At 65.5% G+C, this 56,729-nt stretch carries 50 protein-coding genes and 3 pseudogenes (1 of these 53 running past the window's edge); 24 read left to right on the forward strand and 29 right to left on the reverse strand.

The features are described 5' to 3' along the window. Positions 1 to 457, forward strand: a 457-nt coding sequence (locus tag QHC78_RS00005) for a transposase (RefSeq protein WP_319741817.1), incomplete at its 5' end; no start/stop codon positions are given. Positions 458 to 603: 146 nt separating this feature from the next. Here the strand turns inward: QHC78_RS00005 and QHC78_RS00010 are convergent. Next, positions 604 to 762: pseudogene (locus tag QHC78_RS00010) on the reverse strand (DUF1328 domain-containing protein); the annotation flags it as partial. Positions 763 to 1,097: 335 nt separating this feature from the next. Between QHC78_RS00010 and QHC78_RS00015 the strand changes: the two are divergent. Next, entirely contained in the window at positions 1,098 to 2,153 is a 1,056-nt protein-coding gene (locus tag QHC78_RS00015) for a sigma-54 interaction domain-containing protein (RefSeq protein WP_319741818.1), read from the forward strand. A 45-nt stretch (positions 2,154 to 2,198) separates the two neighbouring features. Here QHC78_RS00015 and cls read toward each other — a convergent pair whose 3' ends face one another. Then, complete coding sequence (cls, locus tag QHC78_RS00020; RefSeq protein ID WP_319741819.1) at positions 2,199 to 3,587, reverse strand: cardiolipin synthase; 1,389 nt, start codon at positions 3,585 to 3,587, stop codon at positions 2,199 to 2,201. 203 nt (positions 3,588 to 3,790) lie between these two features. On the opposite strand from cls, the gene QHC78_RS00025 reads away from it, so the two are divergent. Together QHC78_RS00025 and QHC78_RS00030 are read left to right on the forward strand one after the other, a co-directional pair. Further along, positions 3,791 to 5,236, forward strand: coding sequence for an RNA polymerase factor sigma-54 (locus tag QHC78_RS00025; protein ID WP_319741820.1), 1,446 nt, complete (start codon positions 3,791 to 3,793; stop codon positions 5,234 to 5,236). Positions 5,237 to 5,285: 49 nt separating this feature from the next. Further along, entirely contained in the window at positions 5,286 to 7,238 is a 1,953-nt protein-coding gene (locus QHC78_RS00030; RefSeq protein ID WP_319741821.1) for an AsmA family protein, read from the forward strand. 17 nt (positions 7,239 to 7,255) lie between these two features. Here the strand turns inward: QHC78_RS00030 and QHC78_RS00035 are convergent, their stop codons facing one another. The 3 genes from QHC78_RS00035 to egtD are packed head-to-tail and all read right to left on the reverse strand — an operon-like array spanning position 7,256 to position 9,790. After that, positions 7,256 to 7,486, reverse strand: coding sequence for a hypothetical protein (locus tag QHC78_RS00035; RefSeq protein ID WP_319741822.1), 231 nt, complete (start codon positions 7,484 to 7,486; stop codon positions 7,256 to 7,258). A 10-nt stretch (positions 7,487 to 7,496) separates the two neighbouring features. Further along, the gene (gene egtB, locus QHC78_RS00040) at positions 7,497 to 8,768 is read right to left on the reverse strand and encodes an ergothioneine biosynthesis protein EgtB (RefSeq protein WP_319741823.1); all 1,272 of its coding nucleotides are present in this window, start codon (positions 8,766 to 8,768) and stop codon (positions 7,497 to 7,499) included. Continuing rightward, on the reverse strand, positions 8,765 to 9,790 hold the full coding sequence (gene egtD / locus QHC78_RS00045; RefSeq protein ID WP_319741824.1) for an L-histidine N(alpha)-methyltransferase: 1,026 nt from the start codon (positions 9,788 to 9,790) through the stop codon (positions 8,765 to 8,767). Before egtD ends, egtB begins: the two co-directional genes overlap by 4 nt. A gap of 292 nt (positions 9,791 to 10,082) precedes the next feature. Between egtD and QHC78_RS00050 the strand changes: the two genes are divergently transcribed. The 5 genes from QHC78_RS00050 (at position 10,083) to QHC78_RS00070 (ending at position 14,801) form a co-directional block, all read left to right on the forward strand. After that, complete coding sequence (locus tag QHC78_RS00050; protein ID WP_319741825.1) at positions 10,083 to 10,385, forward strand: hypothetical protein; 303 nt, start codon at positions 10,083 to 10,085, stop codon at positions 10,383 to 10,385. 139 nt (positions 10,386 to 10,524) lie between these two features. Beyond that, positions 10,525 to 11,130, forward strand: a complete 606-nt coding sequence (locus QHC78_RS00055; protein WP_319741826.1) for a class I SAM-dependent methyltransferase — start codon at positions 10,525 to 10,527, stop codon at positions 11,128 to 11,130. 95 nt (positions 11,131 to 11,225) lie between these two features. Next, on the forward strand, positions 11,226 to 11,441 hold the full coding sequence (locus QHC78_RS00060) for a hypothetical protein (RefSeq protein WP_319741827.1): 216 nt from the start codon (positions 11,226 to 11,228) through the stop codon (positions 11,439 to 11,441). After that, on the forward strand, positions 11,438 to 13,648 hold the full coding sequence (locus QHC78_RS00065) for a TonB-dependent receptor (RefSeq protein WP_413816388.1): 2,211 nt from the start codon (positions 11,438 to 11,440) through the stop codon (positions 13,646 to 13,648). The genes QHC78_RS00060 and QHC78_RS00065 overlap by 4 nt, the downstream gene beginning before the upstream one ends. A 4-nt stretch (positions 13,649 to 13,652) precedes the next feature. Next, the gene (locus QHC78_RS00070; protein ID WP_319741828.1) at positions 13,653 to 14,801 is read left to right on the forward strand and encodes a PepSY-associated TM helix domain-containing protein; all 1,149 of its coding nucleotides are present in this window, start codon (positions 13,653 to 13,655) and stop codon (positions 14,799 to 14,801) included. Positions 14,802 to 14,870: 69 nt separating this feature from the next. On the opposite strand, the gene icd is transcribed toward QHC78_RS00070, so the two are convergent. Beyond that, the gene (gene icd / locus QHC78_RS00075; RefSeq protein WP_319741829.1) at positions 14,871 to 16,133 is read right to left on the reverse strand and encodes an NADP-dependent isocitrate dehydrogenase; all 1,263 of its coding nucleotides are present in this window, start codon (positions 16,131 to 16,133) and stop codon (positions 14,871 to 14,873) included. A gap of 122 nt (positions 16,134 to 16,255) precedes the next feature. On the opposite strand from icd, the gene QHC78_RS00080 reads away from it, so the two are divergent. Next, on the forward strand, positions 16,256 to 16,690 hold the full coding sequence (locus QHC78_RS00080) for a DUF1841 family protein (RefSeq protein ID WP_319741830.1): 435 nt from the start codon (positions 16,256 to 16,258) through the stop codon (positions 16,688 to 16,690). A gap of 39 nt (positions 16,691 to 16,729) precedes the next feature. On the opposite strand, the gene QHC78_RS00085 is transcribed toward QHC78_RS00080, so the two are convergent. Both QHC78_RS00085 and QHC78_RS00090 read right to left on the reverse strand, forming a co-directional pair. After that, complete coding sequence (locus QHC78_RS00085; RefSeq protein ID WP_319741831.1) at positions 16,730 to 17,098, reverse strand: c-type cytochrome; 369 nt, start codon at positions 17,096 to 17,098, stop codon at positions 16,730 to 16,732. Positions 17,099 to 17,108: 10 nt separating this feature from the next. Next, positions 17,109 to 17,468: a c-type cytochrome gene (locus tag QHC78_RS00090; protein WP_319741832.1), complete on the reverse strand. Its 360-nt coding sequence runs from the start codon at positions 17,466 to 17,468 to the stop codon at positions 17,109 to 17,111. Positions 17,469 to 17,743: 275 nt separating this feature from the next. Between QHC78_RS00090 and QHC78_RS00095 the strand changes: the two genes are divergently transcribed. The 3 genes from QHC78_RS00095 (at position 17,744) to QHC78_RS00105 (ending at position 22,713) form a co-directional block, all read left to right on the forward strand. Further along, entirely contained in the window at positions 17,744 to 18,622 is an 879-nt protein-coding gene (locus QHC78_RS00095; RefSeq protein WP_319741833.1) for an AAA family ATPase, read from the forward strand. A gap of 64 nt (positions 18,623 to 18,686) precedes the next feature. Further along, complete coding sequence (locus tag QHC78_RS00100; RefSeq protein WP_319741834.1) at positions 18,687 to 19,859, forward strand: vWA domain-containing protein; 1,173 nt, start codon at positions 18,687 to 18,689, stop codon at positions 19,857 to 19,859. Between the two features lie 76 nt (positions 19,860 to 19,935). Next, positions 19,936 to 22,713, forward strand: a complete 2,778-nt coding sequence (locus QHC78_RS00105) for a M16 family metallopeptidase (RefSeq protein WP_319741835.1) — start codon at positions 19,936 to 19,938, stop codon at positions 22,711 to 22,713. Positions 22,714 to 22,742: 29 nt separating this feature from the next. Here the strand turns inward: QHC78_RS00105 and QHC78_RS00110 are convergent, their stop codons facing one another. After that, positions 22,743 to 23,507: a GntR family transcriptional regulator gene (locus QHC78_RS00110; RefSeq protein WP_319741836.1), complete on the reverse strand. Its 765-nt coding sequence runs from the start codon at positions 23,505 to 23,507 to the stop codon at positions 22,743 to 22,745. A gap of 276 nt (positions 23,508 to 23,783) precedes the next feature. Beyond that, positions 23,784 to 24,704, reverse strand: a complete 921-nt coding sequence (locus QHC78_RS00115; RefSeq protein ID WP_319741837.1) for a LysR family transcriptional regulator — start codon at positions 24,702 to 24,704, stop codon at positions 23,784 to 23,786. A gap of 144 nt (positions 24,705 to 24,848) precedes the next feature. Between QHC78_RS00115 and QHC78_RS00120 the strand changes: the two genes are divergently transcribed. From QHC78_RS00120 to QHC78_RS00130, 3 genes are all read left to right on the forward strand, one after another. Continuing rightward, positions 24,849 to 25,640 (forward strand): class II aldolase/adducin family protein, encoded by a 792-nt coding sequence (locus tag QHC78_RS00120; protein ID WP_319741838.1) that lies wholly within the window; start codon positions 24,849 to 24,851, stop codon positions 25,638 to 25,640. 66 nt (positions 25,641 to 25,706) lie between these two features. Continuing rightward, complete coding sequence (locus QHC78_RS00125; protein ID WP_319741839.1) at positions 25,707 to 26,678, forward strand: Bug family tripartite tricarboxylate transporter substrate binding protein; 972 nt, start codon at positions 25,707 to 25,709, stop codon at positions 26,676 to 26,678. A 4-nt stretch (positions 26,679 to 26,682) separates the two neighbouring features. Then, entirely contained in the window at positions 26,683 to 27,648 is a 966-nt protein-coding gene (locus QHC78_RS00130) for a D-2-hydroxyacid dehydrogenase (RefSeq protein WP_319741840.1), read from the forward strand. A gap of 30 nt (positions 27,649 to 27,678) precedes the next feature. On the opposite strand, the gene QHC78_RS00135 is transcribed toward QHC78_RS00130, so the two are convergent. After that, positions 27,679 to 28,653 carry a Bug family tripartite tricarboxylate transporter substrate binding protein gene (locus QHC78_RS00135; RefSeq protein WP_319741841.1) on the reverse strand — a complete coding sequence of 325 codons (975 nt, stop codon included), beginning with the start codon at positions 28,651 to 28,653 and terminating at the stop codon, positions 27,679 to 27,681. A 290-nt stretch (positions 28,654 to 28,943) separates the two neighbouring features. Here QHC78_RS00135 and QHC78_RS00140 point away from each other — a divergent pair, with 290 nt between their 5' ends. Beyond that, a complete protein-coding gene (locus tag QHC78_RS00140) occupies positions 28,944 to 30,386 on the forward strand; it encodes an aldehyde dehydrogenase family protein (RefSeq protein ID WP_319741842.1) in 1,443 nt (480 codons plus the stop codon). Positions 30,387 to 30,470: 84 nt separating this feature from the next. Continuing rightward, the gene (locus QHC78_RS00145) at positions 30,471 to 31,220 is read left to right on the forward strand and encodes an SDR family NAD(P)-dependent oxidoreductase (protein WP_319741843.1); all 750 of its coding nucleotides are present in this window, start codon (positions 30,471 to 30,473) and stop codon (positions 31,218 to 31,220) included. 51 nt (positions 31,221 to 31,271) lie between these two features. On the opposite strand, the gene dnaJ is transcribed toward QHC78_RS00145, so the two are convergent. The 6 genes from dnaJ to hrcA all read right to left on the reverse strand — a co-directional run bounded on the left by dnaJ (position 31,272) and on the right by hrcA (position 37,881). After that, positions 31,272 to 32,390 (reverse strand): molecular chaperone DnaJ, encoded by a 1,119-nt coding sequence (dnaJ, locus tag QHC78_RS00150; protein WP_319741844.1) that lies wholly within the window; start codon positions 32,388 to 32,390, stop codon positions 31,272 to 31,274. A gap of 221 nt (positions 32,391 to 32,611) precedes the next feature. Then, positions 32,612 to 34,555 (reverse strand): molecular chaperone DnaK, encoded by a 1,944-nt coding sequence (gene dnaK, locus QHC78_RS00155; protein WP_319741845.1) that lies wholly within the window; start codon positions 34,553 to 34,555, stop codon positions 32,612 to 32,614. Between the two features lie 114 nt (positions 34,556 to 34,669). After that, positions 34,670 to 35,242: a nucleotide exchange factor GrpE gene (gene grpE, locus QHC78_RS00160; protein ID WP_319741846.1), complete on the reverse strand. Its 573-nt coding sequence runs from the start codon at positions 35,240 to 35,242 to the stop codon at positions 34,670 to 34,672. Positions 35,243 to 35,371: 129 nt separating this feature from the next. Beyond that, positions 35,372 to 35,755 carry an RNA-binding S4 domain-containing protein gene (locus QHC78_RS00165; RefSeq protein WP_319741847.1) on the reverse strand — a complete coding sequence of 128 codons (384 nt, stop codon included), beginning with the start codon at positions 35,753 to 35,755 and terminating at the stop codon, positions 35,372 to 35,374. A 3-nt stretch (positions 35,756 to 35,758) separates the two neighbouring features. Beyond that, positions 35,759 to 36,868, reverse strand: a complete 1,110-nt coding sequence (gene hemH, locus QHC78_RS00170; protein ID WP_319741848.1) for a ferrochelatase — start codon at positions 36,866 to 36,868, stop codon at positions 35,759 to 35,761. An 8-nt stretch (positions 36,869 to 36,876) separates the two neighbouring features. Beyond that, positions 36,877 to 37,881, reverse strand: coding sequence for a heat-inducible transcriptional repressor HrcA (gene hrcA, locus QHC78_RS00175; protein ID WP_319741850.1), 1,005 nt, complete (start codon positions 37,879 to 37,881; stop codon positions 36,877 to 36,879). A 49-nt stretch (positions 37,882 to 37,930) separates the two neighbouring features. Here hrcA and QHC78_RS00180 point away from each other — a divergent pair, with 49 nt between their 5' ends. Next, the gene (locus QHC78_RS00180) at positions 37,931 to 38,827 is read left to right on the forward strand and encodes an NAD kinase (protein ID WP_319741851.1); all 897 of its coding nucleotides are present in this window, start codon (positions 37,931 to 37,933) and stop codon (positions 38,825 to 38,827) included. Between the two features lie 34 nt (positions 38,828 to 38,861). After that, positions 38,862 to 40,505 (forward strand): DNA repair protein RecN, encoded by a 1,644-nt coding sequence (gene recN, locus QHC78_RS00185; RefSeq protein ID WP_319741852.1) that lies wholly within the window; start codon positions 38,862 to 38,864, stop codon positions 40,503 to 40,505. Between the two features lie 33 nt (positions 40,506 to 40,538). Here recN and fur read toward each other — a convergent pair whose 3' ends face one another. Next, positions 40,539 to 40,958 carry a ferric iron uptake transcriptional regulator gene (gene fur, locus QHC78_RS00190; protein ID WP_087841463.1) on the reverse strand — a complete coding sequence of 140 codons (420 nt, stop codon included), beginning with the start codon at positions 40,956 to 40,958 and terminating at the stop codon, positions 40,539 to 40,541. Between the two features lie 301 nt (positions 40,959 to 41,259). On the opposite strand from fur, the pseudogene QHC78_RS21105 reads away from it, so the two are divergent. Beyond that, positions 41,260 to 41,641: pseudogene (locus QHC78_RS21105) on the forward strand (outer membrane protein assembly factor BamE); the annotation flags it as partial. Positions 41,642 to 41,957: 316 nt separating this feature from the next. Then, on the forward strand, positions 41,958 to 42,749 hold the full coding sequence (gene dapB / locus QHC78_RS00200) for a 4-hydroxy-tetrahydrodipicolinate reductase (protein WP_319741853.1): 792 nt from the start codon (positions 41,958 to 41,960) through the stop codon (positions 42,747 to 42,749). Here the strand turns inward: dapB and QHC78_RS00205 are convergent. Together QHC78_RS00205 and QHC78_RS00210 are read right to left on the reverse strand one after the other, a co-directional pair. After that, positions 42,744 to 43,340: pseudogene (locus QHC78_RS00205) on the reverse strand (CheB methylesterase domain-containing protein); the annotation flags it as partial. The gene dapB and the pseudogene QHC78_RS00205 overlap by 6 nt on opposite strands. 59 nt (positions 43,341 to 43,399) lie before the next feature. Further along, positions 43,400 to 44,293, reverse strand: a complete 894-nt coding sequence (locus tag QHC78_RS00210) for a CheR family methyltransferase (RefSeq protein WP_319741854.1) — start codon at positions 44,291 to 44,293, stop codon at positions 43,400 to 43,402. Between the two features lie 108 nt (positions 44,294 to 44,401). Here QHC78_RS00210 and QHC78_RS00215 point away from each other — a divergent pair, with 108 nt between their 5' ends. Further along, positions 44,402 to 46,027, forward strand: a complete 1,626-nt coding sequence (locus QHC78_RS00215; protein WP_319741855.1) for a sensor histidine kinase — start codon at positions 44,402 to 44,404, stop codon at positions 46,025 to 46,027. Then, a complete protein-coding gene (locus tag QHC78_RS00220; protein ID WP_319741856.1) occupies positions 46,024 to 46,656 on the forward strand; it encodes a response regulator transcription factor in 633 nt (210 codons plus the stop codon). Before QHC78_RS00215 ends, QHC78_RS00220 begins: the two co-directional genes overlap by 4 nt. Positions 46,657 to 46,659: 3 nt before the next feature. Here QHC78_RS00220 and QHC78_RS00225 read toward each other — a convergent pair whose 3' ends face one another. From QHC78_RS00225 to flgE, 9 genes are all read right to left on the reverse strand, one after another. Further along, positions 46,660 to 47,559, reverse strand: coding sequence for a response regulator (locus QHC78_RS00225; RefSeq protein WP_319741857.1), 900 nt, complete (start codon positions 47,557 to 47,559; stop codon positions 46,660 to 46,662). A gap of 71 nt (positions 47,560 to 47,630) precedes the next feature. Further along, positions 47,631 to 48,842, reverse strand: a complete 1,212-nt coding sequence (flgL, locus tag QHC78_RS00230; RefSeq protein ID WP_319741858.1) for a flagellar hook-associated protein FlgL — start codon at positions 48,840 to 48,842, stop codon at positions 47,631 to 47,633. 53 nt (positions 48,843 to 48,895) lie between these two features. Beyond that, entirely contained in the window at positions 48,896 to 50,794 is a 1,899-nt protein-coding gene (gene flgK / locus QHC78_RS00235) for a flagellar hook-associated protein FlgK (protein ID WP_319741859.1), read from the reverse strand. Positions 50,795 to 50,941: 147 nt separating this feature from the next. Next, on the reverse strand, positions 50,942 to 52,033 hold the full coding sequence (gene flgJ / locus QHC78_RS00240; RefSeq protein ID WP_319741860.1) for a flagellar assembly peptidoglycan hydrolase FlgJ: 1,092 nt from the start codon (positions 52,031 to 52,033) through the stop codon (positions 50,942 to 50,944). Then, positions 52,033 to 53,139, reverse strand: a complete 1,107-nt coding sequence (locus QHC78_RS00245; protein WP_319741861.1) for a flagellar basal body P-ring protein FlgI — start codon at positions 53,137 to 53,139, stop codon at positions 52,033 to 52,035. The genes flgJ and QHC78_RS00245 overlap by 1 nt, the downstream gene beginning before the upstream one ends. Before the next feature lie 11 nt (positions 53,140 to 53,150). Continuing rightward, positions 53,151 to 53,855 carry a flagellar basal body L-ring protein FlgH gene (locus QHC78_RS00250; protein ID WP_319741862.1) on the reverse strand — a complete coding sequence of 235 codons (705 nt, stop codon included), beginning with the start codon at positions 53,853 to 53,855 and terminating at the stop codon, positions 53,151 to 53,153. A 14-nt stretch (positions 53,856 to 53,869) separates the two neighbouring features. Then, a complete protein-coding gene (flgG, locus tag QHC78_RS00255; protein WP_319741863.1) occupies positions 53,870 to 54,652 on the reverse strand; it encodes a flagellar basal-body rod protein FlgG in 783 nt (260 codons plus the stop codon). A gap of 78 nt (positions 54,653 to 54,730) precedes the next feature. Beyond that, complete coding sequence (flgF, locus tag QHC78_RS00260) at positions 54,731 to 55,474, reverse strand: flagellar basal-body rod protein FlgF (protein ID WP_319741864.1); 744 nt, start codon at positions 55,472 to 55,474, stop codon at positions 54,731 to 54,733. A gap of 15 nt (positions 55,475 to 55,489) precedes the next feature. Next, positions 55,490 to 56,729, reverse strand: the 3' portion of a protein-coding gene (flgE, locus tag QHC78_RS00265; RefSeq protein ID WP_319741865.1) for a flagellar hook protein FlgE. It continues 20 nt past the right edge of the window; only the last 1,240 of its 1,260 coding nucleotides appear in the window; its start codon lies beyond the right edge, outside the window; it ends in the stop codon at positions 55,490 to 55,492.

Here is a 56,729-nt window from a genome sequence, read left to right on the forward strand (position 1 = left end):
CATGGCGCACATCCTCATGGAAAACCGCAACGGTCTGATCGTGGACGTGCAGATCACCCATGCCCGCGGCACCGCCGAGCGCGAGGCAGCGCTCGCGATGCTTGGGCGCCGGGGCAACAAGAACAAGCGGGCTACGGTCGGGGCCGACAAGGGCTATGACAGTAAGACCTTCATCGAGGGCTGTCGCAAGCTCAAGGTCACGCCGCACGTGGCGGCCAAGGACAGGCACTCGGCGGTGGATGCCCGGATCACCCGACACGAGGGCTACAAGACCAGTCAGAAGGTGCGCAAGCGCATTGAGGAGGCCTTTGGCTGGATCAAGACCGTGGGTGGTCTGGCCAAGACCAAGCTCATCGGTCAGGCCAAGCTCACGGGTCAGGCGCTGCTGTGCTTTGCCACCTACAACCTGGTGCGCATGGGCAGCATCGGCGGCTGGTGGGACGCGCATCATGCGTGAGCCCGGGGATACGTGCGCCCGAAATGGGCGAGATGGCCTGCAAACAGGCCAGATTGGCCGGTGCAATCGCTGCGCAGACGCGTCTGGGCCACTCGTTTCTTCGAAAACAGCGTCCCTGATGCGTTCGATGCCCACTTTTTCAACGGCCTGCTAAAGGCGCCGAGCACCAGTGTCACCACGAAGACGATGACGAAAATATAAAACAGGATCTTGGCGATTTCAGCCGCGCCGGAGGCGATTCCGCCGAACCCGAATAGCGCGGCAATCAATGCAATTACGAAGAAAATAGCGGCCCATCGCAACATTGCTTACTCCTTGTATAGAACACCGGAGCAGCCGGGGGCGGCTATCCCCCGCCCTACCGGTGCCCGGACCGAAGCGCAGGTTTCGTACCGTGCACCCTGCCGGCGCAGACCTTGCAGCCGGAGGCTGCGCCAAGTGCAAGCAATGGGTAAGAATTACATGAAAACTTGTAAATTCCCCTTGCCGGGCGCCCCATTGCGACAGCCCGTTACCATGGATGCGCGGATTCCGTTCCGGGGGCCCGGGCATCTGCTTAGAATGTGGACTTCCCGCCCGGCGGGGCACTCCGGCCCTCGGCACACAATCCCCTTGGAGACCCATGCGGAAGGAACAGGCAATGCGCCCTGACGAAGCCCTGGCCCCGGCTCTCGACACCGACGAACCGTTCGCCTCCGGCGCCGGGCCGGCTGCGGCCGAGCCGGCGCGGCCCGAGCCCCTACGCCAGCACTACGGACTGCTATATGGCGGCTCCACGCCGATGCGCGAGCTGTACCAGCAGATCGAAAAGGTCGCCCCGACCGCGCTCACGGTGCTCATCGTCGGCGAAAGCGGGACGGGCAAGGAGCTGGTTGCCCGCACTTTGCACGACCAAAGCCCCCGCCGCGACGCCCCCTTCGTGCCGGTCAACTGCGGCGCGATTCCGCCCACTCTGATCGAAGGAGAATTGTTCGGCCACGAGAAAGGCAGTTTCACCGGTGCTATCCAGCAGCACGCCGGCTATTTCGAGCGCGCCGCCGGCGGCACCATCTTTCTGGACGAGATCACCGAGATGGCCCCCGACATGCAGACCAAGCTGCTGCGCGTGCTGGAAACGTCGAGTTTCCACCGCGTCGGCGGCACGGAACAGATCTCCACCGACGTCCGGGTCATAGCCGCCACCAACCGTGACCCGCAGGCCGCCGTACGGGAAGGACGCTTCCGCGAAGATCTGCTGTATCGCCTCGCGGTGTTTCCGCTGCGGGTTCCTCCGCTGCGCGAGCGCATGAGCGATATCGAACTCCTCGCCCAGCGTTTCCTGGACCAGCTCAATGCCGCCGAAAAAGCGCGCAAGCGGTTCGCCAAGGGTACCCTGGACGGGCTGCGTCAATACCACTGGCCAGGGAACGTGCGGGAACTGAAGAACGCCGTCCATCGCGCCTTCATCCTCGCCGACGAGGAGGTCGAAGTGCAAAGCCCCGAGCCCGCGCCCCGCAACCGCCGGGTCGTACGGCGCGAGGGATGCCTGGAACTGGCGGTAGGTATTCCGCTGCCCGACGCGCAGCGCGAACTGATCCTGGCCACGCTGGCACACTTCGGCGGAGACAAGAGGCAAACCGCCAGCACGCTGGGCATCAGCCTCAAGACGCTCTATAACCGGCTGGACAGCTACAAGCACGGGGGCAACGGCACGTAGTCCCGGCGGCTGATGGCTGCCGGTCCAACCGGGCTGGCGCCTCGGCTACAGCCAGCGCTCGAGCAGCCGCGAGAGAAATTCTTTGAAGCGCGCCGACAACGGCCGCTGTTTCCACTGTTCAGGATCTACCAGGACCGACGCCCGGCGATCCTGCTCGAACAAGGCCTCCATCTGGGTACCGAAATCGGCACCTAGGATGACGGCGTTGATCTCGTGGTTCAGCGTAAAACTGCGCCAGTCCAGATTGCTGGAACCTGCCGTGGACCAGACCCCGTCGACGACCGCGGTCTTGGCATGCAACAGCGCATCGCGCCGTTCGTAGATTTTCACCCCTGCCGCGAGCAAGGCCTCATAGTGGGAACGGCCTGCATGCAAGACCATCGGGAAATCGCTGAAGCCGGGCAGTAGCAGCACCACGTCGACGCCACGCTGTGCCGCGTCGCGCAAGGCAGCAACGAAGGCCGGATCCGGGACGAAGTACGCCATGGTGATATGGATGGATCGCTGCGCGCTATGGATGGCCGAAAGCAGGGTCAAATAGATCGCATGGTTATCGTTGGCGCCGGGTTTGTTGATGACGATGCGTACGACATGGGGTCCCCGCTGCGGCTGCTGCGGCAGAAAATCCATATCGCCCAGCGCGGGACCGCCCTGGCTGCGCCAGCCTTCGAGAAAAACCCGCTCGACATCCGGCACGGCTGGCCCGCGTATGCTGATGTGCGTGTCGCGCCACGGCGCGCCTTTCTTGTCGCCCGCTTCGCGCGGCCGCGACGATCCGCTCATCGGCCGCGACGCATAGACATCGCTCACATTGATCCCGCCGATGAAGGCCACTTCGCCGTCCACCACCAGTATCTTGCGATGGCTGCGTTCGTTGAGGGACCACGATCCCCGGCTCTTGAACGGGTTCACGGGATTGAAGAAGGTGACCTGGATACCGGCTTGCCGCATGCGCTCGAACAGCGATGCCGTCGCCGAACGGGTCCCGATGTCGTCCACCATAACCGCCACCGCAACCCCCTCTCTTCGCTTGGCGATCAATCGCTCGGCGACGAGGTTGCCGATGTTGTCGTCTTCGAAAATGTAGCTTTCCAGATGGACGAAGCGGCGCGCCGACTCAATGGCCGCGACCATCGCGCGATAGGTGCTGGGCCCGTCCGCGAAGAGCCGCACCTCGTTGCCGGCGACAAGCGGCGCCTCGGCCACGGCCTCTTCGACCTGCAGGTGCCGCGCCAGGAAGTCCCCACCGCTTCCGGGCGCCAAACGCTCGATGATGCGGCGGCTTTCGCGATAGGTCAGCCATCCGGCATCGGTCGATATGCGGGGCGGCTCGCGCACCGTCGCCACGGTTTCGGGCGACGGCAGGGGATGGGCACAGCGGCAGAGCGATACCGTGCAAAGGCTGTACAGCAGTATGCGAAATAGTCGTCCCATGTCAGGCCGCCACCAGAAGTCGCCATAGACGCCCATGCCGAAAGCATCGGTAAAACTTACCGAACCGGCAAGAGCTGCACGCTATTTTCCCCAGACTTCCGCGCTATGCCTAGGCAAACAAATTGGCATGAAGCTTGCAAGAAACAGGGTTGCGACAGTTAACGGTTGGCCGGGCGAAACCGGCCCAAGCATGGGAGACGGCATTGGTACAAGCGACTTACGACATGCGAGTGCGTCAGCAACTGTCCTTGACGCCGAGACTTCAGCAGTCGGTCAAGCTATTGCAAATGTCCGCACTCGAATTCACGCAGGAACTCCAACAGGCCATCGCCAACAACCCTTTTCTGGAGGAGGACGACCAGGATCCGGCCATCGCCAAGTCCGAGGAATCCGTGCTTCCCGTCGACCGCAACGCCGACGACCCGCGGCAGATAGACGGCAACGACTCGCGCGAATCCGAGCCGCCGGCGTTCGACGGCGAGTCCTATCCAGGCTCTTACCCGACCAGCCGCGTCCGCGACGACGACGGCGAGGATCGTCCCGATGTAGGCCAGTGGTCGCACAGCTCCATGGGCCTGCATGACTACCTTCACCAGCAACTGTGCGGATACCGGCTGGGCGACCGCGACCGGTTGCTGGCGGAGATCATCATCGAAGCGCTCGACGAGGACGGGTATCTGCGCCAGGATTTCGATGAGCTGGCCGCTTCTCTGCCCATGAACCCCATGCCGACCCGGGATGAATGGATGGTGGCCCTCACGCTGGTCCAGCACCTCGACACACCCGGGCTGGCGGCAAGAAGCCTGGGCGAATGCCTGCACCTGCAACTCGCGGCCTATCCTGCCGACACGCCGGGAAGGAGCCTGGCGATCGCCATCGTCGATGACTACCTGGACTTGATGGCGCGCAGGGAGACGGCTGAACTGCGCCGGCGCCTCGGCTGCAACGAGGAAGAACTGGGCGTGGCGTGCCGGCTGATACGCAGCCTCACGCCCAGGCCCGGCCTGGCCTTCAGCGAGCCCGAGACCGATCACATCATTCCCGATGTCATCGTGCGCAAGATCAAGAACAAGTGGGTGATCACGACCAACCCCGCTGTCATGCCCAAGGCGCGTCTGCACCAGGCCTATGCCAACCTGTTCCGCAAGGCGCGCTGCGATGATCGTGCCCCGCTGGCCCAGGAACTGCAGGAAGCCCGTTGGCTGATACGCAACGTCGAACAGCGCTTTGCGACGATACAGCGCGTGGCCGAGGCGATCGTCGCCCACCAGCGCACCTTCTTCGACTACGGCGAAATCGCGCTCAAGCCGTTGGTGCTGCGCAAGGTAGCGGAAGAACTCGATCTGCACGAGTCCACGGTCTCGCGCGCGACCAACAACAAGTACATGGCGACGCCGCGCGGCGTATTCGAATTCAAGCACTTCTTCTCGCGGGAGCTTGCCACCGACACGGGGGGGCGCTGCTCGGCCGCTGCCGTACGCGCGCTCATCCGGGACATGATCGCGGCGGAAAACCGGCGCGACCCCTTGTCGGATGTTTCGTTGACGCGCATGCTGGCGGAACAGGGAGTGGTGGTGGCCCGGCGCACTGTCACCAAATATCGTGACTTGATGAAGATACCGCCAGCGGAATTGCGCAAACAGCCCTGAGCCATTAAAACGGCCGGAACGGGGCGATGGGCGCCCTTGGACTGCTCCGATGCGAATCACCAAAATCCTTGCGGCCATTGCGGGCCTCCTTCTTATCCTGGTCGTCGCGGCCCTGCTCACTGACTGGCGCTTTCTGCGCGGGCCGGTAGAGCTGATCGCCACCGACAGACTCGGCCGGCCTGTCGTGCTCGAGGATTTCCGCATGCGGCTGCGCCCGGTCACGCGCATTCAACTGCACGGGCTGCAGGTGGCCAATCTCCCCGAACGCCAGCCGGAACAGATGGTCCAGGCGGAGACGGTCGAGGTCCACATTCGCCTGCTGCCCCTGCTCAAACGGGCAGTCATCCTCGAGCTGCTGTCGGTGGAAGGTGGACAGGCGCATCTGGCCCGCGACGCTTCCGGCGCCAATAACTGGACCTTTCCCAAGGAGGAGGATGACTCGGGCGAACCTCCGACCGTCGTCCTGCGGGCCCTGTCCTTCAATCGGCTGGTGGTCGAGTACGACGATCGCGCCATCGACGTGAGCGCAAAGCTGAGGGCGGATAGTGAAACCCCGCCGAGTTCCGGCCCGGCCTACGGCATGAAGCTCGATTTCAGCGGCAAGTACCATGGCGGAACATTCGGCGGCATCGCACGCACGGGGTCGATCATGACCTTGCGGGATTCGGGCACGCCCTTCCCGTTCTTCATCGATGCCAAAGGCGGACCCACCCGCATCCGGGCCGAAGGGCAAGTGGGAGATCTGTTCGGCGACGCTCACGTCGATGTGGCCCTCGACATCGCCGGCCCCACCCTGTCCACCCTCTACCCCTATATCAACCTGCCGCTGCCCACCACGCCGCCCTACCGGATCAAGGGCCACCTCAAACGAGCCGGCACGACCTTCGACTTCACCGGCATGGAGGGCAGCATAGGATCTACCGACGTGGCGGGCGAAGCGCACTACGAGATACGCGACGATAAGCCCAGGCTGCGCGCCCAGCTCAAAAGCCGGGTGCTAGACATGAAGGACCTCGGACCGCTGATCGGCGTTCCTGATGAACGCTCAGGCAACAAGAAACAGGCCGAGGAACGTGCCGACGACGGCCGCGTACTGCCGGACGCGCAGTTCCGGCTGGAGCGCATCAATGCCATCGACGCCGACGTCCGCCTGGATGCCGGCGACGTACGCGTGCGAGGTCCGTGGGCTTTCGACGACTTCTCCGCCCACCTGATTCTCGAGAATGGCGTGCTCAAGCTCACGCCGCTGAATTTCGGCTACGCCGGTGGCGAATTGCGATCGGACATCACGCTCGACGCCCGCCAGTCCGTCATCCGCACGAATGCCCGCATTGCCGTCCAGCGCGCGCGGCTGAACCGCCTGTTCCCCGATGTGGAACTGATGAAAAAGAGCGAAGGCACGCTGGGCGCAGACGTGAAACTCCAAACCACCGGCAATTCGATCCGCGCCATGCTAGGCCATGCGGACGGGTCACTCGGATTGGCCGTGACCGGCGGCGAGCTCTCGAACCTGCTGATCGAGGCGATCGGCCTGGATGCCTCCCAGGCACTGGGCTTTCTGATCGCCGGCGACAAGCCGACAAGGCTGCGCTGCGCCGTGGGCACTTTCGCCGTCAAGGATGGCGTGGCCACCTCGCAGGGACTGGTCATCGATACGGAAGATACCGTCATCGACGGTAGCGGAACGATAGACTTCGGCAATGAACGGCTGGACCTGCGGCTCGAACCTCACCCGAAGGACAAGAGCATTCTTGCAGCGCGCTCGCCCATCGATATCGGCGGCACCTTCGCCGATCCGGAATTCGGTATCGACAAAGTCGCGCTATTGACGCGCGCCGGCGCCTCGATCGCGCTGGGCTTCATCAACCCGCTGGCCGCCCTGATCCCGCTCATCGAGACCGGTCCAGGCACCGATGCCGACTGCCAGGGCCTGCTCGCCAACCTGAAGGACGTACGGCGCAACGCCGACGGACCGGCCCCAGGCGGTAAAAAAGGGCGCTGAGCGACGAACGCCTCGTTCTATCGCTCGTTCGGGGGCACGGTGCGCTGGCGCCGCCCCCCGCTGCCTCGCAGGTCGGTGTCCTCCTGGCCAGACTGCACGTCGTCGTAGGCCTGCTCGATCACCTTGCGCGGCGCGCTCTCCTGGCTATCGTGCGATTCGTCGTGTTCATGCGGCAGCCGCGGCTCGGTGCGGCCGACTTCGTCCTGCGCCCGGGTTTGTTCCGGTTTGCGCTTGCTCGGATCCGCCATGTGATTCTCCTCAACGCGCCAGTCTCAATCCGGCGTACTGCCAACGTGAGTCGGGCGTGAAAAAATTGCGGTAGGTGGCACGGATGTGGTCGCGCGGCGTGGCGCAGGACCCGCCTCTGAGCACCATCTGGTTGATCATGAATTTGCCGTTGTACTCGCCCACCGCACCCGGCGCGGGACGAAAACCGGGGTAAGGCAGATAGGCGCTTTGCGTCCATTCCCATACCCCGCCCAGGAACGACGTCGCTCCCGCGCGCAACGGCCGCGGATGCAGCCGGCCGGTCTCGGCGAAATCGGCCTCCCGGCCCGCCGAGCCGTCATCGATGGCCAACGCCGCCGCGTGCTCCCATTCCTGCTCGGTCGGCAGACGCGCGTCGGCCCAACGTGCATAAGCATCGGCTTCGTAGTAGCTGAGATGGCACGCCGGCTCGTTTTCATGGATGGGAAGCAAGCCGGCCGTCGTGTAGCTATACCAGCGGTCGCCTTGCCGCAACCAGTACAACGGCATCTCCCAGCCTTCCCGGCAGCGGGTATCCCAGCCATCGGACAGCCAAAGCTCCGGCCGGCGATAGCCGCCGTCTTCCATGAAGGCGAGATACTCTCCATTGGTCACCGGCCTGTCGGCCAGCTCGAAGGCCTCGATCCATACACGATGGCGCGGCGACTCGTTATCGAAGGCAAAGCCGCTACCGCTGTGGCCGATCTCTGCCGGCCCGGCCTCGTACCGGCGAAAAGCCGCCGGTCGCAGCGCAGCCTCCGCCGCTTCGGCATGCGCGGCGCGCCAGGCCGGCAGCAAGGGGTTATGCCAGAAATGATGCTTGAGGTCCGTGGCAATGAGTTCCTGGTGCTGCTGTTCGTGCTGCATCCCCAGTTCGACCAGCGCCAGGGCCTCGAACGGAAGGGACGGCTGATCGAGCCAGTCCAGCAGCCGCTGCAGCACCGAGTCCTGATAGGCCAGCACCCGCTCCAGCGAGGGCCGGGACAACAGGCCCCGCTGGCCCCGGGGATGGCGCTCGCCCACCCCCACGTAGTAGGAGTTGAACAACTCGCGGAACGCGGGGTCGAACGGCTGGAACCGGGGCTGCCACCGCTCCAGGACGAAGGTTTCGAAAAACCAGGTGACATGGCCCACGTGCCACTTGACCGGGCTGGCCTGCGCCATCGACTGCAGCATGCAGTCTTCGGCGGACAGCCCCTCCAGCAGTGCCAGCGTGCCCGCGCGCACGTCCGCCACCCGCCGGCGCAAGAGATCGTGGACCACCGTGTGATCGCGGACGTTCATCGCTGGGCCAGGAAAACGCCGAACCAGGACCGCGGATCGGTCCACATGCTACGCACGGAAAATCCCGCCGCGGCCAGCATGTCGTCGAACTGCTCGGGCGTGTATTTGTAGGAATGTTCTGTCACGATGGCCTCCCCCTTCTCGAATACGCGTCCCGCCGACCGGCCCCAAGTGACGGCCGCCCGCGCCTGCGCGCGCAAGCGCATCTCGATGCGCCCATGGGCCTCGTCGAACCAGGCCTCGTGCGCGAACTGCGCGGGCTCGAAATCACTGCCCAGTATGCGGTTGCAGACACGCAGGACATTGCGGTTGAAGGCCGCCGTTACCCCCAGGTCGTCGGCATAGGCGCGTTGCATGACATTCTGGTCTTTGCGCAGATCCACGCTGATCAGCAGGCTGCCTCGGGGGCCGGCCTGGCGGCATAGCGCTGCCATGAACGCGGTGGCGCGATCGGGCGCGAAGTTGCCAATGGACGAACCCGGGTAGAAGAACACGGGCGGATGCGCCTGCGGATCGTCCAGCGCGCCGCGCAAGTCCACGTCGCCGGAGAAGTCCGCTTCCACGGCCCGGCACGAGATCTCGGGGAACTGCCGCCCCACTGCCGCGACTTCCCGCCGTATCCAGTCGGCCGCGATATCGACGCCGACATAGCAGCGGGCATCCACGTGGGGGAGCCAGGCGCGAGACTTGGCGCAATCGCCGCAACCCAGATCTACCCACTGCACCCCGCGGGGCAATGACCGGGCGATCGCCGCCCGGTGCGCCTCGAAAATCGCGCGCTCGGTGCGGGTCGGGTAATACTCCTCGAGTTCGCAAATGGCGTTGAACAGTACGCACCCCTGTGCGTCGTAGAGGAACTTCGGATCGATATGCGCCTGTGGGGCCAGCAGCCCGGCGGCTAGTTCGGCGGCGCGATTATCGAGGGGGATGCCATCGGGCCGGCGCCGGTCCTGGCCTTCGGCCCTGAAGGCCTCGTTTTTCTCCGGCCCTCCGTACGCGGGACCTCGGCATGTCGTCGTCAATATCGCCTCCTAGTTGCGGGAAATCCAGCGCTTTTTGTCAGCAAACGCGATGCCCGGCCTGCGGCAACGGCAGCCGGGCTATCTATACGCCGGGATGCGAGCCGCTACAAGGCCCCATGTAACGCTTGCCTACCCACGCCAGCCGCCGGAGCACTGCCGTCGCGTCCCGGCAACGTCACCAGGGAAGCGTGCCCAGGGATAGTTACATATAGCGCCGACTGTAACAGACCGCACAAACCCAGGGCCGGCGGCTGCTCATACATTCGAGGCATCGCAGTATCGGAGAATGCGTATGAAACGGCTGGCAATGGCAGGCCTGCTCGGGGTGGCCCTACTGGGCTTCGGTTCGGCGGCCCAGGCCCGGGTAAGCGTATCGATAGGCATCGGCGTCCCGGGTGTCGTCTATGGTCCGCCTCCGGTATATGTCGCGCCGCCTCCCGTGTACGTCGCCCCGCCTCCTCCCTTGTTCGTGGTGCCGGGACGGGTCGAGTACGTTCCCTACGGCCCGCATTGGCGCGGACCGCGCTGGCACGACCGCCGCTGGGACCGCCATCGGCACGATGGCCATCGGCATGACCACCGGCGCCGGGACTGACCGGCAAAACGGCCCCCTCGGGGGCCGTTTTTCTTTTGCCGCGCGGCTTGCGGCAGCCTACGCTTCCCCCTCGGCACAACGGGCATGTGGTACTTTTCCGGGTACGCATCGCCGACAGGCCGCTGCGAGGAACGGCTTCATGAACACCTGGGACCAACGATTCTCACAACCCGGCTACAAGTACGGTACCGACCCCAACCGCTTCCTGGTCGAGCAGGAATCCCGGCTGCCGGCAGGCAGCCGCGTTTTGCTGCCCGGTGACGGCGAAGGCCGCAACAGCGTCTGGCTGGCTAGCCGCGGCCACCAGGTCCTGGCGGTCGACAATTCACAGGTCGGGCTCGACAAGGCGGTGTCCCTGGCGTCGGCACGCGGGGTCACCATCACCACACTCAACGTCGATCTTGCGCAGTGGACACCTCCCGCTGCCACCTGTTCCGGCGTGGTCCTGATCTACGTCCACCTGCCCGCCGGCATACGCCGCGCGGCGCACCGGCGACTGGCCCAGTCCCTGGCGCCGGGCGGCTGGCTCATCCTGGAATCCTTCCACCCCCGCCAAATGGCCTACCAGAGCGGCGGCCCGCGCGATCCCGACATGCTCGGCGACCTTGCCTCCGTACGCGAGGACTTCGCCCCCTTGCTGGAGGAAGTGCTGGGCTGGGAAGGCGAAATCATCCTCGACGAGGGTGAGGGGCACAGGGGGCCAGCCTTCGTCACCCGCTACGTAGGCCGGATGCGTACGGCGTAACGCCGGGGCAAGCCCTGCGCGGGACGAACTCCCGTTTATTTTTCAAATAAAAATCATTATTATTCGCCTTTCTATACTTACATAAGCATCCCGCCATGGCTGCATCGGCGCTACGGATCTGGGGCTGGCCGCTCGCCCTGGGCCTGCTCACCACTACCGGCCTGCTCACCGCGCTCGTTTCGGACGCCTGGGGGGACGTATGGTCGTGGGTCGGGCTTGGCATTCCCGTCGTGGCCATGACGTGGTTCGGACTGCGGCGTCAGTCCGACCAGCCCCGGTTCCACGCTTCGAGAAAAAGGAAACTGCCGTGAGGCCGCTGGCACCGGTAGCCGCCCCCCTCCTGCTCGCCTGCGCAGCCACGCCGGCGCAGGCCCAGGAAACGGCGCCGACCTCCGAGGTCGTGCAGTCGCTCGCCCCCATCGAGGTCAATGCCAGCGCCGACGCGTCGGCCGAGGGGCTGTCGCCTGCCTTTGCGGGCGGTCAGGTCACCCGCGGCGGCCGCGCCGGCATCCTGGGCACGCGCGACAACATGGATACGCCGTTCAGCATTACCAGCTATACCAACGAGCTGATCCAGGACAAGCAGGCGCGCAGCGTGGGCGACGTACTGCAGAACGACCCCGGGGTGCGCGTGGCGCGGGGCTTCGGCAATTTCCAGGAGTCCTACTTCATCCGCGGTTTCATCCTGAGTTCGGACGACGTCGCGTACAACGGCCTCTACAATCTGCTGCCCCGCCAGTACATTGCCACCGAGCTGTTCGAGCGGGTCGAAGTACTACGGGGCGCGTCCGCGTTTCTCACCGGCGCGACGCCCGGCAACACGGGCATAGGCGGCGCCATCAATCTGCTGCCCAAGCGCGCGCCCAACGAACCGCTGACCCGCATCACGCTCGGCGCCAGCGGCGCCGTCCAGGGCAACGTAGCGGTCGACGTCGGCCGCCGCTTCGGCCCCGACGGCAGCACGGGCATACGTTTCAACGCCGCCTATCGCGACGGCGATACCGCCGTCGACGACGAGCATGCGCAGATCAGCGTGGCGGCGCTGGGGCTGGACTGGCGCAGCAGCACGGTCCGGCTGTCGGGGGACGTCGGGTGGCAGGACAATCGCCTCAAGCGCACGCGTCCCAGCGTGACGCTGAACACGGCCTCTGTTCCGTCGGTGCCGGACGCCTCGAGGAACTTCGCCCAGCCCTGGACCTACTCGAATGAGCGGGACCTCTTCGGCACACTGCGGGGCGAAGCGGATCTGAGCGATGCAGTCACCGCCTGGGGCGCCTTCGGCATCCGGCGCAGCGACGAGGCCAACTCGCTGGCCGGCATGACCGTGACGGACGGCAATACCGGCGCGGGCAACTACTACCGGTTCGACAATACCCGCGAAGACAGCGTCAATACCGGGGAAATCGGCTTGCGGGGCAAACTGCGCACCGGGCCCGTGGGACACGAATGGGTGGCCTCGGCGTCCTACTACGGCCTCAAGAAAAAGAACGCATATGCAATGGACTACCTGCATGCGCTGCCCACCAACCTGTATTCGCCTATCTTCGCCGACCAGCCCGCCTTCAGCGCCGATGTCCTGCGCGGCAACGCGCTGGAGGCGCCTGCGCTGAACGGCCGCACCCGGCTGCTGAGCGTGGCGCTGGGCGATACGCTGTCGCTGCTGGACGACCGCCTGCAGTTCACGCTCGGTGCGCGCTACCAGCAGCTGCGGATCCAGAACTACGCCTACAACACGGGCGAGGCCGACGCCGCCTACGACAAAAGCCGCACCAGCCCGATGGCAGGCGTGGTATTCAAGTTGAACCGGCAGTTCTCCCTATACGGCAACTACATCGAAGCGCTGAGCCAGGGCGATGCCGCACCGAGGGCGGACGCCGACGGCATCCCGGTGCTCAATGCGGGCCAGATGCTCTCTCCCTACGTCTCCAAGCAGAAGGAAGCGGGGATCAAGTACGACGGGGGCGCACTGGGGGCCGGCCTGGCCGTTTTCTCTACCGACAAACCGGGTGGCCGCATTACCCAGACCGAGGCAGGCCCGGTCTTCACCGCCAACGGCAAGGACCGCCACCGTGGCGTGGAACTGACTGTTTATGGGCAGCCCTTGCGCGGCTTGCGCGTGCTGGGCGGCGCGACCTGGCTCGATGCCAAACAGCGCATCACGGAGGGAGGCACGAACGACGGCAAGCGGGTCATCGGCGTACCGGCCTTCCAGGCCAACCTGGGCGCGGAATGGGATATTCCCGGCGTGCCGGGCCTGGCCCTGGACGGACGGGTGGTCTATACCGGCGCGCGCTACGCGGACCCCGCCAACGCGTTGAAGGTCGGCGGCTGGACGCGCGTGGACGTAGGCTTGCGCTACCTGACCGAAATCCACGGCAAGCTCGTTACCCTGCGTGCCCGCGTCGACAACCTGACCGACCGCGCATACTGGGCCTCGGTAGGCGGTTACCCGGGATCGGGCTACCTGGTCGTCGGTGCGCCCCGCACTTTCTCCCTATCTGCCACCATGGAATTCTGAACGCATGCCCACCACCCGATCCCTCAAGACCTGGTCCTGGCTGCACAAGTGGAGCAGCCTGGTATGCACGGTCTTCATGCTGCTGCTGTGCCTAACCGGGTTGCCGCTGATTTTCCACCATGAGATCGGGCACCTGCTGGGCACCGAGGTCGAAGCACCCGAGCTGGCGGAAGACGGGTCCCGCGTCAGCCTGGACCGTGTACTGGAGGTCGCGCAGGCGCGGCATCCCGACCGCGTCGTCCAGTTTGCCTCGCAGGACGAAGAGGACGACCGGATCTGGTTCGTCACGCTCACGCCTACCCCCGCGCCGACGGACGACTTCAGGTCGGTGGCGGTCGATGCCAGGACGGGCCAGGTGCTGGCCGAACCACGCTTCGACCAGGGTTTCATGTACGTCATGTTCAAGCTGCATGTGGACTTGTTTGCCGGGCTGGCCGGCAAGCTGTTCCTGGGCTTCATGGGCTTGCTGCTGCTGGTGGCCATCGTCACCGGCGCCGTGCTGTACGGCCCGTTCATGAAAAAGCTCGAGTTCGGCGACGTACGGCGGCACCGGGCGACACGCGTGAAATGGCTGGACCTGCACAATTTGCTGGGTATCGTCACCCTGGTATGGGCGTTCGTCGTCGGCGGCACCGGCATGATCAATACCTGGGCCGACCTGCTGATCAAGTATTGGCAGTACGACCAGCTCAGCGCCCTGCTGGCGCCCTACCAGGGGCAGCCGCTGACGCCGCCGGCCGAACGGGCGTCGATGCAGCAATCACTGGAAGCCGCCATGGCAGCCGCGCCGGAGACCCGGCTCTCGTTCATCGCCTTCCCGGGCACGGCGTTTTCCAGCCCGCACCACAACACGTTTTTCCTCGCGGGCAACGAACCGCTGACTTCGCGCCTGTTGCAGCCGGTCCTGGTCGACGCCAAGACGGCGGAAGTCACCGCCACCCCCAAGCTGCCCTGGTACCTGACAGGGCTGTTGATTTCCCAGCCGCTGCACTTCGGCGACTACGGCGGCATGCCTATGAAGATCCTCTGGGCGCTGCTGGATATCGCGACCATCATCGTGCTGGGCAGCGGGCTTTATCTGTGGCTGAAACGGCGCCATCCCGCCACGTCCCGGGCCACGCAGTCCGGGGACGCTCCCGCTCCAGCGCGATGATGCGAGCCAGTTCGCGCGGGCGTGTCGGCGCGGACGCAGATCTGACAAGGGGGCCGCCGGCCCCCTTGTTCATTGCATGTTGGCGATGACCGAATCGCCGAATCCGGAACACGAGACTTGGGTCGCGCCTTCCATCTGGCGGGCGAAATCATAGGTCACGCGCTTGGACAAGATGGTGCACTCCATGGCCGGTACGACGAGGTCGGCGGCCTCGTGCCAGCCCATATGGCGCAACATCATGCACCCGGACAGGATCTCGGAACTGGGATTCACGTAGTCCTTGCCGGCATACTTGGCCGAGGTGCCGTGGGTCGCCTCGAACACCGCGACCGAATCGCTCATGTTGGCCCCGGGGGCGATGCCCGCGCCGCCCACCTGGGCCGCAAGGGCCGAGGACAAGTAGTCGCCGTTCAGGTTGAGCGTGGCGATGACGTCGAACTCCACCGGGCGCAGCAGCATGGTCTGCGAGAACGTGTCGACCAGGCAATCCTTGACGACGATGTCCCGGCCGCTGCGGGGATTGCGGATGCGGCACGACGGCCCGGCATCGATGGTTTCGGCGCCGAACTCGCGCCGGGCGACCTCGTAGCCCCAGTCGCGGAACGCCCCTTCGGTGTACTTCATGATATTGCCCTTGTGCACCAGCGTGACCGAGCGGCGATCGTGGTCGATCGCGTACTGGATGGCCTTGCGCACCAGGCGTTCGGTCCCTTCGCGCGAAACCGGCTTGATGCCTATGCCCGAGGTGGCGGGAAAGCGCAGGTGCTTGGCGCCCAGCTTTTCCTCCAGTACCGAAATGAGTTCCACGGCTTCGGGCGAGCCGGCGGCGTATTCAATTCCGGCATAGATATCCTCGGAGTTCTCGCGGAAGATGACCATGTTGGTCTTCTCCGGATTGCGCAGCGGCGACGGCACGCCGCGCAGGTATTGGATGGGACGCAGGCACACGTACAGGTCGAGCGCCTGGCGCATCATGACGTTGAGCGAACGGAAGCCACCGCCGGGCGGCGTGCCGAGCGGCCCCTTGATGGCGACGACGAACTCGCGCAATGCGGCAATGGTTTCTTCCGGCAGCCAGACCCCTTCGCCATAGAGCGAGGTGGCTTTGCGGCCCGCATAGATCTCCATCCAGTGGATGCGGCGCCCGTCGCCGTAGGCCTTGGCGACGGCAGCGTCGATCACCTTGATGGCCACGGGCGTGATATCGCGGCCGGTGCCGTCGCCTTCGATGTATGCGACGATGGGCTGGTCCGGCACGTTGAGCGAGAAATCGGCGTTGACGGTGATGCGGCTGCCCTGTGCGGGCACCTGGATATGCTTGTAAGAAGACATGCGGCGATTCCGAGCAATCGTTGATGCGGGCCTTGCGCGCCCCGGCAATGCCGGGAATTATCCCGTATTCGGCCACCCATTGCCACGCGGCCGCCGGCGCCGGCGGGTACAATGACCGGATGATGTTCAATCCCACCCGAGACCAGGTCCGGCAGTTCTTCACCGAGACGTGGCGCAAGCACCGCGCCGGCGAGGTACTGACCCCGCTGGAGGCCACCGCGCTGGACTGGATACTCGAGCATCCGGAATACCAGGGCGATCTCGAGAACCCCGAGGCCGCACAGGCTGACTACAGCGTCGAGGCAGGGCGCACCAATCCGTTCCTGCACCTGTCGATGCACCTGGCCATTGCCGAACAACTGTCCATCGATCACCCGCCGGGCATTCGCGACGCCTACCAGAAGCTGGCCCAGCGCCAGGGCGCGCACGATGCCGCGCACGAAATCATGGAATGCCTGGGACGGGTGGTATGGGAAGCGCAGCGGCTGGGCACGCCGCTGGATACGGACGCGTATATCGAGCTGATCCGAAAGAAGGTGCCCCCGGCCACGCGCTGACGCGTACCGGGGCACTATCCGGCCCGCTCGCGGGGCCGGTTATCGCCTTACGGCCAGGCCGCCCGGCAGGCTGGCCAGATAGGCCGCCACGTCCTCGATGTCCTTGTCGGACAGCTGCACGGCAAACGCGCCCATGATGGCGTTCTTGCGGATGTTGGCGGACGGTGCGGCATTGGCCTGGCCGCGGCGGTACGCCTTGAGCGCGTGCGCGAGGTAATCGGCATGCTGCCCGGCGAGCTGCGGATAGCTGGGATCGATGGAAGTCTTGGCGTCTGCGCCATGGCAGGACGCGCAATTGATGCGGTCGTACACGGCCTTGCCGGCGGCGACATCGCCCGCGTGGGCGGGCACGAGGGCCGACAGCGACAGCAGGGCACCGGCGGCGGAAATGCGGAGGATGTTCGTCATGACTGCACGCTCACTTCAAACCGGAGTAGTAGGCCGCGAGATCGGCGATGTCCTGCTGGGACAGGCTTTTGGCGATACCGACCATGGAGGGGTGCGTACGGGCCCCGCTGGCGTATTCCTTGAGTGCAGCCTCGATGTACTTGGCGTTCTGCCCGGCGATCATGGGAACGTGGTAGACCTCGGGGAAGCTGGCCTTGTAGCCAGGGATGCCGTGGCAGCCTATGCACATGGAGTTCTTGTTCCGGCCGGCCTCGGCATTGCCGGTGACAGGGGCGGCAGGGGCGGATTGGGCGACGGCCGAACCTACCACCGCACAGGCGGCCAGCGTGGCCAGCGCGGGCAACGCCCGCATCGTTATGCTCAACTTCATTAGAACGCTCTATCAGAATCAAAAGAAATCCCGATACCGGGCGGCGAAACGACTGAGCGGCAACGCCCGGCCCCATAGGCCAACGAAGCGTCTCCGTATTACTGGCGAACCGGATTGTTCTACGACTAAATGCCCGGCTCCCCTATTATTTAACCGCTAATGATACATCAGGAAGCGCCTCCGGCCCCAGGGTCCACCGGCCATTCCCCCGGCCGGGGCGACTTTTTCTATACTGGGCGCTTCGGCCCCGCGGGGTCCTCTACGACAGCCCGACCATGCCCCAGCCTGTTCAGCCGTCCCCTGCCCGCTTCGAAGGCACGGACTCCTACGTTGCCACCGACGACCTGACCCTCGCCGTCAACGCCGCGCTGACGCTGGAGCGTCCGCTGCTCATCAAGGGCGAGCCCGGCACCGGCAAGACCATGCTGGCCGAGGAAGTCGCCCGGGCGCTGGGACGGCCGCTGCTCCAGTGGCACATCAAATCGACCACCAAGGCGCATCAAGGCCTCTACGAATACGACGCGGTGTCCCGCCTGCGCGACTCCCAGCTGGGCGACGAGAAGGTGCGCGACATCACCCACTACATCGTGCGCGGGGTCCTGTGGCAGGCCTTCGCCTCGCCCGAGCCGGTGGTATTGCTGATCGACGAGATCGACAAGGCGGACATCGAGTTTCCGAACGATCTCCTGCGCGAGCTGGACCGCATGGAGTTCCATGTCTATGAGACGCGGGAAACCGTGCGGGCGGTCCACCGGCCGCTGGTCATCATCACGTCCAACAACGAAAAAGACCTGCCCGACGCGTTCCTCCGGCGCTGCTTCTTCCACTACATCCGGTTCCCCGACAAGGAAACCATGGAGCGCATCGTCAAGGTCCACTACCCCGGCCTGAAGAAGGAACTGCTCTCGGCGGCGCTGGACAGCTTCTTCCAGCTGCGCGAGACGCCCGGACTCAAGAAAAAGCCGTCCACGTCCGAACTGCTGGACTGGCTCAAGGTCCTGCTGGCCGAGGATATCCCTCCGGAGGCATTGAAAAGCAAGGACCGCGACGCCATCGTGCCGCCGCTGCACGGCGCCTTGCTCAAGAACGAGCAGGACGTGCACCTGTTCGAACGGCTGATCCTGATGGCCCGCAGCGGCCGCCGCAACGCATGACGCGACCGGCCGCGCCCGGTACGGCCGGAGCCGCGCGGCTTATGGAAGCACCAGGAGCACGACGATGCTGATCGATTTCTTCTACCATCTGCGCAAGCACCAGTTGCCGGTATCGATCAAGGAATATCTGACGCTGCTCGAGGCGCTGTCGCGCCAGGTCATCGCCCCCTCGGTGGACGACTTCTATCTGCTCGCGCGCATGACGCTGGTCAAGGACGAAAGCCTGTTCGACCGCTACGACCGGGCATTCGCCAGCTACTACCAGGGCGTAGAAGCCGCCTTCCCTCCCGGTGCCGACATCCCGCTGGACTGGCTGGTCAAGCGCTTCATGCGCGAACTGTCGCCCGAGGACAAGGCCGCCATCGAAAAACTGGGCTGGGACAAGTTGATGGAATTGTTCCGCCAGCGCCTGGAAGAACAGAAGGAACGCCACGAAGGCGGCAGCAAGTGGATAGGCACCGGCGGCACCTCGCCGTTCGGCAATGGCGGCTATCATCCCGAGGGCTTGCGCATCGGCAAGGAATCGGCCGGCAACCGTACGGCCGTCAAGGCCTGGGACATGCGCAATTTCCGCGACTACGACGATCAGGTCGAACTGGGGACCCGCAATATCAAAGTGGCGCTGCGGCGGCTGCGCCGCTTCGCGCGCGAGGGTGCCGACCTCGAACTGGACCTGGACGATACGATACGCAGCACCGCGCGCAACGCCGGGCACCTGGACCTGCGCATGGTCCCGGAACGCCACAACGCGGTAAAGGTACTCATGATGCTGGACGTGGGCGGGACCATGGACGCCCATGTCGAGCGGATCGAGGAGCTGTTCTCGGCGGCCCGCAGCGAGTTCAAGAACCTGGAAGTCTATTACTTCCACAACTGCCTCTACGACTGGGTATGGAAAAGCAACCGGCGCCGGCATGCCGAGCGTACCGCCACTTGGGACGTGCTGCGCAAATACAACTCCGACTGGCGCCTGATCTTCGTCGGCGACGCCACCATGAGCCCGTACGAAATCCTGCAGCCGGGCGGGTCGGCCGAATACCACAACGAAGAACCCGGCGCGGTATGGCTGCAGCGGATTGCCGCGGCCTACCCGCATTTCGTCTGGCTGAACCCCGAACCGGAGGGCCTGTGGCCCTACCGGCAATCCACCGACATCATCCGGCGGCTGCTTCAAGGCCGCATGTACCCGGTCACGCTTGGCGGCCTGGAACAGGCCATGCGCCTGCTGTCCAAGTAACACGCCTGTCCGCGCGCCGGGAACGTTGACGCGGCAGTGCACTCCAACCAACTCCTTGAACGGTTCGTCTCTCCCTATGCCATCATCGCTTCCCGCTTTCCGATCCGGCACCCTGAGCCGGGCCCTCGCCTGGCTGGCCTTGTCCCTGACCGCCCTTTTGCCGCCGGGCGCCCATGCCGCCCGGGCCCCGGACACCCTCCCTACGGGCGTACAAAAAGTCACCTCGGTCGAGGGCATCAACGAATACCGGCTCTCGAACGGCTTGCGCGTCCTGCTCGCCCCCGACCAGTCCAAGCCCACGACGACGGTCAACATGACCTACCTGGTGGGGTCGCGCCACGAAAACTACGGCGAAACCGGCATGGCCCATTTGCTGGAACACATGTTGTTCAAGGGCACGCCCACGATGCGCAACGCGCTCGCCGAGTTCTCCCGCCGGGGCCTGCAGGCGAACGGCAGCACCTGGACCGACCGCACCAACTATTTCGCCAGCTTCGCGGCCGATGAAGCCAACCTGGACTGGTACCTGAAGTGGCAGGCCGATGCCATGGTCAATTCGCTGATCGCGCGCGAGGACCTGGACTCGGAAATGACCGTGGTACGCAACGAAATGGAGAACGGGGAAAACAATCCGTTCCGCGTGCTGATGAGCAAGATGCTGGCTTCGGCCTTCCAGTGGCACAACTACGGCAAGACCACGATAGGCGCCCGCTCCGACGTCGAGAACGTGGACATCGGCCGGCTGCAGGCTTTCTACCGTACGTATTACCAGCCCGACAACGCCGTGCTGATTGTGTCGGGCCGGTTCGACGAAGCCAAGACGCTGGCCACCATCGCCGAGACCTTCGGCAAGGTACCCAAGCCCGAACGTACCCTGCCGCGGCTCTACACCGAGGAACCGGTGCAGGATGGCGAACGCAGCGTCACCCTGCGCCGGTCGGGCGGTTCGCCCATGGTGGCCGCCATGTACCACACGCCACAGGGAGGCGCTGCCGATGCCGCCTCCATGGATATGCTGGCCAGCATCCTGGGCGACAGCCCGTCGGGCCGGCTGTACAAGGCACTCGTGGAGACCAAGCTGGCCGCTTCGACCTTCGGCTTTACCTTCGGCATGCACGACCCCGGCGTCATCATGATGGGCGCTCAATTGCCGCCCGGCGCGGACGTCGCTGCGGCGCGCGACAAGATGCTCGAGACCATCGAGTCCATCAAGTCCCATCCGATCACTGAGGAAGAGCTCGAGCGGGCCCGTACCCGCTGGCTCAAGGATTGGGACATGGCCTACAGCGACCCGCAGAAGGTGGGGGTATCGCTGTCCGAAAGCATCGCCCAGGGCGACTGGAGGCTGTTCTTCCTGATGCGCGACCGCATCCGCGACCTCAAGCTTGCCGATGTGCAGCGCGCGGCCGAAAACTATCTGTTGCAATCGAACCGCACCCTCGGCACCTACCTCCCGACCGACAACCCGCAGCGGGCGCCGGCGCCCAAGCCGCTGGACTTGCAGGCGGAACTCAAGGACTACAAGGGCGACGAGAACTTCGTGCAGGCCGAGGCCTTCGATGCCACGCCGGCCAACATCGACGCACGCACCCAGCGCAAGGTCCTCGACCTGCCCAATGGACCGGTCAAGCTGGCGCTGCTGCCCAAGTCCACGCGCGGCCGCCTGGCCCATGCCCGCCTGGTTCTGCAGTTCGGCGATGCCGAATCGCTGCGCGGCCAGCGGGAGGTGGCCCGGGCGGTCGGCGCGCTGCTCGACAACGGCACGCGCACCATGACGCGCCAGCAGATCGAGGACCGCTTCGACGCCTTGCGCGCCGACGTGAGCTTCGCGGCCGGAGGGACCAGTGCCGTGGTGGACGTCTCGACCACGCGGGACAACCTGCCTGCCGCGGTCGAACTGGTGATGGACGTGCTGCGCAACGCCAACTTCCCGGAAGACCAGTTGGACGAGTACCGCCGCCGCGGACTGGCCTCGGTGGCAAGCGCCCGCCAGGAACCGACCGCCGTCGCCCAGATGGCCTTGGCCCGGCACGACAACCCGTGGCCCGCCGATGACCTGCGCTATACGCCCAGCTTCGACGAACAAGAAGCCGCATACAAGGCGCTGACACGCGATGCGCTGGTGCAATTCCACGACCGCTTCTACGGCGCCGGGCGCGTGCGCCTGGCCGCAGTGGGCGACTTCGACCCCGCTGCCGTCGAGCAGGCACTGACCAAGGGACTGGCCGGCTGGAAGCAGGCGCCCGCCTATACCCGCGTGCCCGATCCCTATCGCACCGTGCCGGCCGAGCGCTTCGACATTTCGCTGCCCGACAAGGCGAATGCCTTCTTCCTGTCGACCATGCCCGTGCAGCTGCAGGACACCGACCCCGACTACCCGGCGGCCATGCTGGCCAACTACCTGCTGGGCAGCTCCGAGACCTCACGGCTCTGGACCCGTATCCGCGAGCGCGAGGGACTGTCCTATGACGTACGCAGCCAGCTCTCGGCCTCGGCCTACGAGCCGTCCGGCCAATGGACCATGTACGCCATCTACGCCCCGAGCAATCGCGCCAAGCTGGAAACTGCGCTGAAGGAAGAAGTCGAGCGCGTCCTGCGCGAAGGCTTTTCCGAGCAAGAGGTCAAGGACGGGATCGCCTCGCTGATGAACCTGCGCTACCTGGCGCGGGCGCAAGACCGCCGCTTGATGGCGACGTGGTCGGACTATCTGGACCAGGACCGCACTTTCGCCTTTGCGGCCGACTCGGACCGCAAGCTGCAAGCCTTGACGACCGAACAGGTCAATGCAGCGCTGCGCAAGTACTTCAAGCCGGAGAACTTCAGTACCGCGATGGCGGGGACGTTCAAGCAGTAAGGTGGAACCGGCTGCGGGCCGGCCGGGCGCTACGCTTGCGGTGTGCTTCGTGGCCGGCCTCTTTTTGCGGCGGGCGGCTTGGGGTCTCCCTGGGCTTGCCGGCGCCGCGGCATAACCGCGGACGCCGCGCCATTGCCCGATGCCCCGCCATGCTCGCGTGCCTGCCGGATCGCCCTGAGCGCAGCATTGCCCAAATGGGCATTGTGGGCGCGCATGGCCAGGTAGGCTTTCTCGCCCTCGCCATCGATGATGGCCCGTACGATGGCATCGTGCGACGCATGGGACGAGACCAGCCGGTCGGCTTCGGCCGGATGGTATTGCCGGTAGGGACTCAAACGCTCGCGGATATCGCCGACCATCTTGGTCAGGACGCTATTGTGCGCGCCCTCCAGAATCAACCGGTGCAATTCCCGGTTCGCTTCCAGGTAGCCGTCGATATCGCCGTTCTGCACGAATTCCTTGGAGCGCTGGTGAATGTACTCCAGCTCGGTTTTTTCCATGGCGGTCATGGATTCGGCGGCGAGCCGCGCGCACAGCGCTTCCAGTTCGCAATCCGTATGCAGGATCTCCGACAGCTCCTTGACGCCGATTTCCCTGACCACCACCCCGCGCATGGGAACGATATCCGTCAGGCCCCGGGCTGCCAGCTGCCTAAGCGCCTCCCGTATGGGCGTTCGTGAAACCTTGTATTCCTCGGCCAGCGCGCGCTCGTCCAAGCGGGTACCTGGCGGAAACTCGCCGCTGATGATGCGTTCCGATATCAGTGCCTGGAGCTTGGTGGGGATGGTGGACATATTGGCGTTCGACTTTTGGATAAATCAGTATAGTGCCTTGCCCTCTCCATTATAAATAGACCGCTTTTCTGGCCCGCTCAACGACCCCTGGCACACCAGATCAATAGTGTTCCGACCAAGACCAGGCAGCATGCAAAGATGGCGCGGCACATGTCTAGCGGCGACAGGAGAATGCACTTCAAGGCCTTCTTTGGTACATTTTTATCAAGGCCATAGCGGGCAACGCCTGCGAAAAGCCGCCGGCTACGCACCGCCGCAGCAAAGCGGCCATGGTGTCTAGAGGACGTCCATGCTTTCGAGTTCGGACCTTGCGGTTTCCACGAAGGCCAGGGCGGCCGGAGACAGGCTGCGTCCGCGCTTGTGCACGAGAGAAAAATCGATGGGCACGCGGGGCCCCACCAGCCGGCACCGCGTCAGATTCTCGTAGGGCATGCGTGCCGCCAGCGCCGAAGCCCACACCGACACGCCCAGCCCTCCAGCGGTCATCCATAACGCCGAGGACAGGAAATTGACCTCGTGCACGACGTTGAGCGTCACGCCGGCGCCAGCCGCCGCCGCGTCCATCCGGCGCCGCATGCCATAGCCCAGTCCCTGCCTCACCGCTATCATCGGCTCCTTGGCCAGTTCTCGCCAGCGCACCTGGCGGCGGCCTGCCAGCGGGTGATCGGTGGCGCACACCAGGCAAAGATGGTCACGCAGCAGCACCTGGGATACGAGCAAGGGGTCCTCGCGCTCCGGCGTACCGATGCCGAAATCGACGGGCTCGGAGGACACCTTGGCCAGGAACTGGTCCGGCGCGCAATCATCGAGCACCAATTGCACGCCAGGATAGGCGTCGCGGAAACGCCTCACCACGCCTGGCATCAGGACGCTTCCCACCGTGGCGGTGACGGCGACGTGCACGCGGCCGGTGCGGCAGTCGCCCAGGTCTTGCAGCCGCGTCCCGAGCCACGCTATGTCTCCCAGGACGCGCTCGGCCGCCGCGATGATCTCATGGGCGGCCTGGGTGGGTACCAGCGAGCGGGAAGTCCGGTCGAACAAGCGCAGGTTCAACGCGGATTCCATCTGCCTGAGCATGGTGCTGACGGCCGACTCGGTCACCGAGAGCCGGTTTGCGGCAGTCGCGAGCTTGCCGAGCCGATAGACCGCGACAAAGGCCCGTAGCTGCCGGAGGCTGAGTTGAGTCTCGATGCTCATTCAGATTTTTCTCAAGTTTCGATCAAAATGTTTTGATTGGCTTCGGCACGGACAGGCGCTTCAATATGCAAGGACGCGCGGCGCGGATACTCTACCCCAGGCGCCGCCGCTTCGTCTCGCCGGATTGAACGTGTTCAGGAAGCCATGCAGACCGATATCGCCGCACATCCCCGCGCCGCATCGCGCACCGAAGAATGGCAGACCCGCGTGGACCTGGCCGCCTGTTACCGGCTCCATGCCCACTACGGCTGGACCGACCTCATCTATACGCATATCTCGGCACGCGTTCCGGGCTCGGAAGAACACTTCCTGCTCAACCCCTTCGGACTGATGTTCGACGAGGTTTGCGCCTCCAACCTGGTCAAGATCGACATCGACGGCAACGTCGTGGAGCCTTCCCCCTACCCCATTCATCGGGCTGGATTCGTCATCCACAGCGCCATCCACGCCGCGCGCCCGGACGCACGCTGCGTCATTCACGCCCACACCCGGGCCGGCATGGCCGTATCGGCGATGAAATGCGGGCTGCTCCCGCTGACCCAGCACGCCATGCTGTTCCATGGCAAGGTCGCCTACCACGACAGCGAGGGGCTGGCGAACCAGGTGGCAGAGCGCCAACGCCTGGCCGCCGATCTCGGCGACAAGCCGGTGATGATCTTGCGCAACCATGGCACGCTGGTAGCCGGGGAAAGCATCGGCCAGGCCTTCGCGATGATGTGGCACCTCGAGATGGCCATGCAGGCGCAAGTCGATGCGCTGGCCAGCGGCCAGGAATTGACCCTCCCCGCTCCCGCGCTGGCCGACAAGATTTCCGCAGCCGGCTTCCGGCCGCCCGGCACGCTACGGTCAGACGGCAGCATCAGCCCGCTGGGGAATCTCGAATGGCCTGCGCTGCTGCGCATGCTGGACCGCAAGGATCCGTCGTATCGCAGTTGACCCGCCCGGCGCAGCCGGCCCCGACCAGAACGCAGCGCGGCACGCACCGCGCGCAAGGAGACAGGCATGTTTTACCGCTGCCGCAATCTATTCGCCGGCATGGCCGCCGCGCTGGCCCTGGCCGCCGGTCCCGCCCATGCTTATCCGGACAAGCCGATACGCATCATCATTCCTTATGCGCCAGGGGGCGGCGCGGACGGCTTATCGCGCCTGCTGGCCCAGCGGCTGGAAAAAAGCCTGGGCCAGGCGGTACTGGTCGAATCGCGCGCCGGCGGCAATACCGTGATCGCTGCGCAGGCCGTCGCGCGGGCCGCACCGGACGGCTATACGCTGTTGATGACGGGCGGGTCGACCATGTCGCTGATTCCGCTCACCAGCAAGCAGGTGCCCTACGACCCGAAGGCCGACTTCGCGCCCATCAGCATGTTGTCCAAGGGCCCCTACCTGCTGTGCGTGTCGGCTGAACTGGGCGCCAGTACGCTGGACGAAGTCCTCGCCATGGCGCGAGCCAAACCCGGCGCGCTATCGTACGCCTCCAACGCCATTGGCGGCTCTGCCCACCTCGGCATGGAACTGCTCGCCCAGCGAGCCGACGTACGGCTCAACCACGTGCCCTACAAGGGCTTTGCGCCCGCCATCGGCGATGTCGTGTCCGGACGTACGCCGCTGGCCATGCTTGATCAGGCGACGCTGGGCGGATTCGCCAAGTCGGGCCGCATCAAGGTGCTGGCGGCGACGTCGTTGCAGCGTTCCAGCATGTATCCGGACGTCCCCACGCTGGCCGAGCTCGGCTTTCCCGGCTACGAGCTGGAAACCTGGTTTGCGCTCTATGCCCCCGCGCGCACGCCGGCGGCCATCCTGGACAAGCTGGGTGACGAGGTCCGGGCGTGGCTGGCCACGCCCGAAGCCCGCCAGGCGCTGGCCGCGCTCGGCCAGGAAGCCGCGCCGTCCAGCGCACAAGCCGTACGGGCCCGGATCGAAAGCGAGCAGCAATCCTACGGGCCGCTGATCGCCGCCGCAAAGATCAGCACGGACTGACGCGATGCCCGAGACCCCTACGCCCACTAACGATGTCCGGCTGCTTATCGTCAACGCCGACGGCCAGTACTATGCCGACGAGCTGGCTCGGCAGCTGCCGGACCTGGCTTTCGACTGGATGCGGCCCGGCGAACCGGTCCCGGCCCGGGCCCGGGACGCCAGCGCGCTGGCCTGCTTTGCCAGCGCGCTGAACGACGACTTGCTGGCCGCCCTGCCCAGGCTGCGCTGGCTGCAGGCGCTGTCGTCGGGCGTGGATGGCATTGCCGATCATCCCCGCCTGCCGCCCGGCATCGTACTGACCTCAGCTCACGGTATCCATGGCCCGGCGGTCTCTGAAATGGCCCTGACGCTGATGCTGGCCCTGGCCCGCGACCTCGCGGCCATCCTGGCGGACCAGCGGGCCCGGCGCTGGCAGCGCCGACGCCAGCCGCTATTGCACGGCAAGACCCTCGCCGTGGTGGGGACGGGGCTGATCGCGTGTGAACTGGCGGCCAAGTGCCAAGCGCTCGGCATGCGCACGGTGGCGGTCTCGGGCAAGCCGCGACAAGTGCCCGGTTTCGATCAGGTCCATGCCCATGGGGCATTGCGCGAGGTGGCAGCGCAAGCGGACTTCCTGGTGCTGCTGGCGCCGTTGACCCAGGCGACCCGCGGCCTCGTGGATGCAGCGGTGCTCGCCGCCATGAAACCCAGCGCCTACTTGATCAACCTGGCACGCGCCGGGCTGTGCGATACGGCGGCGCTGGTCGATGCGCTGCGGGGCGAACGCCTGGCCGGCGCCGCGCTGGATGTGTTCGAGCGGGAACCCCTGCCCGAAGACGACCCGCTGTGGTCGGTGCCGCGGCTGATGATTACGCCGCACATCGGCGGCGAATCGGATCGCTACGCCGACCAGGTACTGCCGCTTCTGATTCACAATGCGCGAGCCTGGGCAGCCGGCGACTTGAGCGGCCTGCGTAACCGCGTGCGCTGAAACGCGCCGGCGGCACGCAGATCGCCAGCGTCAATCCAGCGTCAAGCCGATCTCTTTGACCAGCCTGGCATAGGCCGCGCCTTCCGACTTCACCTTCGCAGCGGCTTCTTCCGGGGTGATCAACAGAGGCATGTAGCCGAAATCGACCATCTTGGGCGGGACGTCCGGTTGCTTGTAGACGCTGATCACGTCGGCGTTGATCTTGGCGACCGTCGTCTTCGGCGTTCCCGCCGGCGCAAACAACCCCACCCAGCCCGACGCCTCGAATCCTGCAGGTCCGCCCCCTTCGCCCACGACCGGGACGGACGTATGGGTAGACAGCCGCTCGGGCCCCGCCAGCGCCAGGAACTTGAGCTTGCCGGCCTTCTGCAAGGCCCCTGCGCTGCCGGCGGTGGCGAATGCCCAGTCGACCTCCCGGTTGGCCACCGAGGTGTAGAGCTGGCTGTTGTCCTTGAAAGGCACGTGCGTCATCTTCACCTTGGCGGTGTCCTCCAGCGCCGCGCCGTTCAAATGGGCAACGCTGCCTATCTGCCATGAACCGTAGGTGACACGGCCAGGCTTGGCGCGGGCCGCGGCCAGCAGGTCCCCCACACTGTTCCAGTTGGATTGGGCTGATACCGCAATGAAGAAATAGCTGTGATGCAGCGGGACGATGGGCGCGAAGTCTTCCACCTTGTACGGCATCTTGCTGTACATGTAGGGAATCGCCGTGAAGTTCAGCCCGTCGGCGTGAAACAAGGTCGATCCGTCGGCGGCAGCCCGCTTCACTTCCGAGGCGGCGATGAACCCGCTGCCGCCGGGCTTGTTTTCGACGACGACGGGCTGCCCCCACTTTTTCGACAGGCGTTCGGCCACGATGCGCAGCATTGCGTCCGGCCCTGACCCTGTCGAGAATGCCGAGATGATGCGGACGGGCCGGGTGGGAAACTCCTGCTGCGCCAGGGCGGCCGTATGGACCAGCAGGGTGCTGCCTGCTGCGGCAAGGAAATAAACCAGCTTTCTCATCTTGTCTCCGTGTTCTTATGTCGAGCGGGCCACGGCCACGGGGCGCGCCGTTACCATTAGGCCGGAACACGAACGATTGTTGAAATTTAAATGTGAAATCAATAAATGTCGCTTCCTTATCAATGAAGCGGGCGTAGATTGATAAACAGCTCACATCAATTCATTTCACACTTATATTTCACAAATGATGTGCGGCGATGCCTAATTTCAGGATCACGCCACCGGCTGCCCCGGTACATTCGAGGCGCGCCTATCTCGTGCACACGCGCCAAAAACAGTAGAGACACACTATGAAGCTCGCATCCCATTACATCAATGGCAAATGGTTGAACGCGCTGTCGGGCGCGGGAACCCAAGGGGAATCGATCAACCCGGCCACGTCCGAGCCGGCCGCGCTCTTCGCCGAGGGCGGCGTGGACGAGGCGCAGGCGGCCCTGCACGCGGCCGACCTCGCGTTTCGCAAGACGAATTGGCGACGCAGCCCGCGCCTGCGTGCGGACATCCTGCTTGATTTCGCAACCCGGCTGGAAGCGCGCAAGGAAGAAATCGCAGACTGGCTGGTCACCCTCAATGGCAAGCTGCGCCGCGAGGCCCTGGGAGAAATCGGCGGCGCCATATCCGAGCTGCGCTACTACGCGGGCTTTGCCCGAAACCTGGCGGGACGCATCCTCGAGGTGGAACCTCACTGCTACTCGTCGCTCGATCGAGAAGCCGCCGGCATTGCCGTCATCATCGTTCCCTGGAACGCCCCCGTCACGCTGCTGGTGCGTTCGCTGGCACCCGCACTGGCAGCAGGATGCACGACGGTCCTCAAGCCCGCGCACCAGACGGCCCTGGTCCACAACCTGACGCTGGAAGCGCTCGTATGCGACGAACGCCTGCCTGCCGGCGTGGTCAATTCGGTGATCGAGTCGGGCTCTGCCGTCTCGCAGCACCTGTGCGCATCCCCGCTGGCCGACGTCATCAGCTTCACCGGTTCGACCGCGGTGGGCCAGCGCATTGCCCAGACGGCATCGTCGACGCTGGCGCGCCTGTCGCTCGAGCTCGGGGGCAAGGCTCCGGCCCTGGTGTTCAAAGATTCCGAGCTGGATCAGACCGTGGCGGGCATCGTGGCCGGTGCCCTGGTCATGGCGGGCCAGCAATGCACGGCCATTGCGCGGGTACTGGTGGAGGAAAGTCACTTCGATGCGTTCGCCGCACGGCTCAAGCAAGCCCTCCAGGCCGTACGGGTCGGCCCCGGCAACGACCCGGCTTCGCAGATGGGCTGCCTGATCGACATGCGCAACCGTGATCGCATCGCGTCGCTCGTCGAGACTGCCGCAAAGGAGCACACCATGCACCTGCGCGGAGACATCGGCAAGGGCGCACTGGCGCGTGGAGCGTTCATCACGCCCAGCCTGGTCGAAGTGGAAGACCTGGCCAGCCCCATGGTCCAGGACGAGTTGTTCGGCCCCTTGCTGGTGATTGAGCGCTTTCGCGACGAAGAGGAAGCCATTGAACGGGCCAATGCCACCCGCTACGGGCTCGCGGCAAGCGTCTGGACCCAGGACGCCAGCAAGGCGCGGCGGGTGGCCAGCCAGATTCGCTCGGGCACGGTCTGGTCCAACACCCACAACCGGCTGTTCGCGGAAGCAGAAACCGGCGGACACCACTACAGCGGCTATGGGCGGCTGCACGGGGCCGAGGGCCTGAACGATTTCCTGGCGACCAAGCATTTCTATTTCGAGGCTTGAAGACGGCCCTGGTCCGGCGCCAGTCGGCTCGCGTGGCCGGACCGACCGGCCAGCGTGCGCGCACTTCCATCAACCGCTGAAACCATGACAAAGATCATCATCATCACAGGAGGAGCGCGGGGCATAGGCCTGGCCTTTGCCCGGCGCCTGGCCTCAGACGGTCATCAAATCGCGATCGTGGACATGCACGGCGCCGACGAGGCCGCCGAGCAACTCGCCGGCGAAGGGTTTTCCGCCATCGGCTATACCGGCAACGTCGCTGACGAGGGGGACTGGAAACGCATCGTTTCCGACATCGAGGCGCGGAACATCCCCATCCATGGCCTGGTCAACAATGCGGCGCTTTTCGCCAGCATTCCGATCCAGCCTTTCGACCGGATTACCCCTGCCGATTGGATGAAGGCCATGGAGATCAACACCCTGGGGCCTTTTCTCGGCATCCGGGAAGTGGTGCCTCGCATGCGGCGGGCGCAGGGCGGCGGCCGCATCGTCAACATTGCGTCGACCTCGCCCTTGAAGGGCGTGACGGGCATGACCCATTACGTATGCAGCAAGGGCGCCGTGATCGCGCTGACACGCACGATGGCCCGGGAGCTGGGCGGCGACAATATCACGGTGAACGCGATAGCGCCCGGATTGACGCTTTCGGATGGCATTCTGACCAACCCGGAGCATGTGGAACTGTTCCGCGACATCAGCAAGACCTCGCGGGCGCTCAAGCGCGATCAATTGCCGGAAGACCTGGTGGGCGCCCTCTCGTTCCTGATGGGCAAGGATTCGGCATTCATGACGGGCCAGACCCTGGTGGTCGACGGCGGCGCGATATTCGTCTGACGGGCGGCTGCATGATCGACCGGCGGGAAAACTCCACGCCGGTCGCCGGCATCAGCTGAAGAATTCCTTCACCCGATCCGTCCACGACTTGCTTTGCGGCGAGTGCTTGTCCCCGCCTTCGCTCAGCGAAGCTTCGAAGTCGCGCAGCAGCTGCTTTTGCTTGTCGGTCAGGCGCACCGGCGTCTCGACCACGACGTGGCAATAGAGGTCGCCCGGATAGCTGGACCGCACGCCCCGTATACCCTTGCCTCGCAGGCGGAAGACCTTGCCCGACTGCGTGCCTTCGGGAATGGTGATCTCGCCGCGGCCACCCAGGGTCGGCACTTCCAGCATGCCGCCGAGCGCCGCGGTGGTGAACGGAATGGTCAGTTCACAATGCAGGTCGTCCCCATCGCGCTGGAAGATGGGATGCGGCTTGATGTGGATTTCGACGTACAGGTCGCCCGGAGGGCCGCCGTTGACGCCGGGTTCGCCGTTGCCGGAGGAGCGGATGCGCATGCCATCGTCGATACCGGCCGGGACCTTGACCTGCAGGGTCTTGTTGCGGCGCACCTTGCCGACCCCATCGCATACCGTGCAGGGCTCGGGAATGACCTTGCCGGTGCCGTGGCAGGTCGGGCATGTCTGCTGCACGCTGAAGAAGCCTTGCTGCATGCGGACCGCGCCGGTCCCGCCGCAGGTATGGCAGGTCTTGGGCTGGGTACCGGGCTTGGCGCCGGTACCGTGGCAGTTTTCGCAATTGTCCCAGCTCGGGACGCGGATTTCCGTGTCGAAGCCGGAAGCCGCCTGTTCCAGCGTGATCTCCATGCCGTACTTCAGGTCGGCGCCGCGGTACATCTGCGCGCCGCGCTGGCGGCCCGCGCCGAAGATCTCACCGAAGATGTCCCCGAACGCATCGGCAAAGCCGCCGGCACCCGCGCCCATGCCTCCCGCGGCCGCCGCATCGACGCCGGCGTGTCCGTAGCGGTCGTAGGCATCCCGTTTGTCTGCCTCGCTGAGAATCTCGTAGGCGTACTTGACCTCTTTGAATTTCTCTTCCGCTTCCTTGGATCCGGGGTTGCGGTCCGGATGGTATTTCATGGCCAGCTTTCGGTAGGCCTTTTTGATTTCCTCCTCGGAAGCAGAGCGGGAGATCCCGAGGATTTCGTACAGGTCGCGTTTGGTGGACATGGTTCTTTCAATGGGCCGTTTGAGGCCGGATGATCTCTTTGGCCAATAGCATTCTTGTGCTATTGAAGGGTTTGGGTAGATGCCCTGGGTTGGGCGGGGCACCTACCCAAACCCTGCAGCGAGGCATGCGGGAGGCCTTGGGCCGGGCGCAGCGCGTGCGGCCCCGATGCAGGAAATAAAACGGAACGGCCCACATTGTAGTAGGCCGCTCCGGATACTGCTTACTTGTCGTCGCGCTTGACTTCCTTGAAGTCGGCATCGACGACATTGTCGTCGGCCGACTTGGCACCAGCCTCGCCCTCGGGAGCGGCGCCCGATGCGCCGGCTGCCTGGGCCTGGGCTTGCATGTCGGCGTACATTTTCTCGCCGAGCTTCTGCGAAGCCTTCGACAGGGCCTCGACCTTGGCGTCGATGGTCTCCTTGTCGCCGGTCTTGGCGACGTCCTCGAGGTCCTTGATGGCAGCCTCGATGGCTTCTTTCTCGGACGCGTCGAGCTTGTCGCCGTATTCCGACAAGGACTTGCGGGTCGCATGGACCAGCGCATCGGCCTGGTTGCGCGCCTGCGCCAGCTCGGCCACCCGCTTGTCTTCGTCGGCGTTGGCTTCGGCGTCGCGCACCATGCGCTGAACTTCTTCCTCGGTCAGGCCGGAGTTGGCCTTGATCGTGATCTTGTTCTCCTTGCCGGTACCTTTGTCGCGCGCGGAGACGTGCAGGATGCCGTTGGCGTCGATGTCGAACGTCACCTCGATCTGGGGCGTGCCGCGCGGAGCGGGCGGGATGCCTTCGAGATTGAATTCGCCCAGGGCCTTGTTGCCTGCGGCGATTTCACGTTCGCCTTGGAACACCTTGATGGTCACCGCCGGCTGGTTGTCCTCGGCGGTCGAGAACACCTGCGTGTACTTGGTCGGGATGGTGGTGTTCTTCTTGATCATCTTGGTCATGACGCCGCCCAGGGTCTCGATGCCCAGCGACAGGGGCGTCACGTCCAGCAGCAGCACGTCCTTGCGGTCGCCCGACAGCACCGAACCCTGGATGGCGGCACCCGCGGCCACGGCTTCGTCGGGGTTCACGTCCTTGCGCGGATCGCGGCCGAAGAATTCCTTGACCTTCTCCTGCACCTTGGGCATGCGCGTCATGCCGCCGACCAGGATCACGTCGTCGATATCGGAAACCTTGATGCCGGCATCCTTGATGGCGATGCGGCACGGTTCGATCGTGCGGTTGATCAGCTCTTCGACCAGCGCTTCGAGCTTGGCCCGGGTGACCTTCAGGTTCAAGTGCTTGGGACCGGAGGCGTCGGCCGTGATGTAGGGCAGGTTGACTTCGGTCTGCGTCGACGAGGACAGTTCGATCTTCGCCTTCTCGGCAGCTTCCTTCAGCCGCTGCAAGGCCAGGACGTCCTTGGACAGATCCACGCCCTGCTCTTTCTTGAATTCGGTGATGATGTAGTTGATCAGCACCTGGTCGAAGTCTTCGCCACCCAGGAAGGTGTCGCCGTTGGTGGACAGCACTTCGAACTGCTTCTCGCCGTCGACGTCGGCGATCTCGATGATGGAGATATCGAACGTGCCGCCGCCCAGGTCATAGACGGCAATCTTGCGGTCGCCCTTTTCCGTCTTGTCGAGGCCGAACGCCAACGCAGCCGCGGTCGGCTCGTTGATGATCCGCTTGACGTCCAGCCCGGCGATGCGGCCGGCGTCCTTGGTGGCCTGGCGCTGGCTGTCATTGAAGTAGGCCGGCACCGTGATGACGGCCTCGGTCACTTCCTCGCCCAGGTAGTCCTCGGCGGTCTTCTTCATCTTGCGCAGCACTTCGGCCGATACCTGCGGCGGCGCGAGCTTCTTGTCGCGCACCTGCACCCAGGCGTCGCCGTTGTCGGCCTTGACGATGGCGTAGGGCATCAGGTTGATGTCCTTCTGTACCGCATCTTCGTCGTACTTGCGGCCGATCAGGCGCTTGACGGCGTACAGGGTGTTCTTGGGGTTGGTGACCGCCTGGCGCTTGGCCGGCGCGCCGACCAGGATCTCGCCGTCTTCCATGTAGGCGACGATCGAGGGAGTGGTGCGGGCGCCTTCGGCGTTTTCGATGATTTTGACCTGCGTACCTTCCATGACTGCGACGCAGCTATTGGTGGTACCAAGGTCGATGCCTATGATTTTGCCCATAATCCTTATTCCTGAAAAAAACCAGAAAACCTTCTTGACGAATAAATAGGTGGCGATTTCGTTATTTCAATGCCCGCGATAGTGTCATTCCATCGCCGCGGCGGAATCCCGCGCCTATTTGGGCGCCGCGACAGTCACCAGGGCCGGACGCAATACCCGGTCGACGATCATGTAGCCCTTTTGCAGGGTTTGCACGACGGTATTGGCCGGTTCGTCCGACGGCACCGAGGCAATGGCCTGGTGGCGGTGGGGATCGAACTTTTCCCCCTGCGCCGGCGCGATTTCGACCAGCTTGTTGCGCTCGAAGGCCCCGGACAGCTGTTTCAAGGTCACGTCCACGCCCTCGCGCAAGGCTTCGAGGGTCTGGTTTTCCTGGGCCAGGGCCGCCTCCAGGCTGTCCTTGACGGGCAACAGGCTCTCGGCGAACGACTCGATACCGAACTTCTGTGCCTTGGCCACTTCCTCCTGGGCGCGGCGCCGGATATTGTCCGCCTCGGCCCGGGCACGCAGCATGGCATCGTAGTTGTCCTTGGCTTCAGCCTGAGCCGCGGCCAGTTGGGCCTGCAGGGCAGCCACGGGATCCTGCTCGGCGGATTCGGCAGCTTGCGGTTGCTGCGCCGCGGCTTCGTTCACGGTCTCGCCCGGATCCGGAATGGGTTGGTCGCCAGGCTTTTGCTCAGCCGACATTGATGCCTCCATAAAAATCCAAATGAAATCAGCGACTTGCTTGAGTCTTCGGGCGAGATGGGGATCAAATCCCACTTTTCAAGAGGGGAATACGGATTTTTTGGCCCTCCCCCGAGGGCACCGCGATTCTTACGCCCCGCCGCGGCGGAAATGATCGAGCCGCCGGCGGTCGTGCTTGGTCGGCCGACCCTTCATCTGGGATGAAGGATCCTGATTCTGCTTGCGCAGTTCGATGGCCTCGAGCCGCCGCCGCAAACCCTGCGGCGTCTCGTCATACAGCGTCCGGGCAAAGACCGCCGGACCTCGCTGCGCAGACAGGGCGCGCACCAGGACCTCCCAATCCTGTTCGCCCGCGCGAATCTGCAACACGTCGCCCGGCCGCACGGAGCGCGAGGACTTGATGCGCTCTCCGGCGACCTTGACCCGGCCCGCCTCGACCGCAGCCTGGGCGAGGGAACGGGTCTTGTAGAATCGCGCCGCCCAGAGCCATTTATCGATGCGTAGCTCTTCCATTCCTCAGTCGCCCTCGGCAGACGGTGCCATGCCCGCGACCGCCTCCCCGCCCGTCTGTTGGGTGACGGCCGCCGGACGGCTGCCGGCGACACGGGTCGCCCACCCCTGCATGTTGCGCTCGGCCAGATCGGCCAGGGCCTTTACCCATCCGTCGGCGTCATTCAGCGCGGGAATGTACCGGAGCTGCCTGCCCCCGGCCAACAGGAAAGCCTCTTTGCCCTCTACAGCGATTTCTTCGAGTGTTTCGATGCAATCGGCGGCGAATCCGGGGCAGAACACGTCGACCTCGGTCACGCCGTCCTTGGCCAGCTCCTTCAGCCGGGGCTCGGTATAGGGCTGAAGCCATTCGGCCGCGCCGAACCGGCTCTGGAAGGTGACTTCCATTTGTTCAGGATAAAGCCCCAGGCGCCCTGCCAGCAAGCGGCCGGTCTGCAAGCACTGCTCGTAATAGGGGTCGCCCAGGGTGGTCGATCGTTTGGGCAGGCCATGGAAGCTCAGCAGCAGCTTCTGGCCGCGCCCGTTGCGGCCCCAGAAGTCGAGAATGCGCACGGCCATGGCCTCGATATAGCCGGCATCGTCATGGAAGTCCCGGACATAGCGGATTTCCGGGGCATTGCGCACCCGCGCCAAATGGGCCCCGACGGCGTCGAATACCGAGGCCGTGGTGCTGGCCGAGTATTGCGGGTAGAGCGGCAGCACCAGGATACGCTGGCAGCCCGACTCGCGCAGGGAGTCCAGCGCCGCGGCGATGGAAGGCTTGCCGTAGCGCATGGCCAGCGCCACTTCGACGCCCAGGCCACGGTGGGCCAGCTCGCGTGCCAGGCTTTCGCTCTGGCGCCGGCTCCAGACCAGCAAGGGCGACCCCTCGGGCATCCAGATCGACGCATAGCGCCCCGCTGCGTCCCTGGGCCGGAACGTCAGGACGAAGCCGTACAGGATGGGCAGCCAGAGGGCACGGGGTATCTCGACCACACGGGGATCCGACAGGAACTCGGCCAGATAGCGGCGTACCGCCCCCGGGGTCGGGGCGTCGGGCGTACCGAGGTTGACCAGCAGCAGGCCGGTGCGGGTGGGATGGTCGGCGGGCGGCGACGGCTCGGGCAGGAAGCGCATGCTGGGCGTCAGTGATGGCTCAGCGCATTCGACAGCAAGCGCGCGGTGATATCGACAATGGGAATGACGCGTTCGTACGACATCCGCGTCGGCCCGATTACCCCCAGGGTTCCCACGACCTTGCCGTCCACGCCGTACGGCGCGGTGATCACGCTGACTTCTTCCATAGGCACCAATTGGGAGTCGCCACCGATATAAATTTGTACCCCCTGCGCCCGGCTCGATACATCGAGCAGTTGCATCAGGTCGGTTTTTTTCTCGAACAGCTCGAACATCTTGCGGAGCTTGTCCATGTCGGCGGCCAGGTCCGAGACCTCGAGCAGGTTCAGTTCGCCTGAGATCACGACTCCTTCGTCTTCCGTGGCGGCCTCGACCCCGGCATCGACCGCCAGCTCCATGAGGCGGGAGATATCCTGGCGCAGCTGGCTCAACTCCTGCTGCAGGATTTGCCGGACGTCGTCGAACGACTTGCCGCTGAAGTGCTGGTTGAAGAAATTCGCAGCTTCCGTGAGTTCGCTCGAGGAGTAGTCGCGCTGCACGGTCAGGATGCGGTTCTGCACGTCCCCTTCGGGCGTCACGATGATCAGGAGGACCCGCCTGTCCGACAGCCGGATGAACTCGACCTGCCGGAAAATCTGGCTGCGCTTGGGCGCCATGACGACCCCGGCGAAATGGGTCAGGTTCGACAGCAGCGAGGCGGCGGCCGCGATGACGCGCTGCGGTTCGGCCGACGGCAGCAGGCTCTTGATCTGGGTGGCCTCGGACACTTCGTAGGGCCGCACGGTAAGCAGCGAATCGACGAACATGCGATAGCCCCGGGGGGTAGGCACCCTCCCTGCGGAGGTATGGGGGCTGTGGATCAGGCCGTGGTCCTCGAGGTCGGCCATGACGTTGCGGATGGTGGCCGGGGAAAGATCGAAGACTTTGGAGAGCGTACGCGAGCCGACAGGTTGACCGTCGGTAATGTAACGCTCGATAAGAGCCTTTAGTAACGTACGTGCGCGTTCGTCCATGGGCCTATTTTACCCCCCCGCCGCAACCTTCCAACCCTATAATGTCCGAATGCATTTTCCTATCGTCGCCCTGGTCGGCAAATATCACGACACCGGCATCGCCGCGCCCCTGCGCGCTGTCGCGCAAATGCTGCGCGATGCCGGGCGAGAAGTCGTGTTCGAAAAAGACACCGCCGCCAATATCGGCGTCCATGAATACCCGTCGGCCACCGTCGAGGAAATCGGACGGCGGGCCTCGCTGGCCATCGTCATGGGGGGGGACGGAACCATGCTGGGCGTGGCGCGCCAGCTGGCCCCATGGGACGTGCCGGTGGTGGGCATCAACCACGGCCGGCTCGGGTTCATCACCGACATCCCGCTCGAAGACGCCTGTACCGCGATCGCGGGCATCCTGAACGGCGAATTCGAGTCGGAAACGCGCACCTTGCTCGCCTCCAGCGTGATCCGGGGCGACACCACGCTGGTATCGGCCCTGGCGCTCAACGACGTAGTCCTTAGCCGCGCCGGCCTGGGCGGCATGGTGGAAGTCACCGTCAAGGTCGACGGCCTGTACATGTCCAAGCAGCGGGCCGACGGGCTGATCATCGCCACCCCGACCGGCTCGACCGCCTACGCATTGTCGGCCAACGGTCCCATCCTGCATCCTTCGCTGCGCGGGCTGGTGCTGGTGCCGGTCGCGCCTCAGGCCTTGTCCAACCGGCCGATCGCCATCCCGGACGATTGCACCATCGAAATCACCCTTACGCGCTCTCCAGGCGGCCGCGACGAAAGCACCAGCGTCCACTTCGACATGCACAGCTGGTCGTCGCTGCAGGAGGGCGACCGCGTCGTGGTGAGACGCGCCGAGCATACCATCCGCTTCCTGCACCCGGCCGGATACAGTTATTTTTCCACCTTGCGGCGCAAGCTTCATTGGAACCAGATCTCCGGCACCGCGATCGACTAGCCTTCGCCCCGCCCTCCACCACCGGCTTCTTCGTATGCTGCGCGCCCTGCACATCAACGATTTTGTGATAGTCGACCATACCGAGGTCGAGTTTGGCCCTGGCTTTACCGTCTTCTCCGGCGAGACCGGAGCTGGCAAGTCGATCCTGATCGACGCGCTGGCGCTGGCGCTGGGCGAGCGTGCCGATGCCTCCGTGCTGCGGGAAGGCGCGGGCCGCGCCGAGGTCAGCGCCGTCTTCGACGTGCCGCCGTCCCTGCACGACTGGCTGGACGAACGCGAACTCGATACCGACAGCCTGGTGCTGCGCCGGGTCATCGACGCGCAAGGGCGCAGCCGGGCCTACATCAACGGGGTGCCCGCCACCCTGACCCAGCTGCGCGAACTGGGCGAACAGCTGGTCGACATCCACGGCCAGCATGCGCACCAGAGCCTGCTCAAAGCCGACTCCCAGCGCGACATGCTCGACGGCCACGGCGGCCACGGCGCACTGCGGCGGGACGTGGCGCAGGCCTGGAAGACCTGGCGCGAGCTTGCCCGCAAGCTCGAGGCGGTCGAGCGCGACGCCGCGTCGCTGCGGCAGGAGCGCGAACGTCTCCAGTGGCAGGCCGACGAACTAGAACGGCTGGCGCTCAAGCCCGGCGAATGGGAACAGCTGCAGGCCGAGCACGGCCGGCTGGCCCATGCCCAGGCGCTCATCGACGGCGCGAGCCAGGCCATCGCCGCACTGGAAGAAGACGATGACGCCGCCCACACCCGGCTGGCCGCGGCAGCGCAGCGCATCGGCCAGCTGGCGGCGCACGACTCCGCGCTCGCACCGGTATCCGAAGCGCTGGAGTCGGCCCGCATCGCGCTGCAGGAAGCGGTTTCCGACCTGAACAGCTACCTGGCCCGCCTGGAACTCGATCCCCAGCGCCTGGCCGAGGTCGAGGCCCGCCTGCAGGCCGTCTTCGAGACGGCGCGCAAGTTCCGGCTGCAGCCCGAGGAACTGGTCGAACGGCACGCCACCCTGCTCGCCCAGCTGGACACCCTGAAAGAAGCGGAAGACGTCGCGGCACTGCGCGCCAAGGTCGAGGCCGCCCGGGCCGCCTACGACGCGGTCGCCGGCAAGCTGGCCCGGGCCCGCCGCAAGGCGGCCGGCTCGCTGTCCAAGGCGGTGACCGAAGCCATGCAGACCCTGGCCATGGGCGGGGGCCGGTTCGAGGTAGCGGTCGAGCCGGCGGAGCCCGGGCCGGCGGGTGCCGATACGATCGAATTCCGGGTCGCCGGGCATGCGGGCACGACGCCCCGGCCGCTGGCCAAGGTTGCCTCCGGCGGCGAACTGGCCCGGATCTCGCTGGCCCTGTCCGTCATTGCCAGCCGCGCGGCGCGCGTGCCGACGTTGATTTTCGACGAAGTCGACACCGGCATCGGCGGCGCCGTGGCCGAGGTGGTCGGCCGCCTGCTGCGAGAACTGGGCAGCCTGCACCAAGTGCTTTGCGTCACGCACCTGCCCCAGGTCGCGGCTTGCGGCAATACGCATTTACGGGTGGACAAGCGCCAGGAAAACGGCGCGGCGGTGTCGACGGTCAGCGTGCTGGATCGGAGCGGACGGGTCGATGAAATCGCCCGCATGCTGGGCGGCATAGAAATCACCGCCACCACGCGCAAGCATGCGCGCGAGATGATAGGCAGCAACTGAAGCGGGCGGGCTGCCGCCGCCCGTGGCCCTTCCTTACCGGCTCTTGGCGCAGTTCTGGCAAATGCCGTATAGCGACAGGGCATGCCCGGTCAGCACGAAATTGTGGTCCTTGGCTATCTTCTGCTGGCGCTTCTCGATCTCCGCGTCGAAGAATTCCTCGACCTTGCCGCAATTGGTGCACACGAGGTGGTCGTGGTGGTCGCCCTCGTTCAATTCGAACACGGCCTTGCCGCTGTCGAACTGGCTCCGTACCAGGAGCCCGGCCTGCTCGAACTGGGTCAGCACCCGGTACACCGTGGCCAACCCGATTTCCACGCTTTCGCCGATCAAGGCGCGATAAACGTCTTCGGCGCTCATGTGGCGCACTTCAGCCTTGCGGAAGACGTCCAGAATCTTCAGCCGGGGAAATGTCGCTTTCAGGCCTATACTTTTGAGTTCGCTTTGATCTGTCATGATGGTCCCTTGGAAAGCGGTTCTCTGTATCAGTTCCTTCCGGACGCCGGCCCCCGGTGCCGGCCGGCGTAACGGCCACAGCGGCGCGGCGAACGGCATACAAGCTGCGTATGCCGCGGCCGCGGCCTGCGGCGGGCGGCTGCAGCACGGCCCGGCATGGTGGTGCGCGCGTGCGCCCTTCCGTGCTGCGGCGATCGCCCGAGAAGGCGGGAAGGAGCCAAAAAACCCGGCCACTCCCCGAGAGCTTTATGATAACGGTTTCCCCAATCAAGACGAGTGCGGATCTGTGCCAAACGCTTTGATTTCCTTTACCCGAGGCCGGGCCGGCGCCCTGCGGCGGCTCGCGCCTGCCGCGCTGCTCGGCCTGGCGGCATGCAGCTCCATCAACAATTACGTCCCGAGCTTTGTCAAGCCCTACCGCGCCGATGTGCAGCAGGGCAACTGGCTAACCCAGGAACAGGTGGCCCTGCTGCGGCCCGGCATGACCCGGGAGCAAGTGCGCTTCGCGCTCGGCAGCCCGACATTGACCAGCATCTTCCACGCCGACCGCTGGGACTACCCTTATCTCTTTACGCCGGGGCACGGCAAAACGGAAGAACGCCGCTTCACGGTGTACTTCGTCAATGACCGGCTGGACCGGTGGACCGGGGACGAGCAGCCCGCGCACCAGCCGTTCCAACAGAAAGACCCGGGCAAATCCGCCGAACCGACGGCGCCCGTTTCGGCGCCGGCCGCATCGGCTCCCGCTGCGAACGTTTCGCAGCCGGTGCCGCCCGCAACGACGGCAGCCCCTTCCCCCGCGCCTGCTCCGGCTGCTGCGCCGGCTCCGGGGACACCGGCCAACACCACGAACCACGCGCCGCTCACCATCGACGGCAATGCCGCGCCCACGGCGCTGGACCCTGGCGCCCCGCCGGCCGCCATGCCCGCTCCGGCCGCCCCGCCTGCCGCCGACACCGCCCCCGCGCCGTCTACCGACACCAACAAGGAATAGTTTCGATGCGTATTGCCATAGCCGGGGCAAACGGCCGCATGGGCCGCATGCTGATTGAAGCCGTGCTCGCCGCCCCCGACCTGGAGCTGACCGTGGCACTGGGCCGCGCGGGAAGTGCCGCGATCGGCCGCGACGCCACCGAATTCCTGGGCAAGGCCAGCCAGGTCACGATCACGGACGATCTCGATGCGCTGGCCGGTGCCGACTGCCTGATCGACTTCACCCGCCCGCAGGCGACACTGGCACACCTCGAGGCCTGCCGGCGCCACGGCGTCAAGCTGGTGATCGGCACCACGGGCTTCGACGAGGCCGGCAAGGCCGCCATCGAGGCCGCCTCGCGCAGCGTGGGCATCGTCTTTGCCCCCAACATGAGCATAGGGGTCAATGTCACGCTCAAGCTGCTCGACATCGCCGCGCGTATCCTCAAGGACGACTACGACGTCGAAGTCTTCGAAATCCACCACAAGCACAAGGTGGACGCGCCATCGGGTACTGCGCTGAAAATGGGCGAAACCGTCGCCCAGGCCTGGGGCAAGCCGCTTGCCGACATTGCGGCCTGGGCCCGGCATGGCGACACCGGTGCCCGCGAGCACGGCACGATAGGGTTTTCTTCGGCGCGCGGCGGCGACGTGGTGGGCGACCATACCGTGTTCTTCTGCGGCCCGGGCGAACGCCTGGAAATCACGCACCGCTCCAGCAGCCGCGCCACCTATGCCGAAGGCAGCGTGCGCGCCGCGCGCTACCTGGCCGACAAACCCAACGGCCTGTACGACATGCAGGACGTATTGGGGCTATAAGGCTGCACCGCCCCCGAGCGCCCGCTGGCGCGCCTCGATGGCTGCCAGCAGGCGCGGCGCCATCATGGCCAATGGCACCACCTCATGGACGGCCCCCAGTGCGATGGCTTCGCGGGGCATGCCGAACACCACGCTGGTCGCCTCGTCCTGTGCAAGGTTGTAGGCGCCGGCCTGGCGCAAGGCCAGCATCGCGCGCGCACCGTCCTTGCCCATGCCGGTCAGCATCACCGCGACCACGCCGGCGCCGGCCGCCCTGGCCGCAGACAGGAACAGCACCTCGACCGAGGGCCGGTGGCGGTTGACCGGCTCGCCTTCCGACAGTTGCGCGCAATAGCCTGCCAGCGGCAATTGCCGTACCGCGAGATGGGCATGGCCGGGGGCGACATAGGCATGCCCGGCCTGCAGGCGCTCGTTGTGCTCGGCCTCCTTCACCCGCAAACGCGCGTGCTTATCGAGGCGCTCGGCGAAGCTGCGCGTGAACCCAGGCGGCATGTGCTGGGTGATGACCAGGGGCGGCAGATCCGCCGGCAGCGCGGAGAGCAATTCGCGCAGTGCCTCGGTACCGCCGGTGGAAGCGCCGACGGCGACCAGCAATCGCCGGTCGTACCGGGCAGGCGGGCCACCGCCATCGAGCCGGGACCGCTCTTCCATCATGCGGGCTGCCGCTGCATGCCGGCCCTGGCATACACAGTGCGGCCCTGCAAGACGAAATGGCGTTGCCCCTGGGAAAAATTCTCGGAATGGCCAACGAACAGAAGGGCCCCGGGCGGCATCAGCGTGGCGATGCGTTCCACGACCCGCAATTGGGTCGTGCGGTCGAAATAGATCAGGACGTTGCGACAGAACACCGCGTCCATCGGGCTGCGAACCGGCCAGACCGGATCCAGCAGGTTCAAAGGCCGGAAGGCCACCAGGGCGCGCAACTCAGGGCGCACGCTGAAACCGCCGTCCGGCTCTTCGCAGAAATAGCGGCGAACCAGCGCCTCGGGTACCTTGGACAACTGGTCCGGACGGTAGACGCCCCGCTTTGCCGTCGCCAGCACTTGAGTATCCAGATCCGTGGCGAGGATGCGTACGGGCGGCGCCAGGGTGGCAAAGGCCTCGGCCGCAGTCATGGCAAGACTCCATGCCTCCTCGCCCGACGAGGCTGCGGCGCACCAGATCTGCAGGAGCTGCCCACGCTGCTCGGCCGCCCGCCGCTTGAGAAAATCGGCAAGGATCTGGAAATGATGGCCTTCGCGGTAGAAGTAGGTCAGATTGGTGGTCAGCGCGTTGACGAAGTACTCCCATTCAGGTGCGCCCGCGCGTAAGCCTTCGAGATACGCACTGAACGACGGCCTTCCGGTGGCGCGCAGGCGCCGGGCCAGCCGGCTGTAGACCATGCTGCGCTTGGCCTCCGACAGGGATATGCCCGTGTGCTGCCGGAGCAGCAGCCGGATGCGATCGAAGTCCTGGGTGCTGAAGGCGAACTCGGCGCCGACCAGGGAGTCGGCCATGTCCGCCGCACTGTCGGCCGCGGCCGAAAGGCTGGTTCTGGATGTCACGGTGTGCTCGGAAAAAGCGCCTCGAAAACGACGACTTCGCTAAAGAAACGCCGCGTCGCCACGCTATCATTGCAGGGATTATCGGCAACCGTCCTCCATTCATTAAGCATGTTCACTCGCGCCCCGGCCTCCATGCAGAATGCCAGTTCTCCCGCCGGCGGCATGCCGCGCTTCATGATGCCTCCGGGACCGGCCGCTACGGGCCCTGCCGTAGAGGGACGCGACCTGAACCCGCTCGCGATCCTGTTCATCGAGGACTCGCTCGCCGACTTCACGTTGATGCGTGCGGTACTGGTCGATGCCGGCCTGAATGTCGCCGCCCGGTGCGTCGACACCGAGACCGCCATGCGCGAAGCGCTCGCCGAACGCACCTGGCACGCCATCATCAGCGATCATTCGCTGCCTACGTTCAGCGGCTTGCGCGCCCTGAAGATTGCCAAGGAAACGGGATTCCGCGGCCCGTTCCTGATCGTATCGGGCGCCATCGGCGAGGAAACCGCCGTCGAGGCCATGCGCGCCGGCGCCGACGACTACGTGATGAAGAACAACCTTCGCCGCCTGCCGCCCGCGCTGGAACGAGGCCTGCGCGAGGTCCAGACACGCGACCAGCGCCAGCGGGCGGAAACGGCCCTCGCCTCGGCCCACGACCAGCTCAATGCGATTTTCTCGGCGACGCCCGTGGCGCTGTTCGCCATCTCGCGCGAACGGGTGGTGACGATGTGGAGCCCGGCCTTCGAAGATCTGACCGGCCTGACTGCGGCCCAGACGCTGTCCCGCCCCTTCGCCCTGCCTTCCCAGCCCGACACCTGGAAGCTGCTGACCCTGATCGCTCCGGCCCTGGACGGTACGGCCGTACGCGGCCTGCCCTTCAGCATAGAAGCCAAGGGCGAGAAGCGGGAACTGCTGGTCTCGGCCAGCCCGCTCAGCGGCTCACCGCCTTCGGGCTGCGTGGTCGCGCTTTCGGACGTGACCCACCTGGCGCATGCGCAGGCCGAATTGAGCCGCTCCGAGAGCCAGCTGCGCGAATTGTCGCGCCATACCGAACGCGTGCGGGAAAACGAGCGCGCGGAACTGGCGCGCGAAATCCATGACGACCTGGGCGCGCTGGTGACCCGCATCCGGGCCGACCTGGCCTTGGCCCGACGCCGTTCGCGCGAAAAGGAAACCGCGCAACTGCTGGACGAGGCCGAACAAATGGTGGCCTCGCTAGGAGAAGCGATTTCCCGCATCGCCCGCGCCATGCGGCCGCCTGTGCTCGACTTCGGCATCGTCGCCGCCATCGAGTGGCAAGCACGCGACTTCGCCCAGCACACCGGCATCGAGGTCGACGTTCACACCAACCAGGACGACCTGGCCCTGGGCCTGGACCAGTCCATCGCCATTTTCCGGATTTTCCAGGAGGCCCTGACCAATGTGTTCAAGCACGCACAGGCCACCCGTGTCGATGTCGACCTGTTCGCCGACGACAGCACCCTCAGCCTGGAAGTCCGCGACAACGGCATAGGCCTGTCGGCCGACGCCCTGCGCAAGCGTACGTCGTTCGGCCTGCGGGGCATGATGGAGCGCGTGCACGGCCTCGGCGGCTGGATGGACATCAGCGGGTCGGCGGAAACGGGAACGCCGCCGTTCCGGGGCACTACACTGATGATCTCGATTCCGCTGAACCCGCAGGAGCCCCCCATGACTTCAACCGGTGGGAAATACGCCCATCATGAACCGGAGGATATCGAATGATCCGTCTGGTTCTTGCCGACGACCACGCAATTGTCCGCTCCGGTCTGCGCCAGATCGCCCAAGCCGAGGAGGGTATCTCGGTAGTCGGCGAGGCGGCCGATTGCGGAGAGCTGCTCGACTTGCTGCGCAAGACCGAAGCCGACGTGGTGCTCATGGACATTTCCATGCCCGGCAAGAGCGGCATCGAAGGACTCAAGCAGGTACGCGAACGCTGGCCCAGGATTGCCGTGCTGATGCTCAGCATGTACCCCGAGGACCAATACGCCGTTCGCAGCGTCAAGGCGGGCGCGGCCGGCTACCTGCACAAGAACTCGCCGCCGGAAACCGTCATCGCGGCCATACGGACCGTGGCCCGAGGCAAGAAATACATCACGCCCGAGCTGGCCGAGCAACTCGCCAGCCATCTGAGCCAGGGCGACGAGCGCCCCCCGCACGAACTGCTGTCCGACCGGGAATACCAGACGATGGTCATGATCGCGTCAGGCCGGACCCTGACCCAGATTGCGGAGGAAGTCTCGCTCTCGCCCAAGACCGTTTCGGTATACCGGGCGCGCCTGCTCGAAAAAATGAAGCTCAAGAACAACGCCGAGCTCACCCATTACGCGCTCAAGCACAAGCTGGTGGAATAAGGCCTAGGCGAGCGGAATCGTGCCGATCGCCTCGCGTCCCCCATCCGCGTAGGCCAGGTCCTTGAAGGTCAGCGCCCTGGACATCGCAATTCCCCGTCCATGCATATCGAACGCCCGGTCGGGCGACATCTCGAGGTATGTCCGCCAGTCGAAACCCCTGCCCTGGTCCCGGATGCGGAAGCGGACGCGGTCCGCTTCCCGCTCGAAGGTCACGCAGGCCCGCCGGTCGCGATACGAAGGCAGGGAGAGCCGGCGCTCGATTTCTGCCGTCCAGCGGCCTTCCATGCTGAGGCGCCCCTTGTCGAGGAAGCCGATTTCCAGGTTCCCGTGCTCGATCGCGTTGACCATCAATTCGGCCAAGCCGATCACCGCCACTTCGGGCGCCGGGCACAGCTTCGCGAGGAAAAAGGCCAGCTGGCGCGCCTCGCCCAGCGAGGCGAACTCGAACTCCGCGCGCCGCATGTGCCCGAACACGTCGTGCACGTCGGAAAGCCGGCGGCGCAAGCCTTTCTGGCGGGCGCGGAACTCGACGGCAGCGCCCACCACTGCGATCAGCATGTCGTGTTCGTAAGGCTTGGTCAGGTAGTAATAGGCGCCGCGGTGTATGCCCTCGAGCACGTCATCGGGCCGCGATGCGGCGGTCTGCATGATGACCGGAATGTCGGCGAAGCGCCGGTCCTCGCGGATGCGGCTCAGCAATTCGATGCCGTCCATCCCGGGCATCATGCGATCGAGCACGATCAAGTCGTAATCGACGCCAGCCTCTTGCAACGCGTCCCAGGCCTGGATGCCGTCCTGCACGCACCTCACGCGGTAGCGCGGGTCGGACAGGTGCTCGGAGATGATTTCGAGGTTGAGCGGTTCGTCGTCGACGACGAGGATATTGAAGGGTTCCTGCAACATGGGCGTGGGTAGCGGACGGAAAAGGCGCCGGCAGCTCCGTCGCCCGGGCCAACGGGCCGCGCCCCTGGCCGCTACAGGAAGTTGAATATCGACAACCGGGCGATCTGTGCATACGTTTGCTGCGCAGCTTGCACAGTGTACGTGCGTTTGGCCAGTTCGCCCGTCAGCTCGGTCATGGTGTCGATATCGGCACCCACGACCTGCGAAATTTCTCCCGTGAGCTGGTCGCTGCGGACCTCTCCCGCCGAGGTGGCCGACTCGATTTCGTTCAACCGGCTACCGACGGATGACCGTGCTTCAAGCAACCGGTTCAGGGCGCCGTTCAGGTTCACGTTCACTTCGTAGAGCGCGTTGGCCCGAGCAGTCGACTCGGTCGCGGAAGCCGGTAGGCTCAACGCCGCGATGGCCTGATCGAGCGTGTCGAAGACACTCTGCGATGCCGCGGGGCCGAAGGTCAGCCTGTCGCCGTCGGCCGGCCTGCCGGCAAAACCGATCTGCACGCCCGCGATCTCGACCACCTGGCCGCCGGCCAGGTCCCCCGCGCCGACTCCGGCACCGTCCCGGTCCATGACCGTATACGCGCCGTCGACACCGAATTCGATCGTATACGGGCCGAGGGGCGCAGCGGCGGTCCAAGCCTGCCGGTCCGTGATGGCGCCGGAGGTCAAGGTCGCGCTGCCGGTATTGGCGCCATCGGCACTGACAGCCAGCCCGTCGGCGCCGGTGGGGATGTCTCCGAACAGGTAATTGCCGCTGAAGCTGACGTCGATGACGCGCTGGGGGCCGATCTGGCTCTGCCGCACGCCGCTGTCCCCCTGGTAGACCACGCCGCCGGCATTGCGCACGAACGGAGGATGGTCGCGCTTGTAGCCCGCAAAAAGGTAGTTGCCGTTCTCGTCCCGCGTATCGGCGATGCCCATCAATTGATCGCGCAGCCCCCGCAGGTCGGCCAGGATGGATTGGCGGTCTTCCTCGTTCAGCGCGCCGCCTCCGCCCTGCACGATGCGGGCCAGGGCAGCCTGGACCGTGTTGCCTGCCTCGACCAGGTAGTTCTCGGTGGCCTCCAGGACGCTCTTGGCTTCGGACTGGTTCTTGAGCATCTGCTCGTTGGCCTTGAGCGTGGCATCCAACGCCACTTCGCGGCTGGCCGCAACAGGATCGTCGGCCGGGCTGAGCAGCTTGCGCTGTGCCGACAACTGCTGCGAAACCTGCAGCAGCGCGCTTTGCTGGGTATTGATCGCTCGGATGCTGCCGTCGTAGAACTGGTTGGTGCTGACTCTCATGGCTTTCCGGAATCCGTGGACTTCAAGGGGGGATGGGCGGCACTGCGCGCCGATCAATGAATCGCCGCGAGCAGTTGGTCGAACAGCTCCGCCGACATGCTCAGCACCTTGCCGGCCGCCGCATAGGCCTGCTGGTAGCGCAACAAGTTGGCGCCTTCTTCATCGAGGTTGACGCCGGACAATGCCTGCTCTGCAGAAATGGCCTGGTCGTGAGCGGTTTGCTGCGCGGCCTTGCTGACGTTGAGCGAAGCGGCGCGCGTCCCGACTTCGGAGATGAGCGCCGCGTACGAGTCGGTCAGGGTGCTGCCGCCGGCAATCTTGGTGGTCCCGAGCGTGGCCAGGGCCAGGGCATTGCGGTTGTCGCCCGACGGGTCGCCCGGGTCGGCCCTGACTGTAACGGTATCGCCCGCCGCCGGGATGCCGCTCAGATCGAAGGCCCAGCCGTTGTACGAGATGGTCTGCTGGGGCGGTTCCAGCGTGCCGGTGGCCAACACGGCGCCGTCCTCGGCCAGCAACTCGTAGCCCGTCGCGGAGAGGAACCGCACCGTGACGGAGCTGCCGTAGTCTGCGGCTCCCGAGGCGACGGACCGCAATCTCGACGCCAGGGCCGTGCCGGTATTGGTGGCTGGCGTCTCCAGCGCCATGGGCGCCGCCGCCGCCAGCTGGGCCGGGCTGCCAAGCAGCACTTCCATGCCGGCCGCAGCGTGACGGGCAACGTTGATGGTGAAAACATCGCCGTCGTTCAAGTCGCCCCCGGCCAGGCCGATGGTGAGCCCGTCCACCTCTTGGGGAAGCGTGGCGAAAGGCCCGAATTCCATACCGTCGTCCAGGCGGGTCAGGACGTATTCCGTGCCGACGCGGGACAGTTGGTAATCGCTGCCGGTCAGCGACCGCGTGTCGGCGATCGCCGCCGCGACCGTGGCATCGCCGGTATTGCCCCGCGCCGCGACGGCCACCGGCCCGCCGAGCCTGAACAGCGCCTGCCCGGGCTGTCCCGTTCCATCGATGCCGAATTGCTGCTGCTGGTTGTACGCCGCAGCCATCGCGATCGCCAGGCGGCCCAGCTCGGAGTGGGCATGGGCCAATTCGTTGTCGCGGAACTGGAGCAACGCGCCCAGTTGCCCGCCCTCGACGTCGCCTTGCTTGAGCGGCACCGTATGCCCGCCCACGGTCAGCGACAGGTTCGCGCCGGGTAATGCCCCGGGAGTCGCCTCGATCTGGAGTTGCGAAGCAAGATGCTCCATGACCAACGGCTGGCCATTGGTCAAGTAGATATTGATGCTGCTGCCCTGGGTACTGGTGGTGATGCCCGTCAACTGGCCGAGTTCGCGCACCAGGACGTCGCGCTGGTCCAGCAGCCCGTTCGGCGCCTGGCCGTTGCCGGCGGCGTAGGCGTCGCCGATCTTGGCGTTATAGGCAGCGATGCTCTGCACCAGCTGGTTGATCTGGCCCACCGTGGCCGTTGCCTGACGATCGATGCCCTGGCCCAGCCGCGAAAGGTCCTCGCTGACAGCGCGAAAACGCGCAGCGGTCGACTGCGCCGCTGCAAGCGCCGACTGGCGCGAGGCCGCCTCGCTGGGGTTCTGGCTGAAGCTGCTCAGCGCGGTATACAACGCATTCAGGCTTTGGTTGATGCCGGTATCGACCGATCCGAGCTGGTTGATCAGGCCGCTCATCTGATCCGAATAGGTAGTGAGGTAGCTCAGCGTCGACGCGGACTGGCTGGCCTGGCTCGACAGGAACTCGCTGTAGGCCCGCTGCACCGTGACGACATCCACGCCCAGGCCGAAGTAACCGGCGCCGCTGAAAGTCGACATCGACGATTCCAGGACGACCTGCTGGCGGGAATAGCCCGGGGTTCCCTGGTTGGAAATGTTATTGGCCGTCACGGCCATGCCTGCCTGCGCGGCCCGCAGTCCGGTCAATGCAATATTGGCGATGTTGGTGGTCATATGCGTGAGTCGATCCGTCCGGTGGCGGCGCCGCCCTATCTGCTCGTTGCCTGGTTTAACGGACGCCTGCGCCCAAGCTTGAGCCGTGTGTCGCGTTCATGCCGTGTCAGCGCGGGTTTCGAGCCCGGACAAGGTTGCGCGGGGTGGCTAGATGACGATCTGCATGGCGCGCCGGATGGTGCTGCCCAATTTCTCGGCGTAGCGCGGGTCGGTGGCGTAACCGGCGCGCTGCAATCCCTGCGCGAACTGCTCCGCGCTGGCAGTCGAGCGCAGTACCTTGGCATAGCGGGGATTCGATGCAAGCAACCGCGCGTAATCCTCGAACGCATGCTCATAGGAGTCGTAGGCGCGGAATTCGGCTGTGACCCGTTCGCGTATGCCGTTGCGATACTCCGTCGTGCGGGTCTGTACGGTCCGGCCATCCCAGCCGGTCGCCTTGATACCGAACAAGTTGTGGCTCCGTTCGCCGCGCGGCCCGCGAATTTCATGCCGTCCCCAGCCTGATTCGAGGGCGGCCTGGCCCAGGATGTACGCAGCCGGAATGCCGGTGGCCGCTTCCGCGCGCCGGGCGGCCGGCAGGAACCGGCCCAGGAACTCGGCGCGGACCTCTTCGGGCGACGCGGACGGCGAGCGTTCGACCGCGCGCACAGCGGCGCCTGCCGGCGGACCTGACACGGAATAACCGGCCCCGGCACCGAACTTGCCGTTCTGGATGCGCCGCGCGGGAGCGGCGCCGGCCGCAACAGGCACGGCCGAGCCCCCGCCTATCATGCCGCTGGTCGCCGTGGTCGGCGTGCCGGCCGGGCGGCCGGCAGCCAGTGCCAGTGTCGACATGGACAAAGGCAGGCCGGTCTGCCGCAGGGACTCAGGCGTGACCGTGCGGCGGGACAGTTGGCGTTCGAGCAGGTCGGCCAGCCCTAGCCCGCTGCGCTCCGGCGCGCCGCCCCGGCTGCCGGGGGGCGCCACGCCTGCCAGCGTCTGCGCCAGCTGCTGGTCCAGCATGCCGCGCCACGTCTGCGAAGCCGGGCTGTTCAGCGCCTGGGCCAGCGTACCGTCGCCGGCGAGCGACGACCGGCGCATCTGGCTGAGCAGCATTTGTGCGAATTGCGCCTCGAACTGGCGCGTCGCCTGCCGGACGGTGGCGGCCTGGTCGCGTCGCGCCTGCTGCTTGAGGGCGTCCAGCGACCGGGCATCGATTGCCAACCCTCCGGCCATGGCCGCGGTATCCAGCTTGCTCATCAAATGATCTCCAGTTCGGCCGTCAGCGCGCCGGCCGTCTTGAGCGCCTGCAGGATGGAAATCAGGTCCTGGGGAGTAGCTCCCAACAGGTTCAGCGCCTTGACCACATCGGCCAGCTGCGCTCCTCCGTCCAGGTGCACGATGGGGCCGCCGCTCTGCTTGACCTCGATGTCGGCCTGCCCCGTCACCACGGTCTGCCCGCCCGAGAAGGGTGCCGGCTGGCTGATCACCGGGGCAGCGCTGACCGTGACGCTCAGATTGCCGTGTGCCACCGCCACCGGGGCGAGGCGCACGCTCTGGTTCATCACGACCGACCCGGTACGGGCGTTGATGACGACCCGCGCGGGTGCGCGGCTGCCCGCGACTTCGAGGTCCTCGATCTGGGCCATGAACGCGACCCGGGCATTCGGCGAGGCGGGCGCGCGCAGCTCGACGACCCGGCCGTCCAGGGCGGTTGCAGTACCTGGACCGAAACTGCGGTTGATGGCGTCGACCATCGCGCGCGCAGTGGAAAAGTCGGCCGTGGTGAGCTCCAGCCGCAACATCCCTTCATCGGCAAACGGCGTGGGCACGTCGCGCTCGACAGTCGCGCCGCCGGGAATACGGCCGGCGCTCAGGTGGTTGATCTGGGCCCGGCTGCCGGCGGCCGATGCCCCCGCCCCGCCGACCGACACGCTGCCTTGGGCCATGGCGTAGACCTGGCCGTCCAGGCCCTTTAGCGGGGTCAGCAGCAGCGTGCCTCCGCGCAGCGACTTGGCGTTGCCCATGGAGCTGACGGTGACGTCCAGCGGCTGGCCGGGCTGGGCAAAAGGCGGCAGCGTCGCCGTCACCATGACGGCCGCGACGTTCTTGAGCTGCAGCCGCGTGCCGGGCGGTATGTTGATGCCCAGGTTGGACAACATGGACATCAGCGACTGGGTCGTGAACGGCGTCTGGGTGGTCTGGTCGCCCGTGCCGTCCAGGCCGACGACCAGCCCGTAGCCGACCAGCTGGTTGTTGCGCACGCCCTGGACATTGGCCAGGTCCTTGACCCGGGCCGCCAGGACCTGCGCCGATGACAGGCAGATGCCCAGCGCCAGCAACAAGGAAAATAAGCGTCGTCCCATGGCCTTGCCCATCAGAATGGCAGGAACGAATAGAAGAACCGCGCCAGCCAGCCTACCGTCTGCGCCTCGTCGATCGCGCCCTGGCCGCGATATTCGATGCGGGCGTCAGCCACCTGGGTCGAGCTGACCGAATTGCCGCCGACGATGTGCGCCGGGTTCACCACACCCGAAAAGCGTACACGCTCGGTCTCGCGGTTGGTTCCGATCTGCTTTTCTCCGGAGACGCGAAGATTGCCGTTGGCGAGCACTTCCACCACGGTGACCGTGACAGTGCCCGACAGGACATTCGATGCCCCGGTTTCCCCGCGTGCATTGAAGCGGTTGTCGCTTTCGCCATCGATACCCAGGCCGCGCAGGATGCCCGAGCCCGGCAGCTTGTTGAACGACGGCATCCCGACCGAGGCCGAGGCCGTCCGCTGCGCCGACGTATTGTTGCGCTGGGTCGAATTGATGTGTTCCTCGAGCCGGACCACGAGGGTGTCGCCGACGTTGCGCGCGCGTACGTCCTCGAACAGCGGGCGGTAGCCGGGCGCGCTGCTGAAGATGCCTCCCGTGGGGCGGCGGACGGCGTTGTACGCGACCGGGTCCAGCGGACGAGCCGTCGTCGGTTCGGCGATGTCCACCTTGGGCGCCGCACACGCGGCCAACCCCGACAAGACTGTCGCGACAGCCATCGTTCTGCCGCCGGCGGCCAGGACCTTGAGCGCTCCCTTCATGCCCCTGCGCCTCCTCAGAGCTGCGAGATGCGCTGGAGCATCTGGTCCGACGTGGAGATGGCGCGCGAGTTGATCTCGTAGGCGCGCTGGGTCTGGATCATGCCGACCAGCTCTTCGACCACGTTGACGTTCGAAGCTTCCACGTAGCCCTGGTTGATCAAGCCGGCACCGTTCTGGCCGGGAATGTTGATGACCGGGACGCCCGACGCGGCGGTCTCGGCGAACAGGTTCTGGCCCAACGGCTGCAGTCCGGGAGCATTGATGAACGTCGCCAGTTGCAGCTGGCCGAGCTGAACGGGTTGCGCCTGGCCAGCCAGCGTGGCATTGACCACGCCATCCTGACCGATGGCGACTTCCCTGACGCCCTCGGGCACGATGATGCCGGGATCGATCACCAGCCCATTGTTGGTGACGAGCTGTCCCTGGCTGTCGATCTGGAAGCTGCCGTCGCGCGTATAAGCCAAGGTGCCGTCGGGCAATTGGATCTGAAAGAAACCTGCCCCGTTGATCGCCAGGTCGAAGCTGCTGTCGGTCTGCTGCAAGGCGCCCTGCGAATAGTTGCGCACCGTCGCCACCGGACGCGAGCCGGTACCCAGCGTCAGTCCTGCCGGCACCTGGTTCTGCTGGGTGGTCTGCGTGCCCGCCGGCCGCATGGTCTGGTAGAGCAGATCCTCGAACACGGCGCGCGAGCGCTTATAGCCGTTGGTACTGACGTTGGCGAGGTTGTTCGAGATAACGTCCAGCTGGGTCTGCTGGGCATCCAGACCGGTCTTGGCGATCCAGAGCGAACGCATCATGATGTCATTCCTTATCGCGGCATACGCCGCACTGCCTAAAGTTCACGATTCCTAGACGCGCGAGGACGCGCATGGGCCTCAGCTCATGGAAAGAATCTGCGTGGCTGCGCGCTGGTTCTGGTCGCTGTTCTGCATGAGCTGGATCTGGACGTCGTAGTGGCGCGCCGCCGCGATCATCTCGACCATGGTGTCGACGGCGCTCACATTGCTGCCCTCGATCATGCCTCCGGCCACGCGGACTTCCTGGGCCATCGGCGCGACGCCGCCCTGCCGCAGGCGGAACAAGCCGTCCGGCCCGCGCTCCACGGCGTTGGCCGGCGGGTTCACGAGCTTGAGGTTGGCGATCTGCGCCGCCTGTACCCGATCGACCTCGGGAACGGACGAGATCGAGCCGTCGGCGTTGACCTGCACCTTGGTGTCGGGCGGGATCATGATGACCTCGCCGTTGGGATCCAGGACCGGGCGGCCTGCGGGATCGACCAGCATGCCCTCCGGGGTGGTCTCGAAGCCGCCCGCGCGGGTATAGGCCTCCCCGCCGTCAGGCGTACGCACGGCAAACCAGCCGTCGCCCTGGATCGCGACGTCGAGATCCCTGCCGGTGGCCATCATGGGCCCGGCGGAGAGGTCCGCGCCCGGCGTGGACTCCACCGCGTAGGCGCGGGTGCGCAGGCCGGCGCCGCCGATCACCGGCGCAGTCCGCTGGGCGGCGACTTCCGCGCGGAAACCGGGAGTCAGCGCGTTCGACAGGTTGTTGGTCTGGATGTCCTGCCGCCGCATCAACTCGCGTGCGCCGGTGGCGGCGATATAGAGAGCCCTGTCCATGTCCGTCCGCTACCGTCAGCGCATGTTGACCAGTGTCTGCATCACCGAGTCCTGGGTCTTGATGGTCTGCGCATTGGCCTGGTAGACCCGCTGAGCGGTAATCATGTTGACCAGTTCGGCGGTCAAGTCGACGTTGGCATCTTCCAGCGCACCGGACGTGACGGTGCCGAAGTTGCTCGATCCCGGCACACCGACGCGCGGCCCGCCGGACAGGGTGGTCTCCAGGAAGTTGTTGCCGCCCGCCGCGACCAGCCCTTGAGGATTGACGAAGGAAGCCAGCACGATCTGGCCCTGGGCCCGCGACTGCTGGTTCGAATAATTGGCCTTCAGAATGCCGTTCTCGTCGATCGTGAAGCTGGTCAGGCGGCCGGAGGTATAGCCGTCCTGGCGCTGAAGCTCGTTGCTGAAGGCCTGCCCGGTCTGCGAGGTGGCCGACATGTCGTAGTCGATGGTCAGGCCATTGGCACCGGTACCCAGCGTGGCAGCGTCGACCTGAACCGTGAACACGCCGTTGTTGGACGCCGGCAGGTCGATCTTGCCCGAGGAATCGAACACCAGCGGCACGCCGTCGGCGGCACCGTCGCCGTCCGCGTCGGGGTTGGTGACCGCGCCGTTCAGCGCGGTATAGACGTCCCATTGCCCGGCGGCGCGCTTCACATAGAAGGTCGAGAGCGTATGGGTATTGCCGAGCGAGTCATAGACCGCGATGGATGTCGCGTGCGTATAGGTGGTGGAGTCGTCGGGATCGAACGGCGTCAGGGCCGGATCGATGGCTTCCGAGCGGGAATCGAGCACGGCGCCTTGCGTGACTTCGGTCGTCCCCTGGGCTTCGATGGAGCTTACCGTCAAGCGCAGCGGCTGCGGCTGGGCCGTATTGATGTTGCCGTTCGCGTCCGCGATGTAGCCGGTCAGCCGCAGGCCGTTGGCATTGACCACGTAGCCGTTTGCGTCGAGGTGGAACTGGCCGTTGCGCGAATAGACGATGGAGCCGTTGTTGTCCATCCGGAAGAAGCCCTCTCCCGAGATGGCGACGTCGAACGGGTTGGACGTCACCGAGATGGCGCCCTGGGTGAACATCTGGGTGACCGCGTTGAGCTTGGCCCCTATGCCGATGTTGTTCGAGAACGTGCCCAGCACGGTCGATGCATAGACGTCCGCGAATTCCGCGCGCGACGCCTTGAACCCGACGGTATTGGCGTTGGCGACGTTGTTGCCGATCACGTCCAGATTCTTGCCGGCGGCATTCAGGCCGCTC

This window comes from Pigmentiphaga sp., from assembly GCF_033795525.1.
Taxonomy (GTDB): domain Bacteria; phylum Pseudomonadota; class Gammaproteobacteria; order Burkholderiales; family Burkholderiaceae_B; genus Pigmentiphaga.

Bases quoted from the DNA above. Each gene is read 5' to 3' on its own strand.
- grpE (WP_319741846.1), bottom strand. From the start codon at position 35,242: ATGTCGGCTGAGCAAAAGCCTGGCGACCAACCCATTCCGGATCCGGGC.
- QHC78_RS00220 (WP_319741856.1), top strand. From the start codon at position 46,024: ATGATCCGTCTGGTTCTTGCCGACGACCACGCAATTGTCCGCTCCGGT.
- dapB (WP_319741853.1), top strand. From the start codon at position 41,958: ATGCGTATTGCCATAGCCGGGGCAAACGGCCGCATGGGCCGCATGCTG.
- QHC78_RS00030 (WP_319741821.1), top strand. From the start codon at position 5,286: ATGCGAATCACCAAAATCCTTGCGGCCATTGCGGGCCTCCTTCTTATC.
- hrcA (WP_319741850.1), bottom strand. From the start codon at position 37,881: ATGGACGAACGCGCACGTACGTTACTAAAGGCTCTTATCGAGCGTTAC.
- QHC78_RS00105 (WP_319741835.1), top strand. From the start codon at position 19,936: ATGCCATCATCGCTTCCCGCTTTCCGATCCGGCACCCTGAGCCGGGCC.
- QHC78_RS00145 (WP_319741843.1), top strand. From the start codon at position 30,471: ATGACAAAGATCATCATCATCACAGGAGGAGCGCGGGGCATAGGCCTG.
- QHC78_RS00090 (WP_319741832.1), bottom strand. From the start codon at position 17,468: ATGAAGTTGAGCATAACGATGCGGGCGTTGCCCGCGCTGGCCACGCTG.
- QHC78_RS00215 (WP_319741855.1), top strand. From the start codon at position 44,402: ATGTTCACTCGCGCCCCGGCCTCCATGCAGAATGCCAGTTCTCCCGCC.
- QHC78_RS00125 (WP_319741839.1), top strand. From the start codon at position 25,707: ATGTTTTACCGCTGCCGCAATCTATTCGCCGGCATGGCCGCCGCGCTG.
- QHC78_RS00095 (WP_319741833.1), top strand. From the start codon at position 17,744: ATGCCCCAGCCTGTTCAGCCGTCCCCTGCCCGCTTCGAAGGCACGGAC.
- QHC78_RS00080 (WP_319741830.1), top strand. From the start codon at position 16,256: ATGTTCAATCCCACCCGAGACCAGGTCCGGCAGTTCTTCACCGAGACG.
- cls (WP_319741819.1), bottom strand. From the start codon at position 3,587: ATGGGACGACTATTTCGCATACTGCTGTACAGCCTTTGCACGGTATCG.
- fur (WP_087841463.1), bottom strand. From the start codon at position 40,958: ATGACAGATCAAAGCGAACTCAAAAGTATAGGCCTGAAAGCGACATTT.
- QHC78_RS00130 (WP_319741840.1), top strand. From the start codon at position 26,683: ATGCCCGAGACCCCTACGCCCACTAACGATGTCCGGCTGCTTATCGTC.
- QHC78_RS00140 (WP_319741842.1), top strand. From the start codon at position 28,944: ATGAAGCTCGCATCCCATTACATCAATGGCAAATGGTTGAACGCGCTG.
- flgG (WP_319741863.1), bottom strand. From the start codon at position 54,652: ATGATGCGTTCGCTCTGGATCGCCAAGACCGGTCTGGATGCCCAGCAG.
- flgJ (WP_319741860.1), bottom strand. From the start codon at position 52,033: ATGAGCAAGCTGGATACCGCGGCCATGGCCGGAGGGTTGGCAATCGAT.
- QHC78_RS00110 (WP_319741836.1), bottom strand. From the start codon at position 23,507: ATGTCCACCATCCCCACCAAGCTCCAGGCACTGATATCGGAACGCATC.
- QHC78_RS00060 (WP_319741827.1), top strand. From the start codon at position 11,226: ATGGCTGCATCGGCGCTACGGATCTGGGGCTGGCCGCTCGCCCTGGGC.
- QHC78_RS00165 (WP_319741847.1), bottom strand. From the start codon at position 35,755: ATGGAAGAGCTACGCATCGATAAATGGCTCTGGGCGGCGCGATTCTAC.
- QHC78_RS00245 (WP_319741861.1), bottom strand. From the start codon at position 53,139: ATGGGACGACGCTTATTTTCCTTGTTGCTGGCGCTGGGCATCTGCCTG.
- QHC78_RS00180 (WP_319741851.1), top strand. From the start codon at position 37,931: ATGCATTTTCCTATCGTCGCCCTGGTCGGCAAATATCACGACACCGGC.
- flgK (WP_319741859.1), bottom strand. From the start codon at position 50,794: ATGACCACCAACATCGCCAATATTGCATTGACCGGACTGCGGGCCGCG.
- QHC78_RS00050 (WP_319741825.1), top strand. From the start codon at position 10,083: ATGAAACGGCTGGCAATGGCAGGCCTGCTCGGGGTGGCCCTACTGGGC.
- QHC78_RS00085 (WP_319741831.1), bottom strand. From the start codon at position 17,098: ATGACGAACATCCTCCGCATTTCCGCCGCCGGTGCCCTGCTGTCGCTG.
- recN (WP_319741852.1), top strand. From the start codon at position 38,862: ATGCTGCGCGCCCTGCACATCAACGATTTTGTGATAGTCGACCATACC.
- QHC78_RS00120 (WP_319741838.1), top strand. From the start codon at position 24,849: ATGCAGACCGATATCGCCGCACATCCCCGCGCCGCATCGCGCACCGAA.
- hemH (WP_319741848.1), bottom strand. From the start codon at position 36,868: ATGCGCTTCCTGCCCGAGCCGTCGCCGCCCGCCGACCATCCCACCCGC.
- QHC78_RS00070 (WP_319741828.1), top strand. From the start codon at position 13,653: ATGCCCACCACCCGATCCCTCAAGACCTGGTCCTGGCTGCACAAGTGG.
- flgL (WP_319741858.1), bottom strand. From the start codon at position 48,842: ATGAGAGTCAGCACCAACCAGTTCTACGACGGCAGCATCCGAGCGATC.
- QHC78_RS00115 (WP_319741837.1), bottom strand. From the start codon at position 24,704: ATGAGCATCGAGACTCAACTCAGCCTCCGGCAGCTACGGGCCTTTGTC.
- QHC78_RS00035 (WP_319741822.1), bottom strand. From the start codon at position 7,486: ATGGCGGATCCGAGCAAGCGCAAACCGGAACAAACCCGGGCGCAGGAC.
- flgF (WP_319741864.1), bottom strand. From the start codon at position 55,474: ATGGACAGGGCTCTCTATATCGCCGCCACCGGCGCACGCGAGTTGATG.
- dnaK (WP_319741845.1), bottom strand. From the start codon at position 34,555: ATGGGCAAAATCATAGGCATCGACCTTGGTACCACCAATAGCTGCGTC.
- QHC78_RS00135 (WP_319741841.1), bottom strand. From the start codon at position 28,653: ATGAGAAAGCTGGTTTATTTCCTTGCCGCAGCAGGCAGCACCCTGCTG.
- egtB (WP_319741823.1), bottom strand. From the start codon at position 8,768: ATGAACGTCCGCGATCACACGGTGGTCCACGATCTCTTGCGCCGGCGG.
- QHC78_RS00225 (WP_319741857.1), bottom strand. From the start codon at position 47,559: ATGTTGCAGGAACCCTTCAATATCCTCGTCGTCGACGACGAACCGCTC.
- QHC78_RS00250 (WP_319741862.1), bottom strand. From the start codon at position 53,855: ATGAAGGGAGCGCTCAAGGTCCTGGCCGCCGGCGGCAGAACGATGGCT.
- QHC78_RS00015 (WP_319741818.1), top strand. From the start codon at position 1,098: ATGCGCCCTGACGAAGCCCTGGCCCCGGCTCTCGACACCGACGAACCG.
- QHC78_RS00055 (WP_319741826.1), top strand. From the start codon at position 10,525: ATGAACACCTGGGACCAACGATTCTCACAACCCGGCTACAAGTACGGT.
- QHC78_RS00100 (WP_319741834.1), top strand. From the start codon at position 18,687: ATGCTGATCGATTTCTTCTACCATCTGCGCAAGCACCAGTTGCCGGTA.
- dnaJ (WP_319741844.1), bottom strand. From the start codon at position 32,390: ATGTCCACCAAACGCGACCTGTACGAAATCCTCGGGATCTCCCGCTCT.
- icd (WP_319741829.1), bottom strand. From the start codon at position 16,133: ATGTCTTCTTACAAGCATATCCAGGTGCCCGCACAGGGCAGCCGCATC.